51 protein-coding genes and 2 tRNA genes (1 of these 53 only partly in view) are annotated in these 57671 nt (G+C 59.5%); 23 read left to right on the top strand and 30 right to left on the bottom strand.

Annotation, left to right across the window (positions count from 1 at the left end):
• Both secDF and yajC read right to left on the bottom strand, forming a co-directional pair.
• Positions 1 to 854, bottom strand: the 5' portion of a protein-coding gene (gene secDF, locus ACQZ48_RS12765) for a protein translocase subunit SecDF (RefSeq protein ID WP_077982247.1). Its footprint begins 1711 nt before the window's first position; only the first 854 of its 2565 coding nucleotides appear in the window; the start codon lies at positions 852 to 854; its stop codon lies off the left edge, out of view.
• 80 nt (positions 855 to 934) lie between these two features.
• Entirely contained in the window at positions 935 to 1282 is a 348-nt protein-coding gene (gene yajC / locus ACQZ48_RS12770) for a preprotein translocase subunit YajC (RefSeq protein WP_003524964.1), read from the bottom strand.
• A gap of 206 nt (positions 1283 to 1488) precedes the next feature.
• Between yajC and ACQZ48_RS12775 the strand changes: the two genes are divergently transcribed.
• Together ACQZ48_RS12775 and fdhA are read left to right on the top strand one after the other, a co-directional pair.
• On the top strand, positions 1489 to 2361 hold the full coding sequence (locus tag ACQZ48_RS12775; RefSeq protein WP_077982246.1) for an ATP-binding protein: 873 nt from the start codon (positions 1489 to 1491) through the stop codon (positions 2359 to 2361).
• A gap of 160 nt (positions 2362 to 2521) precedes the next feature.
• A complete protein-coding gene (gene fdhA, locus ACQZ48_RS12780; RefSeq protein ID WP_170985506.1) occupies positions 2522 to 3712 on the top strand; it encodes a formaldehyde dehydrogenase, glutathione-independent in 1191 nt (396 codons plus the stop codon).
• An 88-nt stretch (positions 3713 to 3800) separates the two neighbouring features.
• Here fdhA and ACQZ48_RS12785 read toward each other — a convergent pair whose 3' ends face one another.
• Entirely contained in the window at positions 3801 to 4463 is a 663-nt protein-coding gene (locus ACQZ48_RS12785) for a TetR/AcrR family transcriptional regulator (RefSeq protein ID WP_448728873.1), read from the bottom strand.
• Between the two features lie 115 nt (positions 4464 to 4578).
• On the opposite strand from ACQZ48_RS12785, the gene ACQZ48_RS12790 reads away from it, so the two are divergent.
• Positions 4579 to 5973: a cytochrome P450 gene (locus ACQZ48_RS12790; RefSeq protein WP_448728874.1), complete on the top strand. Its 1395-nt coding sequence runs from the start codon at positions 4579 to 4581 to the stop codon at positions 5971 to 5973.
• A gap of 58 nt (positions 5974 to 6031) precedes the next feature.
• Here ACQZ48_RS12790 and ACQZ48_RS12795 read toward each other — a convergent pair whose 3' ends face one another.
• From ACQZ48_RS12795 to ACQZ48_RS12805, 3 genes are all read right to left on the bottom strand, one after another.
• Entirely contained in the window at positions 6032 to 6235 is a 204-nt protein-coding gene (locus tag ACQZ48_RS12795; RefSeq protein WP_003502851.1) for a DUF3126 family protein, read from the bottom strand.
• Positions 6236 to 6375: 140 nt separating this feature from the next.
• Positions 6376 to 7200: a serine O-acetyltransferase gene (gene cysE / locus ACQZ48_RS12800; RefSeq protein WP_077982243.1), complete on the bottom strand. Its 825-nt coding sequence runs from the start codon at positions 7198 to 7200 to the stop codon at positions 6376 to 6378.
• Between the two features lie 143 nt (positions 7201 to 7343).
• On the bottom strand, positions 7344 to 8120 hold the full coding sequence (locus ACQZ48_RS12805; RefSeq protein ID WP_142912256.1) for an alpha/beta fold hydrolase: 777 nt from the start codon (positions 8118 to 8120) through the stop codon (positions 7344 to 7346).
• Between the two features lie 170 nt (positions 8121 to 8290).
• Between ACQZ48_RS12805 and ACQZ48_RS12810 the strand changes: the two genes are divergently transcribed.
• Positions 8291 to 8536 (top strand): zinc-finger domain-containing protein, encoded by a 246-nt coding sequence (locus tag ACQZ48_RS12810; RefSeq protein ID WP_035223329.1) that lies wholly within the window; start codon positions 8291 to 8293, stop codon positions 8534 to 8536.
• A gap of 30 nt (positions 8537 to 8566) precedes the next feature.
• Positions 8567 to 9748 (top strand): FAD-dependent monooxygenase, encoded by a 1182-nt coding sequence (locus ACQZ48_RS12815; RefSeq protein ID WP_137410416.1) that lies wholly within the window; start codon positions 8567 to 8569, stop codon positions 9746 to 9748.
• A 2-nt stretch (positions 9749 to 9750) separates the two neighbouring features.
• Here the strand turns inward: ACQZ48_RS12815 and ACQZ48_RS12820 are convergent, their stop codons facing one another.
• Complete coding sequence (locus ACQZ48_RS12820; RefSeq protein ID WP_137410417.1) at positions 9751 to 10938, bottom strand: cystathionine beta-lyase; 1188 nt, start codon at positions 10936 to 10938, stop codon at positions 9751 to 9753.
• A 376-nt stretch (positions 10939 to 11314) separates the two neighbouring features.
• On the opposite strand from ACQZ48_RS12820, the gene ACQZ48_RS12825 reads away from it, so the two are divergent.
• From ACQZ48_RS12825 to ACQZ48_RS12850, 6 genes are all read left to right on the top strand, one after another.
• A complete protein-coding gene (locus ACQZ48_RS12825) occupies positions 11315 to 12337 on the top strand; it encodes an amino acid ABC transporter substrate-binding protein (RefSeq protein WP_162520376.1) in 1023 nt (340 codons plus the stop codon).
• Positions 12338 to 12445: 108 nt separating this feature from the next.
• Positions 12446 to 13642, top strand: coding sequence for an amino acid ABC transporter permease (locus tag ACQZ48_RS12830; RefSeq protein WP_137410418.1), 1197 nt, complete (start codon positions 12446 to 12448; stop codon positions 13640 to 13642).
• A gap of 2 nt (positions 13643 to 13644) precedes the next feature.
• On the top strand, positions 13645 to 14802 hold the full coding sequence (locus tag ACQZ48_RS12835; RefSeq protein ID WP_137410419.1) for an amino acid ABC transporter permease: 1158 nt from the start codon (positions 13645 to 13647) through the stop codon (positions 14800 to 14802).
• A gap of 11 nt (positions 14803 to 14813) precedes the next feature.
• Positions 14814 to 15587: an amino acid ABC transporter ATP-binding protein gene (locus ACQZ48_RS12840; protein ID WP_137410420.1), complete on the top strand. Its 774-nt coding sequence runs from the start codon at positions 14814 to 14816 to the stop codon at positions 15585 to 15587.
• A 303-nt stretch (positions 15588 to 15890) separates the two neighbouring features.
• Positions 15891 to 15965: transfer RNA gene (locus ACQZ48_RS12845), tRNA-Glu, on the top strand.
• Positions 15966 to 16413: 448 nt separating this feature from the next.
• Positions 16414 to 16488: transfer RNA gene (locus tag ACQZ48_RS12850), tRNA-Glu, on the top strand.
• A 127-nt stretch (positions 16489 to 16615) separates the two neighbouring features.
• On the opposite strand, the gene recJ is transcribed toward ACQZ48_RS12850, so the two are convergent.
• The 5 genes from recJ to ACQZ48_RS12875 all read right to left on the bottom strand — a co-directional run bounded on the left by recJ (position 16616) and on the right by ACQZ48_RS12875 (position 22777).
• Positions 16616 to 18424, bottom strand: coding sequence for a single-stranded-DNA-specific exonuclease RecJ (recJ, locus tag ACQZ48_RS12855; RefSeq protein WP_142912259.1), 1809 nt, complete (start codon positions 18422 to 18424; stop codon positions 16616 to 16618).
• 97 nt (positions 18425 to 18521) lie between these two features.
• Complete coding sequence (locus ACQZ48_RS12860; protein ID WP_003524853.1) at positions 18522 to 18746, bottom strand: hypothetical protein; 225 nt, start codon at positions 18744 to 18746, stop codon at positions 18522 to 18524.
• Between the two features lie 186 nt (positions 18747 to 18932).
• Positions 18933 to 20243, bottom strand: a complete 1311-nt coding sequence (locus ACQZ48_RS12865) for a homoserine dehydrogenase (RefSeq protein ID WP_191218579.1) — start codon at positions 20241 to 20243, stop codon at positions 18933 to 18935.
• A gap of 60 nt (positions 20244 to 20303) precedes the next feature.
• Complete coding sequence (locus ACQZ48_RS12870) at positions 20304 to 21524, bottom strand: LL-diaminopimelate aminotransferase (RefSeq protein ID WP_077982236.1); 1221 nt, start codon at positions 21522 to 21524, stop codon at positions 20304 to 20306.
• A 293-nt stretch (positions 21525 to 21817) separates the two neighbouring features.
• Entirely contained in the window at positions 21818 to 22777 is a 960-nt protein-coding gene (locus tag ACQZ48_RS12875) for a nucleoside hydrolase (protein WP_077982911.1), read from the bottom strand.
• Positions 22778 to 22960: 183 nt separating this feature from the next.
• Between ACQZ48_RS12875 and ACQZ48_RS12880 the strand changes: the two genes are divergently transcribed.
• Positions 22961 to 23764, top strand: a complete 804-nt coding sequence (locus tag ACQZ48_RS12880) for a TSUP family transporter (RefSeq protein ID WP_137410423.1) — start codon at positions 22961 to 22963, stop codon at positions 23762 to 23764.
• Positions 23765 to 23796: 32 nt separating this feature from the next.
• On the opposite strand, the gene ACQZ48_RS12885 is transcribed toward ACQZ48_RS12880, so the two are convergent.
• From ACQZ48_RS12885 to hemN, 8 genes are all read right to left on the bottom strand, one after another.
• Positions 23797 to 24492: a hypothetical protein gene (locus ACQZ48_RS12885; protein WP_035240634.1), complete on the bottom strand. Its 696-nt coding sequence runs from the start codon at positions 24490 to 24492 to the stop codon at positions 23797 to 23799.
• 280 nt (positions 24493 to 24772) lie between these two features.
• Entirely contained in the window at positions 24773 to 25702 is a 930-nt protein-coding gene (locus ACQZ48_RS12890; protein WP_374636842.1) for a lipid A biosynthesis lauroyl acyltransferase, read from the bottom strand.
• A gap of 5 nt (positions 25703 to 25707) precedes the next feature.
• Positions 25708 to 26736 (bottom strand): zinc-binding dehydrogenase, encoded by a 1029-nt coding sequence (locus ACQZ48_RS12895; RefSeq protein WP_077982233.1) that lies wholly within the window; start codon positions 26734 to 26736, stop codon positions 25708 to 25710.
• A gap of 141 nt (positions 26737 to 26877) precedes the next feature.
• Positions 26878 to 28161, bottom strand: a complete 1284-nt coding sequence (locus ACQZ48_RS12900; protein ID WP_077982232.1) for a beta-ketoacyl-ACP synthase — start codon at positions 28159 to 28161, stop codon at positions 26878 to 26880.
• Between the two features lie 12 nt (positions 28162 to 28173).
• The gene (locus ACQZ48_RS12905) at positions 28174 to 29370 is read right to left on the bottom strand and encodes a beta-ketoacyl-ACP synthase (RefSeq protein WP_271366243.1); all 1197 of its coding nucleotides are present in this window, start codon (positions 29368 to 29370) and stop codon (positions 28174 to 28176) included.
• Positions 29371 to 29579: 209 nt separating this feature from the next.
• On the bottom strand, positions 29580 to 30059 hold the full coding sequence (locus tag ACQZ48_RS12910; RefSeq protein WP_137410427.1) for a 3-hydroxyacyl-ACP dehydratase FabZ family protein: 480 nt from the start codon (positions 30057 to 30059) through the stop codon (positions 29580 to 29582).
• 85 nt (positions 30060 to 30144) lie between these two features.
• Positions 30145 to 30429 carry an acyl carrier protein gene (locus ACQZ48_RS12915; RefSeq protein ID WP_003495848.1) on the bottom strand — a complete coding sequence of 95 codons (285 nt, stop codon included), beginning with the start codon at positions 30427 to 30429 and terminating at the stop codon, positions 30145 to 30147.
• 114 nt (positions 30430 to 30543) lie between these two features.
• Entirely contained in the window at positions 30544 to 31893 is a 1350-nt protein-coding gene (hemN, locus tag ACQZ48_RS12920; protein WP_448728875.1) for an oxygen-independent coproporphyrinogen III oxidase, read from the bottom strand.
• Between the two features lie 213 nt (positions 31894 to 32106).
• Between hemN and fnrN the strand changes: the two genes are divergently transcribed.
• Positions 32107 to 32832 (top strand): transcriptional regulator FnrN, encoded by a 726-nt coding sequence (gene fnrN, locus ACQZ48_RS12925; protein ID WP_077982228.1) that lies wholly within the window; start codon positions 32107 to 32109, stop codon positions 32830 to 32832.
• A 522-nt stretch (positions 32833 to 33354) separates the two neighbouring features.
• Here the strand turns inward: fnrN and ACQZ48_RS12930 are convergent.
• Entirely contained in the window at positions 33355 to 33780 is a 426-nt protein-coding gene (locus ACQZ48_RS12930; protein WP_271366239.1) for a hypothetical protein, read from the bottom strand.
• A 138-nt stretch (positions 33781 to 33918) separates the two neighbouring features.
• On the opposite strand from ACQZ48_RS12930, the gene ACQZ48_RS12935 reads away from it, so the two are divergent.
• From ACQZ48_RS12935 to ACQZ48_RS12960, 6 genes are all read left to right on the top strand, one after another.
• Entirely contained in the window at positions 33919 to 35778 is a 1860-nt protein-coding gene (locus ACQZ48_RS12935) for a PHA/PHB synthase family protein (RefSeq protein ID WP_448728876.1), read from the top strand.
• A 137-nt stretch (positions 35779 to 35915) separates the two neighbouring features.
• Positions 35916 to 36635, top strand: coding sequence for a DNA/RNA nuclease SfsA (gene sfsA / locus ACQZ48_RS12940; protein WP_077982224.1), 720 nt, complete (start codon positions 35916 to 35918; stop codon positions 36633 to 36635).
• Positions 36636 to 36666: 31 nt separating this feature from the next.
• The gene (gene map, locus ACQZ48_RS12945; RefSeq protein ID WP_173989629.1) at positions 36667 to 37506 is read left to right on the top strand and encodes a type I methionyl aminopeptidase; all 840 of its coding nucleotides are present in this window, start codon (positions 36667 to 36669) and stop codon (positions 37504 to 37506) included.
• Positions 37507 to 37520: 14 nt separating this feature from the next.
• Positions 37521 to 38354: a RadC family protein gene (gene radC / locus ACQZ48_RS12950; RefSeq protein ID WP_173989159.1), complete on the top strand. Its 834-nt coding sequence runs from the start codon at positions 37521 to 37523 to the stop codon at positions 38352 to 38354.
• A gap of 137 nt (positions 38355 to 38491) precedes the next feature.
• Positions 38492 to 38914 (top strand): TadE/TadG family type IV pilus assembly protein, encoded by a 423-nt coding sequence (locus ACQZ48_RS12955; RefSeq protein ID WP_077982221.1) that lies wholly within the window; start codon positions 38492 to 38494, stop codon positions 38912 to 38914.
• Between the two features lies 1 nt (position 38915).
• The gene (locus tag ACQZ48_RS12960; protein ID WP_448728877.1) at positions 38916 to 40655 is read left to right on the top strand and encodes a TadG family pilus assembly protein; all 1740 of its coding nucleotides are present in this window, start codon (positions 38916 to 38918) and stop codon (positions 40653 to 40655) included.
• Between the two features lie 74 nt (positions 40656 to 40729).
• Here ACQZ48_RS12960 and ACQZ48_RS12965 read toward each other — a convergent pair whose 3' ends face one another.
• From ACQZ48_RS12965 to rpiA, 4 genes are all read right to left on the bottom strand, one after another.
• Positions 40730 to 42106, bottom strand: coding sequence for a class II 3-deoxy-7-phosphoheptulonate synthase (locus ACQZ48_RS12965; protein WP_448728878.1), 1377 nt, complete (start codon positions 42104 to 42106; stop codon positions 40730 to 40732).
• 249 nt (positions 42107 to 42355) lie between these two features.
• On the bottom strand, positions 42356 to 43744 hold the full coding sequence (gor, locus tag ACQZ48_RS12970; RefSeq protein WP_448728879.1) for a glutathione-disulfide reductase: 1389 nt from the start codon (positions 43742 to 43744) through the stop codon (positions 42356 to 42358).
• 147 nt (positions 43745 to 43891) lie between these two features.
• Positions 43892 to 44461 carry a DUF2059 domain-containing protein gene (locus ACQZ48_RS12975; RefSeq protein WP_077982217.1) on the bottom strand — a complete coding sequence of 190 codons (570 nt, stop codon included), beginning with the start codon at positions 44459 to 44461 and terminating at the stop codon, positions 43892 to 43894.
• A 16-nt stretch (positions 44462 to 44477) separates the two neighbouring features.
• Positions 44478 to 45173, bottom strand: coding sequence for a ribose-5-phosphate isomerase RpiA (rpiA, locus tag ACQZ48_RS12980; RefSeq protein WP_077982216.1), 696 nt, complete (start codon positions 45171 to 45173; stop codon positions 44478 to 44480).
• 188 nt (positions 45174 to 45361) lie between these two features.
• Here rpiA and ACQZ48_RS12985 point away from each other — a divergent pair, with 188 nt between their 5' ends.
• Positions 45362 to 46063, top strand: a complete 702-nt coding sequence (locus ACQZ48_RS12985; protein WP_191218584.1) for an HAD family hydrolase — start codon at positions 45362 to 45364, stop codon at positions 46061 to 46063.
• A 213-nt stretch (positions 46064 to 46276) separates the two neighbouring features.
• Here ACQZ48_RS12985 and ACQZ48_RS12990 read toward each other — a convergent pair whose 3' ends face one another.
• The gene (locus tag ACQZ48_RS12990) at positions 46277 to 48172 is read right to left on the bottom strand and encodes a L,D-transpeptidase family protein (RefSeq protein WP_210256905.1); all 1896 of its coding nucleotides are present in this window, start codon (positions 48170 to 48172) and stop codon (positions 46277 to 46279) included.
• A gap of 173 nt (positions 48173 to 48345) precedes the next feature.
• Here ACQZ48_RS12990 and ACQZ48_RS12995 point away from each other — a divergent pair, with 173 nt between their 5' ends.
• Complete coding sequence (locus ACQZ48_RS12995) at positions 48346 to 48681, top strand: hypothetical protein (protein ID WP_191218585.1); 336 nt, start codon at positions 48346 to 48348, stop codon at positions 48679 to 48681.
• Entirely contained in the window at positions 48638 to 50029 is a 1392-nt protein-coding gene (fumC, locus tag ACQZ48_RS13000) for a class II fumarate hydratase (RefSeq protein WP_191218586.1), read from the top strand. Before ACQZ48_RS12995 ends, fumC begins: the two co-directional genes overlap by 44 nt.
• A gap of 205 nt (positions 50030 to 50234) precedes the next feature.
• Here the strand turns inward: fumC and ACQZ48_RS13005 are convergent, their stop codons facing one another.
• The 4 genes from ACQZ48_RS13005 to ACQZ48_RS13020 form a co-directional block, all read right to left on the bottom strand.
• Positions 50235 to 51872: a CTP synthase gene (locus ACQZ48_RS13005; protein ID WP_162520379.1), complete on the bottom strand. Its 1638-nt coding sequence runs from the start codon at positions 51870 to 51872 to the stop codon at positions 50235 to 50237.
• A 152-nt stretch (positions 51873 to 52024) separates the two neighbouring features.
• On the bottom strand, positions 52025 to 52480 hold the full coding sequence (gene secG, locus ACQZ48_RS13010; protein WP_137410437.1) for a preprotein translocase subunit SecG: 456 nt from the start codon (positions 52478 to 52480) through the stop codon (positions 52025 to 52027).
• Between the two features lie 115 nt (positions 52481 to 52595).
• Positions 52596 to 53366, bottom strand: a complete 771-nt coding sequence (gene tpiA / locus ACQZ48_RS13015) for a triose-phosphate isomerase (RefSeq protein ID WP_077982212.1) — start codon at positions 53364 to 53366, stop codon at positions 52596 to 52598.
• A 211-nt stretch (positions 53367 to 53577) separates the two neighbouring features.
• The gene (locus ACQZ48_RS13020) at positions 53578 to 54459 is read right to left on the bottom strand and encodes an alpha/beta fold hydrolase (protein ID WP_191218587.1); all 882 of its coding nucleotides are present in this window, start codon (positions 54457 to 54459) and stop codon (positions 53578 to 53580) included.
• Between the two features lie 222 nt (positions 54460 to 54681).
• On the opposite strand from ACQZ48_RS13020, the gene parE reads away from it, so the two are divergent.
• Positions 54682 to 56796 (top strand): DNA topoisomerase IV subunit B, encoded by a 2115-nt coding sequence (gene parE, locus ACQZ48_RS13025; RefSeq protein ID WP_137410439.1) that lies wholly within the window; start codon positions 54682 to 54684, stop codon positions 56794 to 56796.
• Positions 56797 to 57671 lie beyond the last annotated feature (875 nt).

Below are 57671 nucleotides of genomic sequence, written 5' to 3' on the forward strand. Positions count from 1 at the left end.
TCGAAACGGAAGGTAACGACCGGCTCGTTGGTCTGCTGGTTGAAGCTTGCCTGCGCGTCGACGAGATTGTCGCCGGAAACAAGCGCACGGCGTTCCACCAGATAGGGAACCGGGGGATCGTCCTGCGAATAGAGAACCTCGGAGGTCGCGGGCGGACGACCATTCATCGCTTCCTGTACCGGCATCGTCGTATCGACCATGCGGAAGGAAAGCTTTGCCGTCTGGTTCAAAAGCGATTTCAGGCGCTGCGGATCCTGAAGGCCGGGCACCTGCACGATGATGCGGTCCGAACCCTGACGCTGGATGAGAGGCTCGGTGGTGCCGACTTCGTCAACGCGGCGACGCACGACCTCGATGGACTGCGACACGGCGGACGACAGACGGTAGTCGATGCCTTCATCCGTCAGGTTGAGCCTGAGCAGATTGTCGCCGCCGTCATTCATCGTCACTTCGGTGATGGAGCCGCCAACCAGCGTGCCGGCGGACACCGGCTGCGTCAGTTCACGAAGTGCATTCTTTGCTGCTTCCACCTGAGCGGGGTCGCTGATGCGGACCTGGATCTGCTGCCCGTTGCCGGTAAGCCCCGAATAGCGGATGTTGGCGTCGCGAAGCTGCGTACGCACATCGCCCACGATCGTCTCAAGCCGTTCCTTGACGATGTCGGAACGCTCGATCTTGAGCATGATGTGCGAACCGCCCTGAAGGTCGAGACCGAGCGTTACCTTGTTGTCCTTGTACCAGGCAGGCATGCCTTCCAGTTGCTTGTCCGTAAACAGGTTGGGAGAGGCGATGACGACGCTTGCCAGCACAAGCAGCCAGATGAAGACTGTTTTCCAACGGGAAAAATGAAGCATTTCGATCTCGGTCAGGGTTGGGGTCGCGCTACGCGCAACCCGTCAAAATTCGCAATCGGGCATTCGATAATCCGGCAGGATCAGGAAGCGGCTTCCGTCTTGACCACTTCGCCCTTCACACGCACTTCGGCAATGTAGGCGCGGGCGGCACGGATTTTCACGCCTTCAGCGATTTCGACTTCGAGCTCATTGTCATCGATGACCTTGGTCACCTTGCCGACGATGCCTCCGCCGAGAACGACCTGATCGCCGCGGCGAATATTGGTCAACGTTTCCTGGCGCTTCTTCATCTGCGCACGCTGCGGGCGAATAAGGAAAAAGTACCAGACCACCATGAGCGGCGCAAACAGGAAAAGCATTTCAAGGCCGGAACCGAAGGCCGATGCGCCGCCTGCTGCGTCCTGGGCAAAAGCTTGACTAATGAACATATAAAACTCCTCAGAATTACGGCACGACCTTGGATGCCGCCCCAGCTTTCAAGCCGCCGGAATATAGTGGGGAACGCCGGGATTGCAACAGATGCAGGGCCCACGCCGTACCGATTCCGGACCTCTTAACCTTTATGGGCCTGAAACGCCATGCTAGGCCGGGCGCAAAACAGAGTTTTGAACACCAGACAAGCGGAAGAAACACCATGATTCGAGAAGAAACGGCCTCCCTGCTTCTTTCAGAACTGCGCCGGCTCACCATCGCCGTGGAACGTCTGGCCGGGCCGGCGCCCGCCGTAAACGACTGGAATGCGGCCGATTGTTTCGTCTGGGTCCCAGTCAACTCCTTCATCCAGCCGGTTCCCCGCCCCAACCGCATCGCGTTGAAACTCATTCGCGGTGTCGATCATGTGCGTGATATCCTCCACGAAAATACGCTGCGTTTCGCGGAAGGTTTTGCCGCCAATAACGTGCTCTTATGGGGCGCGCGCGGCATGGGTAAATCCTCGCTGGTCAAGGCCGTTCACGAAGATGTGCGCACGGCGAGCGGCGTTTCGCTCAAACTGGTGGAAGTGCACCGCGAGGACATCCACACCCTGCCCGCTTTGCTCGACATCCTGAAGACGTCAGGTCATCGCGTCATCGTCTTCTGCGATGATCTTTCCTTCGACCATGACGATACGGCCTACAAGTCGTTGAAGGCGGCGCTGGATGGCGGCATTGAAGGACGACCCGACAATGTGCTTTTTTATGCGACGTCCAACCGCCGCCATCTTCTGCCCCGCCACATGATGGAGAACGAGCAGTCCACCGCCATCAATCCATCCGAAGCGGTTGAGGAGAAAGTCTCGCTTTCGGACCGTTTCGGCCTGTGGCTCGGCTTCCATAAATGCGGCCAGGAAGACTATCTGACGATGATCGACAGCTATGCGACGCATTTCGATCTGGGTCTGGACCGTGAAACGCTGCATCACGAGGCGCTGGAATGGGCGACCACGCGCGGCGGCCGCTCGGGCCGTGTGGCCTGGCAATATATTCAGGACGCCGCCGGCCGCCTCAGAAAGCCACTCGAAAGATAACGCGCCCTGACATCGGGCGAAACACGGTGTCGTTACGACCACACCGCGTGTCGTATTCCCGAACGCCACATCTCCCCTCCCGTGGTTTGCTACACCCACCCAGTCATCCTGCCGCAGAGGAGCGGACAGGTACGGTGTTCGAACCATGGAGGAGATGGATATGAGCAGGAATAGAGGCGTCGTTTACATGCGGCCGGGTCAGGTCGAAGTCCGCGACATCGACGACCCCAAGCTTGAAGCGCCGGATGGCCGCCGCATCGAGCACGGCGTCATTCTCAAGGTGATTTCCACGAATATCTGCGGCTCCGACCAGCATATGGTGCGCGGTCGCACCACCGCGATGCCAGGCCTTGTTCTTGGCCATGAAATCACCGGCGAAGTCATCGAAAAAGGCATCGACGTCGAGATGCTGCAGGTCGGCGACATTGTCTCCGTGCCGTTCAACGTCGCCTGCGGCCGTTGCCGCTGCTGCAAGTCGCAGGATACCGGCGTCTGCCTGACCGTGAACCCTGCCCGCGCCGGCGGCGCCTACGGTTATGTCGATATGGGCGGCTGGATCGGCGGACAGGCCCGTTATGTCACGATCCCCTATGCCGATTTCAACCTGCTGAAATTCCCCGATCGCGACAAGGCGATGTCGAAGATCCGCGACCTCACCATGCTGTCCGACATTTTGCCGACCGGCTTCCATGGCGCGGTGAAGGCGGGCGTCGGCGTCGGCTCCACGGTTTATGTAGCGGGTGCCGGCCCGGTCGGCCTCGCCGCTGCCGCCTCCGCCCGCATTCTGGGAGCCGCCGTCGTCATGATTGGCGATTTCAACAAGGATCGCCTTGCGCACGCGGCGAAAGTCGGCTTCGAACCTGTGGATCTCTCCAAGGGCGATCGGCTGGGCGACATGATCGCGGAAATCGTCGGCACCAACGAGGTGGATAGCGCCATCGACGCCGTCGGCTTCGAAGCCCGCGGCCATTCCGGCGGCGAACAGCCAGCCATCGTTCTCAACCAGATGATGGAAATCACCCGCGCCGCCGGCTCCATCGGCATTCCCGGGCTTTACGTCACCGAAGACCCCGGCGCGGTTGACAACGCTGCAAAACAGGGCGCCCTGTCGCTGCGCTTCGGCCTCGGCTGGGCGAAGGCGCAATCCTTCCACACCGGCCAGACGCCGGTGCTGAAATATAACCGTCAGCTCATGCAGGCGATCCTGCACGACCGCCTGCCGATTGCCGATATCGTCAACGCCAAGATCATTGCGCTCGACGATGCCGTGCAGGGATATGAAAGCTTCGATCAGGGCGCGGCCACCAAGTTCGTGCTTGATCCGCATGGCGATCTGCTAAAGGCAGCCTGATATAGCCGACAATTCTTCCATGGAATGAACGCGCCCGCGGCAATCTCGCCGCGGGCGTTTTTTATCTCCATGTCTCCGAATGGAGATATTACGCTTCGTTTCTGGCAAGCGCTTCGAGCGCGGCAATGGCGTCCGCCGAGAGGTAAGGCCTGAACAGGCTGGAGACCTGCCGCAAGCCCCACTCTAGTTGCTGTGGTCCAAATTCGCTGACACCGTCCTGCAGAGTGAGATAGGCTGCCCAATAGGTCGAGACGATCCACAGATTGGTCAAAACCGCATCGCGCTCATTTTCGGGAATAATCACCAGCCCCGCTTTCTGCATGCGCCCGACGATGTCTCCAACGGCAAGCCGCATCTCAGCACTTATCGTCCTCACCGGCTCCACCAGTCCCGGCGCAAGCGCAAGCAGACCGACGAGATCGCGAAACAGAAAGCGGTAGTTCCACACCAGCGAGAACCATTGCCGCAGGAAACCGGCATAGGTTTCCGCCGCGCCCTCATCCGCCCCATCGACAGTTGCGACCAATGCCACCGCATCGGCCTCGAAGCGCGCAAACAGCGCAAGAACCAGCAATTCCTTTGTACGGAAATGATAATAGAGATTGCCCTCGTTGATCTTCACCGCTTCGGCAATCTCCGCCGTTGTCACACGGTCTGGCCCCCGCCCGTTGAAGAGGTCAAGAGCGGTATCCAGAATCCTGTCGCGCGTGGAGGATCGAGCACGCGCCGGTCGTTTCGCATCATTGCTCATTATCGAAATCGCATCCCGCTATTGAAAATTAAGGTGATCACCTTAAATTATTCAAAATAAGGTACACACCTTAACAGCAAGTTGCCATTGTTCAACGGGCATAAAGGACCAGCAGATGACCGAAACCGGCCTTCGCACCCCGTCCACCGATACGACCGGACCGCAATCCGTATCGAAACTCGCCACGGCGCGTCTCGCTCTTTCCCTTATCCGCAATCCGTTGAAGGCATTGCCGCCAGAGATTTTCAGCGAACCCGCGGTCTTTAGCCACCTCGGCGGCATCATGCGGGTTCATCTGGCCGATCCCGTGCTCATCCACGAGGCTCTAGTGAAGAATGCCGCTCGGCTCGGCAAGGGTGAAGATGTCCGCCGGGCACTCGGCCCCGCGCTTGGCCAAGGCCTTCTGACGGCCGACGGCGATCACTGGAGGTGGCAAAGGCAATCCGTCGCCGCCGCCTTCCGCCATGAAAAGCTGCTGGAATTGCTGCCCGTCATGATCGAAACGGCCCGCCGCACGCAAACACGCTGGCACTCGTCCTCCACCGCCGACATCGATATCGGCCATGAAATGATGCGGACCACCTTCGACATCATCGTCGAAACCATGATGTCAGGCGGATATGGCATCGATATCGCCCGCGTGGAGCAGAGCATCACCGATTACCTGAAACCGACCGGCTGGACCTTCGCACTTGCCATGCTGGGCGCACCGGAATGGCTGCCGCATCCCGGCCGGCGCAAAGCGCGCGCCGCGGTCGATTACCTGCGCACCAGCCTTGCAACGGTGATCGCCGGCCGGCGGCAGAATCCCACCGACAGGGCCGATCTCGTCTCCATGCTGCTTGAAGCCAGGGACCCGGAAACAGGCAGGACGATGAACGACACTGATATCATCGACAATCTGCTGACCTTCATAACCGCCGGCCATGAAACGACTGCCCTCGGCCTTGCCTGGACATTTCATCTTCTGTCGCAGAACCGGGAAATGGAAAGAAAAATTGCCGAGGAAATCGAGGCCGTCACCGCCGGCAAGCCGGTTGGAGCCGAACATATCGCCAATCTCACCTATATCAGACAGGTGTTTTCGGAGGCCATGCGGCTTTACCCGCCTGCCCCCGTCATCACGCGCACCGCGCTTCAAGACTTCAGGCTCGGCGAACATGACATTCCGGCCGGAACCGTGTTGTACGTACCGATTTATGCCGTACACCGGCACACGGCCCTTTGGGACGAACCCGAACGCTTCGATCCGTCACGTTTTGAACCCGAGAAGGTGAAGGCGCGCCACCGATACGCCTATATGCCATTCGGCGCCGGGCCGCGTGTCTGCATCGGCAATGCGTTCGCGATGATGGAGGCCGTGGCGATTCTTGCCGTCATCCTTCAGACGAACCATCTTGAAAACAAAACCACTGCGTCGGCGGAACCGCTGATGCGGGTGACATTGCGGCCGCAGGAGCGGCTGATGATGCAGATCACAGATCGTCAAAACAAATCGCCCGCGGTGTAACCACCACGGGCGACTGTTTTATTGAATGCGAAACTCATCCGTCACCGGATGGTGACGATCACAGATCGACGTCGAGGATCGCCATGGAGAAGTTGTAGGAACGGTCGCCGTCTTCGTCATCGATGTAGACGACGCCGAGAAACTCTTCGCCAAGATACACTTCGGCGGAATCGTCCTTGCGCGGACGCGCCTTCACAATCATCTTTTCATTGAAAGTGCGCTTGAAATAGGCGTCGAGTTTTTTGATTTCGTCGGCTTTCACCACTATTCTCCTGTGCGGTTCACGTTGGCCCGCTTTTGGCATGGGATAAAGGCCAAAGTAAAGTGAAAGCGGCACGTCATCCGCGTCTTCCACACGCACAACCGTGAAAATGCCGGCCCATCAGAGCGCGACAGGGCCGGTCAGATATCGGCCCCGATAAGCTGGTCCATCAGACGCGAGGGTTCCGAACACCCTGCTTCCCCCACCACGCGCGCCGGCACGCCGGCAACCGTCGTCTTCGGCGGAACCGGCTTCAGCACCACCGAACCGGCGGCAATGCGCGAGCAGCTGCCGATCTCGATATTGCCGAGGATTTTCGCCCCCGCACCGATCATCACGCCATTGGCGATCTTCGGGTGGCGGTCCGCCCCTTCCTTGCCCGTGCCGCCAAGCGTCACGCCATGCAGGATGGAAACATTGTCGCCGATGACGGCCGTCTCGCCGACCACCAGCCCCGTCGCGTGATCAAGGAAGATACCTTTGCCGATGCGCGCGGCCGGATTGATATCGGTCTGGAAGATACTCGATGAGCGGCTCTGCAGATAAAGCGCCAAATCCCTGCGGCCCTTCTGCAGCAGCCAATGGGCGAGCCTGTGGGTCTGGATGGCCTGGAACCCCTTGAAATAGAGGAGCGGCTCCATGAAGCGCGTGCAGGCGGGGTCGCGGTCGTAAACGGCCTGAATGTCGACGCGCAGCACGCTTCCCCATTCCGGCCAGTCATCCAGCATGTCCTGGAAGGTCTGGCGCAGCAGCACGGCCTGCATGTCGGGATGATCGAGGAGTTCGCAGATGCGGTAGATCACACATTCTTCGAGAGACCGGTGGTTGAGGATGGTCGAATAAAGAAAGGCCGACAGCAGCGGATCCTGTGCCGCAGCACTTCGAGCTTCATTGAGCAGGCTGCCCCAGATGGGATCGACGATCGCCAGCTGTTCCGGCTGACGGGCCTCGGTACGTGCGACCATGAATGGTCTCCTCGTTTGCAGTGGTCGTTCTTTATACAGAAAAAGACGTGCATTAGAAATGGGATTCGAATGACGACTTTAAAGGCGGCAAGGCTTCAGTTTTTCTTCATGCAGCATGAAAAAACGTTTCTTGCCGCGCCCGCTCAAAGCGAGCGGTAAAATTCCAGCACCGCCGCCTTGAACACCCGGTCGCCGACGGCCAGCATGTGGTCGCGGCCGGGAATGTCGATCGCCCGCGCATGCGGCATGATCGCGGCAAGCTCCGTACCGGAACCGGCAATATCGTCCTTCGTTCCAACCGCGATCAGCGTTGGCGCATCGATCTTTGCCGCCTGTTCGCGGGTGACGAGAACCCGGGACGTCTCGATACAGGCGGCAAGCGCAAGCCGGTCGCTTTTCGTCTGGTCAGCAAAAGCTCGGAACATGCGGCCGCGCTCATGGGTGACGACATCGAGCGAAGGTGCGAGAAGCGCCTCGGCAATCGGATCCCAGTCGCCAACGCCTTCGACCATGCCGATGCCAAGCCCGCCGAAGACCAGCGACCGCACGCGCTCCGGATGCGCCATGGCGAGAAATGCGGAAATGCGCGCGCCCATGGAATAGCCCATCACATGCGTCTCGGCGATACCGAGATGATTGAGCAGCGCCACCGCGTCCCCGGCCATGACGGGCGGATAATAGGCTTCGGAATCGTGCGGCTTGTCGCTTGCGCCATGGCCGCGATTATCGATGGCGATCACGCGGTAGCCCGCCTCGCCCAGCGTCTTCACCCAGCCGGGATGCACCCAGTTGACATTGGCGCTGGAGGCGAAGCCATGGATCAACAAGACCGGATCGCCCGCCGGATCACCCTCGTCGAAATAGGCAAGGCGAAGACCGTCATGGGAAAAATCGGAAAATTGCGGCGTGTTGAGATTCATCAAGGACATCCTTTTTGCCGGACCATATGGCAGGAAAGCACAAGATTGAACATGTTTTGCTGACGATTTTTATGGAGATGCAATGCGTTTGAGGCTACATATCCGCAACGACGAGCCGATGCGAGAAGACGGATTGCGGCTCGATAACGATATTGCATTTGGAGACGAACATGGCCGGGCATTCCATTCCCCACTTCCAGAACGATGGCGGACACAGCGTGATCGAGATCGGCGTCAAGGAATTCATGTGCACCGGCGCTTCCGTGCCTTACGATCACCCGCATATCTTCATCGATATGGGCGACGACAATGAGAAGGTCTGTTCCTACTGCTCCACCCTTTACCGGTACAATCCGTCGCTGAAGGCCGAGCAGACCAATCCTCCGGGCTGCGTCTTCCATGTGAAGGCCGCCTGACCTTCCACTTTTCCTGATCGGGGCGCACCAATGCCCATCAAATCCGTAGCCATTGTCGGTGCCGGCATCGCCGGTCTCACCGCTGCCCTGTCTTTTGCCCGTTACGGGATCGACTGTGACATCATCGAGCAGGCCGGTGAGCTGACGGAAGTGGGCGCCGGCCTGCAACTCTCGCCCAATGCCGCCCGCATTCTCGACACGCTTGGGGTACTGCCTGATATCGAGGCGCGCTGGACCGAACCTCTCAGCGTCGAACTCGCCTCCGGAAAATCGCTGGCCACGCTGCTCTCCCTGCCGATGGGCGCGGTGGCCCGCAGCCGCTGGGGCGCACCCTACGGCGTACTGCACCGCTCGACGCTGCAGAATGCACTTTTCCAGGCGGTGACACGAAACCCGCTCTGCCGCCTTCATCTCGGCAAGCGCATCGAAAACGCGACGGTGGACGTGATTGCCGCAACCACCTTCCGTGACCATGACCTGATCGTCGGCGCGGACGGCGTCTGGTCGGCGGCCCGTTTCGCGGTCCCTTCCGCCCCCGCAGCCACCTTCTCCGGCAATATTGCCTGGCGCTTCACGGTCGCCGCAAACGATGTGCCGTCAGCCATCAACAAAAGCGCCGTGACCGCCTATCTCGGCTCCGGCGGCCATATCGTCGCTTATCCGCTGAAGGAAGTCGGCGGCTTCAACATTGTCGCCATCGCGCTCGGCGCCGACCCGGGCGCAACCTGGCGGGCGGAATCGGGCGGGCGGCAGAAAGCCATGCTGCTGGAACAGTTTCGCGGCTTCAGCCCGGATATCGTCCGATTGCTCGATTCGTCTGAAAATCCGACCTTCTGGCCGCTCTATCAGGCCGGCCCCGGCCGCTGGCATAATGGCCGTGACACGGTGCTGATCGGCGATGCGGCGCATGCCATGATGCCCTTCGCCGCGCAGGGCGCCGCGATGGCGATAGAGGATGCGTTTGAACTTGCGTGGGCGACGGCAGGCGGCAATGCCGAAAAGCCCCTGCCCTTGTCGCAGGCCCTTGCCGGCTTTGAGGCCCTGCGCCTGCCGCGCATAGAAAAGGCCCGCAAGCGGGCCTCCCTCAATCGTTTTGCCTATCACGCCACAGGCCCGGTGCGTATTGCGCGGGACTTCGTGTTTTCCACGCGCCCCACCGACGCCTTCCTGAAGGATTTCGACTGGCTCTACGGCTACCGCGCCAAAGGCTGAGGTTAAATCCCGGCCGCAGCCGTAAACCCGGCCTCGAGGTCCTTCTTGAGATCGGCAATATCCTCGAGCCCGATCTGCAGGCGGATGACCGGCCCTTCCGAAGGGCCCTTGGCAATGGTTCTGTCGACAAGCGAGACCGAAACGGCAAGCGATTCGTACCCGCCCCAGGAATAGCCCAGCCCGAAGAAGGTCAGCGCATTGAGGAAAGCGGCCGCCGCCTGCTTGTATTTGCCTTCCTCCGCCTTCAGCACAAAGGAGAAAACACCGCTTGCGCCCTTGAAGTCGCGCTTCCAGAGTTCGTGCCCTGCAAAACTCGGCAGCGCCGGATGCAGTACACGAACGACGTCGTCACGGCTCTCCAGCCATGTGGCGATATCGAGCGCGCTTTTCTGATGGTGCGCCAGCCTGATTCCCATGGTGCGCATGCCGCGCAGGATCTGGTAGGCATCGTCAGAGGTAACGCAGATGCCCAGATTGGCATTGGCCTGATCAAGCGCCTTCCAGTGCTTTTCATTGGCCGAAACGAAACCCATCAGCACATCCGAATGGCCCGAAGGATATTTGGTGGCGGCGTGAATGGAGACATCGACGCCGAAATCGAGCGGCTTGAAATAAAGCGGCGTCGCCCAGGTATTGTCCATCGTCACCACACAATCATGCCGGTGAGCGATATCCGCGATCAGCCTGACATCCTGAATCTCGAAGGTGTTGGAGCCCGGCGCTTCCAGATGCACCAGCTTGGTGTTCGGCCGGATGAGAGCCTCTATGCCCTCCCCGATTGCCGGGTCGTAATATTCCACCTCGACACCCAGCTTTTTCAGCATCGTATTGCAGAAACGGCGCGTCGGGAAATAGACGGAATCGACGATCAGCGCATGGTCACCGGCGGCGAGATAGGCAAGGAATGGCACGGTAATGGCCGCAAGACCCGAAGGCACAAGGATAGTTCCGAACGAACCTTCCAGTTCGTTGACGAGATTGCACAAGGCATCCGTCGTCGGCGTGCCGTGGGTGCCATAGGTGTATTTCTGGTTTTCGGTCGAGAGCGTCTCCGCGTCGGGAAAAAGCACAGTCGAGCCACGCACGATGGGCGGATTGACGAAACCGAAACAGTCGGCGGGATCGTTGCCGCCGTGGGCCAGGCGCGTATTCACACCTGCGGCGGAAAGCAGGTCATTTGTCTTGGTCATTTCAGATCAACTTTCGAAGGAACATTGACGCGTTCGACAATGCTAAGAGTGCAACGCAAGGTCAAGCCCGGCAGGGACGCCAGAACGGGTCGGAGCGACCCGTCGCCAACCAGAATACAAGAAGTATGCAAATACTATGCAAGTGCAAATTTCCGCAAAAATATGCTTATATTTTCACCCTTTGCACACTTCCCGACCAAAATTTGGAAAATTCCGTTTTATAGGCACAATTATTGCCCGCACGTCTTGACCCCGCTGCCAATTGCGATTGTGATAGAAAGAGCGGATCGAAAAAGATCTCGCTGAAGGGGGAGCTGGGGAAAATAAATATGCCGGTCCTCTTCCAAGTGACGATAACAAACAAAGGTTGGGAAAAATGAAAAAGGCAATTCTGTCAGCCGCCATCGGCGCAGCAGTTTTGGGAGGAGCCTCGGTCGCTTCGGCTGCGACGCTTCAGGATGTCAAGTCGAAAGGTTTCGTCACGTGCGGCGTTAGTGCTGGCATTCCGGGATTTTCCAATCCCGATGACAAGGGTGAATGGTCCGGTATCGACGTTGACTATTGCCGTGGTATCGCCACCGCGGTTTTCGGTGATCCTTCGAAAGCCAAGTTTGTCGCCCTTTCGAGCAAGGACCGCTTCCCGGCTCTCCAGTCCGGTGAAGTCGATGTTCTGACCCGTAACACCACCTGGACGATCAGCCGCGATACGTCGCTGGGCTTCAACTTCCGCACCGTCAACTATTATGACGGCCAAGGCTTCATCGCCAAGAAGGGCCTCAACGTGAAGTCCGCTCTTGAACTCTCCGGCGCCGCCGTCTGCGTTCAGACCGGCACGACCACCGAGCTCAACCTGGCCGACTACTTCAAGACCAACAATCTGCAGTACAACCCGGTCGTTTTCGAAAAGGAATCCGACGCGACGTCTGCCTATGATTCCGGTCGTTGCGACGTCTACACCACCGACCAGTCGGGTCTTTACGCCATCCGTTTGAAGCTGAAGAACCCGGAAGAAAACATCGTTCTGCCGGAAGTCATCTCCAAGGAACCGCTTGGCCCGGCCGTTCGCCAGGGTGACGACCAGTGGTTCGACATCGTGACCTGGGTTCACTATGCGATGGTCAACGCCGAAGAGCTTGGCGTCACCTCCAAGAATGTCGATGAGCAGAAGAACAGCGCCAATCCGGACGTGAAGCGCCTGCTCGGCACGGAAGAAGGCACCAAGATCGGCACTGATCTCGGCGTGACCAACGACTGGGCCTACAACATCATCAAGCTGGTGGGCAACTACGGCGAAGTCTTCGACCGCAACGTCGGCGCAGGCTCTCCGCTGAAGATCGAGCGTGGCCAGAACGCGCTGTGGACCAAGGGCGGCCTGCAATACGCACCGCCGGTCCGTTGATCGGCCCCATTACCGGCCAGATCATATAAGGAGGCTGGGCAACGCCCGGCCTCCGCTTCAAATTATATAAATAAGCTCGCAAAGAGCATATAAAAGGGAAAGGTGCCTATGGCAGGCAACGCGGTCAGTTCGCAACGATCGCGCGCGCAAAGCGCGTCGTCATTTATCTACGATCCACGCATACGCGGCATTTTTTATCAGGTCCTGACAGTCGTCGTCCTGGCCGCCTTCGTCTGGATCATCGTGACGAATACGATCACCAATCTTCAACGGTCAAACATCTCGTCCGGCTTCGGTTTCCTCGATGGAAGAGCCGGTTTCGATATCGGCCAGTCGCTGATCGCTTATACCAGCGATGCGACCTATGGCCGGGCATTGCTCGTTGGCATTCTCAACACGATCCAGGTTGCGTTTTTCGGCATCATCGCCGCCTCGATCATCGGTTTCATCGTCGGCATCGCCCGGCTGTCCAACAACTGGCTGATTTCGAAACTCGCGCAGGCCTATGTGGAAATTTTCCGCAACATCCCGCCGCTGCTCGTCATCTTTTTCTGGTACAAGGGCGTCATCTCGGTTCTGCCGCAGGCGCGCGAATCGCTGGAACTTCCACTCGGAACCTACCTCAACAATCGCGGCTTCTTCTTTCCCAAGCCGTTGTGGGGAGAAGGCACCTGGCTCGTGCCGCTGGCCTTTCTCGTCGCCATTGTCCTCAGCTTCTTCGTTTATCGCTGGGCGAAAGCCAGACAGGAGAGAACCGGGCAGCAGTTCCGCACCGGAATAACGGCGACGCTTCTCATCATCGGCCTGCCGCTGGCCACATTTCTGGCGCTTGGCGCACCGCTGACATTCGACTATCCGATTGCCGGACGGTTCAATCTCACCGGGGGCGCGGTCGTCGCACCTGAATTCATGTCGCTGTTCCTGGCGCTCTCCTTCTATACCGCCTCCTTTATCGCCGAAATCGTTCGCGGCGGCATCAAGGCCGTGGCGAAGGGGCAGACGGAAGCTGCGGATGCACTGGGACTTCGTTCCAGCACCACGACGCGACTGATCGTCGTTCCGCAGGCGATGCGCATCATCATCCCGCCGCTGACGAGCCAGTATCTCAATCTGACCAAGAACTCGTCACTCGCAGTCGCCGTCGGTTTCGCCGACATCGTCTCCGTCGGCGGCACGATCCTGAACCAGACGGGTCAGGCGGTTGAAGTCGTTGCGATCTGGCTGGTCATCTATCTCTCGCTGTCCCTGCTCACGGCTGTGGTCATGAACTGGTTCAACGCGAAAATGGCCCTGGTGGAGAGATGACGATGACGATCAGCAACCACGCCTTCGTGCGACAGACCATTGAAGAAGCCCGCCCCGCGCCATCCAGCGCGGTCGGGGTAACGCATTGGCTGCGCACCAAACTCTTCGCCACGCCCAAGGATACGGTTTTCACCGTCATTGCCATCGCTCTGCTGGCCTATATTGTGCCACCGATTATCGATTGGCTGTTCATCGACGCGGTATGGACCGGCAGCGATCGTATCGCCTGCCTGACCGCTTCGCAGGGCGGCGCCCTGCCGGACGGCCAGTCCGGTGCGTGCTGGGCTTTCGTTTCGGCCAAGCTTGGCCAATTCGTCTTTGGCCGCTACCCCATCGATGAACGCTGGCGTCCGATCCTCGTCATGGTGATGTTCACCATCCTGTTGATCCCGATGCTCATTCCGAAGGCGCCGTTCAAGCGTCTCAATGCGCTGGCGCTCTTCATCATCCTGCCCTTCATTGCGTTTTTCCTGCTTATCGGCGGCGTCTTCGGCCTGCCTGTGGTCGAAACGCAGCTCTGGGGCGGCCTGATGGTCACGCTCATCCTGTCGTTTTTCGGGATCACGGTGTCGCTGCCCTTCGGCATCCTTCTGGCGCTCGGCAGACGCTCGAACCTGCCGGTGATCAAGATGCTCTGCGTACTCTTCATTGAGGTCATCAGAGGCATTCCGTTGATCACCGTGCTGTTCTTCGCCAGCATCATGCTGCCTTTGTTCCTGCCCGACGGCTGGACCTTCGACAAGTTCCTGCGCGCGCTCGTCGGCGTGTCGCTGTTCTCCTCGGCCTATATGGCGGAGGTGATCCGCGGCGGCCTGCAGGCCATTCCAAAGGGACAATATGAAGGTGCAGATTCACTCGGCCTGAACTATTGGCAGAAGACGAGACTGATCGTGCTGCCGCAGGCGCTGAAGCTCGTCATTCCGGGCATCGTCAACACCTTCATCGGGCTGTTCAAGGATACGTCGCTGGTCTCGATCATCGGCATGTTCGACCTGCTCGGTATTGTCACACTCAACCAATCGGATGCGAACTGGGCCACGCCCGTCACCGCCATGACTGGCTATATTTTCGCAGGCTTCGTATTCTGGATATTCTGCTTCGGCATGTCGCGTTATTCGCTGTTCATGGAACGGCACCTCGACACCGGGCATAAACGATAAGGGACGCTCAAATGGCAGAAACCCAAGCAAAAGAACTGGCCGTCTCGACTACGGACGTGGCGATAGAACTCATCGGCATGAACAAGTGGTATGGCGACTTCCACGTGCTGCGCGATATCAACCTGAAGGTCATGAAAGGCGAGCGCATCGTCATCGCCGGCCCTTCGGGCTCGGGCAAGTCCACCATGATCCGCTGCATCAACCGGCTGGAAGAACATCAGTCAGGTACGATCAATGTCGACGGAATAGAACTCACCAACGATCTCAAGAAGATCGATGAAGTGCGTCGTGAAGTCGGCATGGTGTTCCAGCACTTCAACCTCTTCCCGCATCTGACGATCCTTGAAAACTGCACGCTGGCGCCGATCTGGGTTCGCAAGATGCCCAAGAAGGAAGCCGAGGAAGTGGCTATGCACTATCTGACGCGCGTCAAGATCCCCGAGCAGGCGAATAAGTATCCCGGCCAGCTGTCCGGCGGCCAGCAGCAGCGCGTGGCGATTGCCCGTTCGCTCTGCATGAAGCCGAAGATCATGCTGTTTGACGAGCCGACCTCGGCGCTCGACCCGGAAATGGTGAAAGAAGTGCTCGACACCATGGTCAGCCTCGCCGAAGACGGTATGACCATGCTATGCGTAACCCACGAAATGGGCTTTGCCCGTCAGGTCGCAAACCGCGTCATCTTCATGGACCAGGGCCAGATCGTCGAACAGAATTCGCCCGCCGAATTCTTCGACAATCCGCAGCATGAGCGCACCCGGCTGTTCCTCAGCCAGATTTTGCACTGAGACTGCAATCGACACGTATATCGAGCGGGGCCGTTTCGGCCCCGTTTTCGTTTCTGGAGATCTGCTGAAATCTTTATCTCCATGCACGAGCGCGACGATTTCGATTTTGTGATTCCACCGCTCTCGAAGCGCCAAGAGCACAAAAATACGCTCGACATCGCAGTTTAACCAATTGTTACGAAACGAGAATCCTTGTTTTCCAGGGGTTCTGGTGGCCCATGTCATTTTTTTGTCAAATCATGCATTTTTCCGCTTGCAGACCTTCGGGAGCCTGACTATAAGGGCGCCACACCACAAGCGCACGCGCCCTTCGTCTATCGGTTAGGACGTCAGATTTTCATTCTGAAAAGAGGGGTTCGACTCCCCTAGGGCGTGCCACTTGCCTTCGTGTTTCCTCTTCAAAATGTAGATGCACCGCGTCAGTTCGCAAAATCGCTACGCGCGATCAATGCAGCGGAACCGATTCCCGCCGAGCACGTTAGAATGCTGTCCCCCCGATGGAAGGCAAGCTGGCCGAAACGCCAACAGGAAAATCGACCCGCTTGCCTTTCCCCTTCCAGCCAAATCACAGCGCGGTTCTGTTTGGCAGGCAGCAGATGCCAGCTAAGGGTTGGAAAAGCGCTCCCCGGGCCTTCCACGAGGCATGAAGGCATTGCCGACGCGCCGCGATAGCGGCGATATTTCAAGGCTTTGGCCGGTTCCAGCGCAGTTTTCCACAGCCTTTCCGTCCTCCATAAAAAAACTCGTCACGAAGCGAGAAAAATCGATTTTTCCGCTTGCGGAGCAACGGGAGCCTGACTATAAGGGCGCCACACCACAAGCGCACGCGCCCTTCGTCTATCGGTTAGGACGTCAGATTTTCATTCTGAAAAGAGGGGTTCGACTCCCCTAGGGCGTGCCACTTGCTTTTCCTTGAAAATCAGTGACCTGCATTAGAATCCTCACGCGATGCGTGAGAATGAAGACGCATACCGTTTTCGGCGGTCAGTAAGCTTTTCCCTAAAATGGAAGTTTGATCCGCAGCCCCGTCAGGGTGCGAAAGCCGCGTCCAGTACGCGCAGCTGCACACGCCTCTGGCCCTGCCAGAGATCGGCCCCCACCGTGCCTGCGACGTGAATGTTCCTGCCACGTGCATTCAGCAGCATCTGCCCCAGAGGCGCTTCTGCGGCGCGAAACGCGATGCCGTCCAGCCGCGAGCCATCCATGGCCTCCAGCGTGATTTTGACGTGCGCTGTGCCCACAAGCCTTACATCGCGCAGGCGATGCGCCGGCACGGCAAAAACCGGCTGCGAGTGGCCTGATCCGTAAGGACCGGCCTGTTCCAGCTGGTCGACAAGCTGCAATGTCGCGCCTGATGCGCCGATGGCGCCATCGATCTTCAGCACGCTGCTTTGCACCAGCTCGTTCACCGTCTTTGCGGCCGCTTCCTCGAAGAATGTCCTGAGCTTGCCGAGATTGGCGCGCTCCACCGTCAGTCCGGCCGCCATGGCATGGCCGCCGCCCTTGACCAGCAACCCAGCCTCCACGGCGGCGCGCACCATGCGCCCCATATCGAAGCCGTTGATCGAGCGACCCGAGCCGGTGCCCTTGCCGGAGGGATCGAAGGCAATGGCGAAGGCTGGACGACGGAAACGGTCCTTCAGACGCGAGGCAAGCAATCCGACAATACCCGGATGCCAGTTTTCCCGGGCGGTGACGATGACGCCCGCACCGGAGCCGTCGCCATATTCGAACAGCGCCTCGGCTTCGGCCTCCGCCAGCATCGCCGCTTCCATGGCCTGCCGCTCGCGGTTCAGCTCATCCAGCCGCTCGGCAATGACCTCGGCCTGCGAGGAATCATCAATCGTCAACAAACGACTGCCAAGCGCGGCATCGCCAATGCGGCCGCCGGCATTGATGCGCGGCCCGATCAGGAAACCGAAATGATAGGGGGTCACAGGCCCGCCGAGCCCCGCCTTCTTGAACAGCGCCGCAAGTCCCGCATTGTTCATGTGCCGTGCGGCAATCAGCCCCTTCACCACATAAGCGCGGTTCAGCCCCTTCAGCGGCACCACGTCGCAGACCGTCGCAAGCGCGACGATATCAAGCAGCGACAGCAGATCGAGCGTGAAGGCCTGCCGGTTGCGTCTGTCCTTCAGCAGCCGCAACGTGGCCACCAGCACCAGAAACACCACACCGGCGGCACAGAGATGCCCCTGCCCCGACAGATCGTCCTCGCGATTGGGATTGACCAGCGCCACCGCTGGCGGCAATTCCGTGCCGACCTGATGGTGGTCGATCACCACCACATCCGTTCCGGCGTCCTTTGCGGCCTGAAGCGACTCATGACTGGTGGAACCGCAGTCGACGGTGACGATCAGCGTCGCGCCATTGGCGGCCAGCTGCTGCATTGCCGCCGGGTTCGGCCCGTACCCTTCAAAAATGCGGTCGGGAATATAGATTTCCGGCATCAACTCGAAATGCGCGAGAAAGCGATACATCAGCGCCGAAGAGGCAGCGCCATCAACATCGTAATCGCCGAATATCGCCACCTTCTCGCCGGTCTCGATGGCACGCACCAGCCTTTCGGCGGCCTTTTCGCAATCGGTCAGCATATGCGGATCGGGCATCAGCGAACGAATGGTCGGATCGAGGAACGCCAAAGCGTCATCGACGCCCACGCCGCGCCCGGCCAGCACCCGCGCAATCAATTCGGGAATCCCATGGACCTGAGACATCGCCAGCGCGCGGTTCTGCCCGGCCTGATCCAGCCGCGATACCCAGCGCTGTTCTGTCGCCGACCGCTCCACGCTTAGAAATGCGCGGGCCACGGTATCGGCCGGCTCCAACATTGCCATCCTGTCCCTTCATCTTCTCATGCGCGTTCCGCGCCTTGGTTAGAACGGGCTAAATGGCGAAGGCGTGTTTTTCAAGCAAAAACGCGCCTTGACGGAGTCACACCGAAAAAATCGAGAAAAACGGGCTGACGATTGAGACGGCGCCGACCAGCAGCAGCAACGAAAAGACCGCGAGCGAACACCAATTGCGCTCATGCTCCCCCATGTCGAATTCCATGCTGCGAATATTGTCGTTGGCATTGTGAGGCCGCGCCCGGTGATGGGCGGCTGCAACACCTGCGCGCTTATTGTCCTTGAACAGGATGATCGATGTCACGGCCACGCCTCCCTCGCTTGGTGAACGGATTGACCATAGTGCCGAATCGCCTTGTTTTCCAGCGTTTCCGATGCCTTCCCCTCAAATTTTATGGGTGCCCGACGACCGGCGTGATGCCGGCTGCAATACAACGAAAAACCGCGCCTCCATCTGGAAGCGCGGCTTTTGATGTCATCAAAATAATGAAACGGCTCAGGTCCGCTCGATGCGGATGACCTGCGGCTCGCTGACGAGATATTTCTCGTTCTTGATCGCCTTCACCGCCTTGCGGATCGCATCCTCCATCGTCGCATGGGTGACGAGGATGATGGTCTGCGGCGCGCCTTCCACATGCACGCGCTGGCGCTGCACGATGGATTCGAGCGAGATGTTGTTATCCGCCATGCGGGTGGCGATGGAGGCGAAGACGCCAGCCTGATCCTTCACCGTCAGGCGAATGAAATAACCGCCCTCATGGCTTTTCATCTTGGCGCGACGATATTCCGTCAGCGATTTCGCCGGACGTCCGAGAACCGGCACCTGCTGGGCGCCCGGACGGCTCTTGGCGATATCGGCAATGTCGCCCAGTACGGCGGAGGCCGTGGCGTTGCCGCCCGCACCCGGGCCAACCATCAGCAATTCCCCGAGAATGTCGGATTCGATCGCCACCGCATTGGTGACGCCATCCACCTGGGCGATAACGGAATCGAGCGGCACCATGGTCGGATGCACGCGCTGTTCGATGCCGGATTCGGTCACCTGCGCCACGCCGAGAAGCTTGATGCGGTAACCGAGTTCGGCGGCCGCCTGAATGTCCTCGCTGGAAATATTGGTGATGCCTTCCAGATAGATATCGCCGGCCGAAATCTTGTTGCCGAAGGCAAGCGTTGTCAGAATGGCAAGCTTGTGGGCTGTGTCGTTACCCTCGATATCGAAAGCCGGATCGGCTTCGGCATAACCCAGCCGCTGCGCTTCTTTCAGGCACGCCTCAAAGGACAGCCCTTCCTTCTCCATCTTGGTCAGGATGTAGTTGCAGGTGCCGTTCATGATGCCGTAGATGCGCGACACATGGTTGCCGGTGAGAGACTCACGCAGCGCCTTGATGACGGGGATACCGCCGGCCACCGCTGCTTCGAAGTTTAGCAGCGCGCCCTTGTCTTCGGCAAGGGTCGCCAGTTCGACGCCGTGCTTGGCCAGCAGCGCCTTATTGGCCGTCACCACATGGAGACCGCGGGCGAGTGCGGCGCGCACCGCATTTTCCGCCTGGCCGGAAGCGCCGCCGACCAGTTCGACGAACACGTCGATATCGGCTTCGCTCGCCATCTGCTCCGGCGTGTCGAACCAGGTAATACCCTTGAGATCAATGCCGCGGTCGCGCGAACGATCGCGCGCGCTCACCGCAATAATCTCAATCGCGCGTCCGCAGGTAATCGCAAGTTCGTTGCTTCTCTGCTGGAGGATGCGCACGAGCGAAGCGCCGACAGTGCCGAGCCCCGCTATGCCGATTCTCAATGAATCTGCCATGGGTATGTTCCTGATTGCTGGTGATGGTGGCGGCCGAGGCCCGGCCGCCTTCGGTTGCCCTTATCTGTGGGCGTTCAGCGAAACGACATTGTGCATCGTTTCGTCTGCGCTCGACAGGAAACGCTTCAGATTGCGCGCTGCCTGACGAATTCGATGCTCGTTTTCCACGAGCGCGAGACGGACGTAATCATCGCCCATTTCGCCAAAGCCGATGCCGGGAGCAACGGCGATATCTGCCTTCTCGACCAGTAGCTTGGAGAATTCCAGGCTGCCGAGATGGCGGAATTTTTCCGGGATTTTCGCCCAGGCGAACATGGTCGCCGCCGGCGGCGGAACCTCGAAACCGGCCTTGCCGAACGTGTCGACCATGACGTCGCGGCGGCGGCGATAAACGCTGCGCACTTCCGCGATGTCGGAGCCGTCGCCATTCAGCGCATGCGTCGCCGCAACCTGGATCGGCGTGAAGGCGCCGTAATCGAGATAGGACTTCACCCGCGTCAGCGCCGCGATCAGACGCTCGTTGCCGACGGCAAAGCCCATGCGCCAGCCGGGCATGGAGAAGGTCTTCGACATGGAGGTGAACTCCACCGCGACATCGATGGCGCCGGGAACTTCGAGAACCGAAGGCGGCGGATTGTTGTCGTCGAAGTAGATTTCCGAATAGGCAAGGTCGGACAGCACGATGATCTCGTGCTTCTTCGCAAAAGCGATCACGTCCTTGTAGAAATCGAGCGAGGCGACATGCGCCGTCGGGTTTGACGGGTAGTTGACGATCAGCGCCAGCGGCTTCGGGATGGAGTGGCGCACGGCGCGCTCCAGCGGTCCGAAGAAGCTGTCGTCAGGCTCGACATTCATCGAGCGGATAACGCCGCCCGCCATCAGGAAGCCGAAGGCATGGATCGGATAGGTGGGGTTCGGACACAGGATCACGTCACCCGGCGCGGTAATGGCCTGCGCCATATTGGCGAAGCCTTCCTTGGAGCCGAGGGTCGCGACGACCTGCGTATCGGGGTTCAGCTTGACGCCGAAACGGCGGGCATAATAGGCGGCCTGCGCGCGGCGAAGGCCGGGAATGCCCTTGGACGAGGAATAACGATGGGTGCGCGGATCCTGGACGACCTCGCAAAGCTTGTCGACAATGGCCTTCGGAGTCGGAAGGTCGGGATTGCCCATGCCGAGATCGATGATATCGGCCCCGGCCGCTCGCGCGCTCGCTTTCAAACGGTTGACCTGTTCGAAGACGTATTGCGGCAGACGCCGGACCTTGTGAAACTCTTCCATCACTTTCCTCATGGGAATGGACCGGTTCCACCGGCCCATAACGAAGGTTCGTTTTTTGTTTTTAAACGCCGCCGACACGAACCGACCCGGCAGGCGTTATTCATTGTAGCGCAAAGAACGGGAAAACCTACAAGGCTTTTCTCGGCCCACGCTGCATAACGGTGATCCGCCCGTCCTTCCGGTTCGGCCTTCGCAGCCCTTCCCGCAAGGCAGATCGCGCACTATGATCAGGGAACTTGCATAACGCCAGATTCTTGGAAAATGCAAGGCAAGCCATGCTCAAGAACGGCCCTTCAGCCGCGCTCACCCTTCACAATTGCCGCACGGATGACCGAAAGTACGCGTTCCGGCTCGATATCCGTGCAGATAAGCTGGCTTGGATGCCCGTCCCAGTCGCCCGGCGGAAAAGCGCGGCCATCCGGTTTCTGGATCGTCTGGCCGTCGGCAAGTCCGCCGCAGACGACGCGCACCGGGCCGCTGCGGGTGGTAAACAGTTCCGGTGCAACGAGATAAACACAGGCGCAGCTATCATGCACCACCATGCCGTCGCCGGTCCGGGTCTTGTAGAAATCGATATAGAACTGCGACAGGTCGGAAAGCAACTGCACGGGCTTGCCGCCAGCCTCCGCCATCTCCGCCATGAAGGCGCTTGTCATCACGGTTTTTGTCGTCACGTCGAGACCGACGACGGTGACGCGCCAGGGCGCGGTAAAGACAAGGTCGGCCGCTTCCGGATCGCCATGAATATTCGCCTCGGCCGCCGGCGAGACATTGCCGTTCATGTCGAAGGCGCCGCCCATGACGATGACGTCCTTGACCAGCGCGGCGAAATCCGGTTCCTCACGCAGTGCCAGCGCCAGATTGGTCATGCGGCCGACCGCGATCAGCGTCACCTCACCGGGATAGGCCTTCACCGTCTCAATGATAAAGCGATGGGCCGGGCGCGGATCGAGCGGCAGATCGATGGTTTCAGGGATATCGATATCGCCGAGGCCGTTTTCGCCGTGGATGAAGGTCGGCCAATGGCCTTCCTTGCGGGCAGGATCGAAGGTCACCCCGGCGCCTCTCGCCACCGGTGCATTCATCTGCCATTCCCGTTTGAGAAAGAGTGCATTGCGGGTGGTGATATCGATGGGGGCGTTGCCGAAAACCGTGGTGACGCCGATCAGATCGATATCGGGGTGACGATGCAGGAACAGAAGCGCCATGGCGTCGTCCACACCGGGATCCGTATCGAATATCACTTTATGCATAATGTCCTCATCCATATGTCTCAAGCGCCATCCGCTTCTTCCGGCGACGCGCCACGGAAACATAACGATAAGCGGCAACACCGCAATCCCCCCGCAAGCGGCATGTCATGCAGAAAAATATTGCGTGGCAGTCTTTTCAGTGAAAGAAGAAGCCCTCTCCCGCCGCCTGCCCGGACATCCCCAGTGCAAGACATCGCCCTCAACGTTTTTCTCGTCCTTTTCTGCGTCGCCATCTTTGCCGGCTTTATCGATTCCATCGCCGGCGGCGGCGGTCTCATCGTCATTCCGGCAATGATGATCATGGGAATTGCCCCACTCGATACGCTCGGCACCAACAAGCTGCAGGCCCAGTTCGGTTCCGCCTCTGCGACACTGGCCTATGCGAGACGAGGCCACGTGAACCTCAAAGAGCAACTGCCTATGGCGCTGATGGCCATGGCCGGCGGAATGCTCGGTGCGCTGACAGCCGCCTTCGTGCCAGCCGATCTGATGCGCGCCGTCATGCCGTTCCTGTTGATTGCGATCGCGCTTTATTTCGCCTTCAAGCCGCAACTCAGCGATATCGACAGCCATCGCCGCATCACGCCCTTCGTGTTCGGGCTTGCGGTCGCACCGCTGATCGGTTTTTACGATGGTGTTTTCGGCCCCGGCGCAGGGTCTTTTTACATGCTGGCCTTTGTGAGCCTTGCCGGCTTCGGAATGCTGAAGGCGACCGCCCACACGAAGCTTCTCAACCTCGGTTCGAATTTCGGCGGTTTTCTCGTCTTTGCAATGGGTGGTGCGGTTTTGTGGAAGCTCGGTCTCGCCATGGGCGTCGGCCAGTTCATCGGCGCACAGATCGGCTCCCGCTTCGCGATGAAAAACGGTGCGAAGATCATCCGCCCGCTGCTGGTGCTTTCCTGCCTGGCCATGGCGATGAAGCTTCTTGTCGACGCTTCATCCGCGTGGTCCATCGCGACGATATGGGAAACGATATTCCCGAAATAAAAGGGATTGTCGTCAGAGACAGGCGTATAACGTCACGCCGTGGCGCGGCGTCTGCGGTCCTCGATTTCGCGGATGACGACCATGGCGCCGACAAGCTTGTAGGCAGATGAGTAACACGGCGACATTTCCAACGATTTCACGATCGTGCGACCGTTCTGGTCTTCCGCGTAGGTATACTTCGACGTATCGCCCTTGAAACAATTATCCAGCTTGTCTCTGAGGTCGTTCTGGAAACGGTGAACGCCAACCAGTTCAGCAATATGGCACCCCACAAGACCTTCCGGCGCATTGCGCTGAAATGCGTCGAGAGAATTGGCGAACGAGACGCGATAACCAGGCGTAACGATCACAACGGGATCATCCAGATCGTTCAGCATGTCTTCATCGAGGATCAGGTGGCGATGGTGCCACTCCAGCGTGTCCTCGTCCTCGTCACCAACGACTTTGGCCTTCGAAGGCATGCCGACGTAACGATCAACGAGCGTCCGCAGAAGCTCGGAGTTGCGCTGCACGCAGCCAAGGTCTTCCGCCTCGTGGTTGAGGAGATCGATGGCAAAACGGAACTGCTCGCGAATATCTTCGGAATTTTCTGTCTTGCGTCCGACAACCCGCTCGAGGAGCTGTTCCAGTTCACGCTCCAGCACGGCAATCTTGTCGGCTTCGTTTTTACCAACGGCAGATTGCAGTTCCGTATAACGCAGCCAGAACAACTCAATCAAATCTTTCAACCCAACTCTCCCTGAACGGGCATAACCCCCGCTACCTATGCGAACGGATTAACCCTTTGCCCCTCGATTATAGCGTCTTTGCGCTTAAAAATGACGTAACGAAACGCGGGAACGCCGCGGGGATTGTTGTCCAAAATATCACAGCAGCCGCTAATTTTTCAATTTCGATAATCCATGAACGAAAAATGAGGTTCCGCTAATATGGAAAAATATCGAAATGCATCATTCTCCGGCCGAATGTCGTAAAAATCGTACAAACTCCGGCCGCACCACAATGAACTCAAATCTGGTGCTTCACATCCCACCGGTCGTGATACCACAGCCATTGTCCGGGGTATTCGCGCACCCAGCTTTCCACCTTGTCGTTCAGAAGCTGCGCCGTCGCCTGAATATCGACATTGCCCTTCTCATCGCGCGGAATTTCAACCTTGGGCTCTATTTCCAGCCTGTAGCGATTGTCGGGAAGACGCACGCAACGGGCCGGATACACATCGCAGTTGAATTGCCGCACCAGCTTGGCAAGCAGCGGATTGGTGCGAACTTCAAGGCCGAAGAACTTCGTCGTCAGGCCCTTTCCGAATTTCTGGTCGACGAGCACGCCGACACCACCGCCCTTTTCCAGCTGCCGCGCAAGCGCGAAGGAGGAACCGGCATGCGAGGGCACAAGATTGCCCATGCGTTCCTTGCGGAAATTGAACACCTTGTCGGCCACGAAAGGATTGTTCGGCGGCCGGAACAGTACCGTTACATCGAGACCGAAAGCCGAGCCGGCAACCGGCAAGAGCTCGAAATTGCCGCTATGGGCGGTAAAGACGATGAAGGGCCGAGGATTGTCGCGCAGCTCGAGGAAGGTCGGAATGCCCTCGACCTCGATGCGGCCCGGCTTGTTCTTTTCCGGATCGAAATCGAACAGCCGGTCTAGGAATACATATTCCGCCGCAAGCCGGCCCATATTGGCCCAGCTATCCATGGCGATCTCAAGCCGCTCCTCCTCGGATTTCTCCGGGAAGGCGCGGGCCAGATTGTAAAGCATCAGTTTGTGGCGCCCGGTTTTCGGCCCCACCCAGCGCGCCAGCCGGTCGGCGGCGCGAATGCCGGCATCGGCGGGAAAAAGCTTCAGCAGGTTGAGGAGGCCAAAGGCGAGCGTCGCAATCAGCCACTGCCGGAAGTGGTCCAGTTTCAGGACAATCCGTGTCAGGAACAGCTTCAAGATGCTCAGTCCATTCGCAGAACGATCTTGCCGAATACCTGGCGCGTTTCCATGCGCTCCAGTGCCCGGTCGATATCGTCGAAGGTGACTTCCGTGTCGATGACGGGATGAACGATGCCGCGTGCCATCTTCTGCATGGCATTGGCCATGTTTTCCATGCGGCAGCCGAAGGAGCCGAGCAGCTTCAGCTGCTGCTGGAACAGCATCATCAGATTGATTTCGGTGGAAACGCCCGAGGTAGAGCCGCAGGTGACGAGACGGCCGCCACGCTTCAGCGAGAACATCGAGGCGACAAAAGTGTCTTTGCCAACATGTTCGAAGACAACATCGACACCCTTCTTTTTCGTCAGCTTGCGCACGACGCCTTCGAAACGGTCGGTCCGGTAGTTGATGACATGATCGGCCCCGAGCGCCTTCGCCCGTTCGATCTTGTCGTCGGAACCGACTGTGGTGATGACGGTGCAGCCCATCTTCTTGGCAAGCTGAATGGCCGCCGTGCCGATGCCGGAACCGCCGGCATGGATGAGAATGGTTTCGCCCGGCTCAAGCTTGGCATTGTCGAACAGCATGTGCTCCACGGTGCCGAAAGTGACCGGTGCGAGCGCCGCCGCAACGGCGTCAATGCCATGCGGTGCCGGCACGAGCTGGCGGGCTGGAATATTCATCTTTTCCTGCGCGAAACCATCGAGATGGAAACCGTGAACGCCCTGGACATGTTCGCACAGATTGTCGCGGCCTTCGCGGCAGGGCTTGCACAGCCCGCAGGTGCGCGCGCCATAGACCGAGACCAGCTGGCCCGGCAGCACGTTGGAAACGCCGGGGCCGATGGCCTCGACCACGCCGGAGGCTTCCGCACCGATGGTGAGCGGCATCTTGCGCTTGGCGAAAGCCATGCCGCGCCAGCCCCACACGTCGATATGATTGAGCGCCACGGCCTTGACGCGCAGCGTCACCTCGCCCGGGCCCGGAGCGTCCGGTTCGGGCAGGTCCACTTTTTCGAGCTTCCGGTCGTCGACGAGTTGAAGAGCGCGCATATATCAGTCCTTCGCCCGAAGGCGTTACCTAAAATCATTCCAGCAAAACTCTGTAACGGTTTTGCGGCTGGAATGCGAAATCAAAGAAACGGGCGCGTTTCCGCAAGTCATTCGGAAACGCCCCTGTTGTAACGGAACCGGTTAAGCCGGTTCGCGCGTCATGACAAGGCTTGCGTTCTGCCCGCCAAACCCGAAGGAGTTGGACAGAACCGCACCCACCTCAGCATCCCGCTTCACATTCGGCACCACGTCGAGCGTGATGGTTGGATCGGGATTGTTGTAGTTGATCGTCGGCGGCAGGGTGCCGGTCAGCATGGTCTGCAGTGAGAACACGGCTTCAACAGCACCTGCGGCGGTGAGCGTATGGCCGATCATCGACTTGTTGGAGGACAGCGGAATGTTCTTCAGGCCTTCACCGAAGACGGCCAGCATCGAACCGTATTCCATCTTGTCATTCTCAGGCGTCGAGGTGCCGTGGGCATTGATGTAACCAATGTCGCTTTCGGCCACGCCCGCATCGGCCAGTGCCGCACGGATCGTCGCAATCGCCGGACCGCCGTCGGGCGACGAGCGTGTGCGGTGGAAGCTGTCAGCTTTTTCGCCGGCGCCCTTGATGATGCCGAGAACCTTCGCGCCGCGAGCGACGGCGGCTTCGAGCGATTCCAGCACAAGCGTTGCCGCACCTTCGGCAATCACGAAACCGTCGCGGTCCTTGCTGAATGGCTTGGAGGCCTTTTCCGGCGGCTCGTTCTGGGTCGAAAGCGCAGACAGCAGCGAGAAGCGGATCAGCGCCTCGGCACTGACGGAACCGTCAGTCGCAACCGTCAGCGCCCGTTCGGTGCGACCCTGACGGATCGCCTCGACGCCGAGCTGGATCGCGGTCGCGCCGGATGCGCAGGCGGTGGAAAGCGTGACCGGCAGGCCGCGCGTGCCAAAGCGGTCGGAGAGGCGCTCGGAAATCGCGCCGAACAGGGCAGCTTCCTGGAATGCCGGGTCGGGACGCTGGCGGAACGCCGTCAGGAACCGTTCATAGGCGTCACCCGGCTGGGCGGCCGGCGGAGACCGGTCGGCAAGCTCGAAACGGGCGCTCCACTCCGGCTCGATCGGCGGCGCTGCGAGAAACAGCGGCCCATTGAAATCACCGGAGATACCGGCCTGCGCCAGCGCCTCGATGGTGGTTTCGCGCGCAAAGGCATAAGAACGCTCGACGGAATTCGGAACCGGGATATCGATGAAATCCACCGTGCCGCTGATGCGGGTCGAAAGCCCCTCCGTCGGGAAACGGGTGATCTTGTGAATGCCCGATTTGCCCGATGTCAACGCCGCCCAGTTATCGGCAAGCCCCTGCCCGAGCGAGGTGATAATGCCCATGCCGGTGACAGCGACGATGGGACGACCGAGATGATCCCTGAAGTTGGAAGCCATGGTCTTTTCTCCTCAAACGTCGCGGGACAGAACGGCGACACCTTCGCCGCGCACATGGCCGACGGTGGTGACAACGGCCTCGGTGGCCACCTCGCCCATTGGCTTTTCCGCAGCCGCATCGAAGGTAGGAACCTTCGCACCGCTTTCAAGCGTCAGCGCCGCCAGAGCGAGCCCGAGTGGAAACTGCGCCTCAAGTCCATGACCGGTGACACCGCCGAAACCACGAATGACCGAATTTGGCAGCACCTTGTCGAGAATGTCCTTCTCGCGGGCCGTTACGCCGTCATAACCGCTCGCGCCGGAAAATACGACGGTTGCCGCACTGTCCTTGGCGGGAGCAAGCAGCCGCTCCATGCGCTTTTCCATCTTGCCGTCATCGCGGCTGCCGCGGTCGCCCTCAATGGCGTCGATGCGGGCATAGATGCGCGCGCCACGCTCGCTGGCATGCTTGCGCGATTCCAGCACGAGGAAGGCGCCGAGCGAACCGGAAATCATGCCGCCGCCGTCCTGGTCGCCACGCGACCACAGCGGCTGCCAGCCACCCTGCGCGTGCGCGCCGATGGCTTCGAACAGCAGGATCATGTCGGGACGTTCGGCCGAGAAGGCGCCGCCGACAAGGGCGTGGCTCGATTCGCCGGAGCGGATGCGGTGAAACGCGGTTTCGACGGCGGAAATGCCGGCCGCCTCTTCGCCCATGAAGGTGCGGGAAGACCCGGTAACCTTGTGCACGATGGAGATATTGCCGGCCATCAGGTTGGAAAGCTGGGCGAGAAACAGCGTTGGCCGCAGTTCCGTCGTTAGCTTCTCGTTCAGCAGCTTTTCTCGGTCATTGCGCTTCAGCGCCTCATCGACGATCAGCGTATCGACATTGATGTCGCGCTCGCCGCCACCGGCGGCAACGATCATGTCCATGGTGGCGCAGGCTTCGGCATTTTCCTTCAGACCGGCATCGTCGAGCGCCAGACCGGCGGCAAAAACGCCGAGACGCTGCCAGTTTTCCATCTGGCGCTGGTCGCCGCGCTTGGCGATCTGCGCCGACCAGTCGATCTCCGGCATGGGATGGACCGGATAGGGCTTGAATTTTTCGGTCTCGACAATCGTCGCCGGCGCGGCGGCTCCAGAAAGAAGCGCCACATGCGCCTGGCTGCCAACGCCGTGACAGGTCACGATGCCGACCCCTGTTATCACCACATCATTGTCAGATTTCATCGTCTGTCATCCTTTGCAGCCGGCTCCGCCGAAACGGTCACGGCTATCCACAGCGGTTGCGAACAACCACTTCATGCGTTGCGGAATAAAGCGCGCGATGCGGATTGGCAATGGTGAAGGCCCGATCCACCGTCGCGAGCCCACGATTTTCATGTGTCAAAACCGGGCCGACGGGAAAAACGCTCCCCTTTTGAAACGGGCGGGAGCGCTTATTTCTGCGCATCCGCGGCAATCGCCGCCATCAGGCCGACTTCTTCGGCCCGCTTCTTGACGACAGGCCCAAGCGGAATTTCGCTGAACGGCATGGTACGCAGTTTCAGCTGCGCATCACAGACCTTCTTGCCGGCAGAGGTGATCTTCGCCTTGGTAACGGCAAAGCCCGAACCGTCATGCTCCAGCACCGCTTCGATATCAAGAACAGCGCCGGGCTCCACGAAGGTGCGCATCTTGGCGCCATCGACCGACATCAGGAACGGCATGGACGCGAAATCGGAAAATGCCAGAACCATCATGCCGGAGGCCTGCGCCATCGTCTCGATCAAGAGCACACCCGGAACCAGCGGCATGCCGGGAAAGTGGCCTTCGAAAACAGGGCTCTTGTCGGGAACGACGGACCGCGCCTTCAATGTGCGCGTCGCCATGTCCACGGCTTCGACCCTGTCGATCATCTGAAAATATTCAAGCAGCATCCGTCCGGCCCGTCTCTGGTCGGTTTAACCCGCCATGACGGCGGGCTTTAAAAAGAAATGCCCGCTTGATGCGGGCATTGTCAGATCAGCCCTTGGCAGCGCGCAATTCGTCGATCTTGGCGCAGAGGTTCTTCAGCACGAAGTATTCTTCGGTGGAAACCTTGCCTTCGTTGACTTCCTGCGTCCACTGCTCGAGCGGGATCTTGATGCCGAATTCCTTGTCGATGGCAAAAACGATATCGAGAAAGTCGAGGCTGTCGATGCCCAGATCGTCGATCGTGTGGCTCTCCGGCGTAATGGTTTCGCGGTCGATTTCGCTGGTTTCGGCGATAATGTCGGCAACCTTGTCGAATGTAGCTGTCACGCCCATAATCCTTATTGTCGTTCGTATGAATTATTCTTTCTGACGCACCACATAGGCAAGTCGCACAAAAAAGCCAATGGTTTCGTGACGTAACTTTGAAATTTGCCCCAAAACTGTTGCCTAAACAGCAACCGAATGACGGCCGCGTCCGTTACCGAGATAGGTGTCGAAGATTGCCGCGATGTTGCGCACGAACGGCTTTCCAGCCTCCGTCACGGCAAAAATATCGGCGTCCAGCCGCACCACGCCATCCCTGTCGCCTGCGGCAAACTGTTGCGCCTGGGCTCTCACGGAATGGCTCACCTTCCCGAAGCGGTGCTGCAAGTCCGAAAGATCGACAGAAAAATCGCACATCAGCCGCTCAATGACATGCGAACGCAGATGATCATCCCGCGATAACTCTATACCCTTCACGACGGCAAGGCCGCCCTCGCCCACCATGCGCTGATATTCGCCCGTCGCCACCATGTTCTGCACATAGCCCTGCGGCAATCGACCGATTGATGATGCACCAAGCCCGATCAGCGCATCGGCCGTGTCGGTCGTATAGCCCTGGAAATTCCGGCGCAGCGCACCCGCTTCGGCGGCCTGGCATAAGGTGTCCGCCGGCTTGGCGAAATGATCGATCCCGATCTCGCCGTATCCGGCCTGCCTCAGCATTTCGCCCGCCATCGTCATCTGACGATAACGCTCGGCAATGTCGGGCAGCGCGTGTTCGGGGATCAGCGACTGGTGTTTTTTCATCCACGGCACATGGGCATAACCGAAAAGCGCCACCCGGTCGGGATCGAGCGAGACGATCTGGTCCACGGTCTTCTTCAGCGTCTCGCAGGTCTGGAACGGCAACCCATAAAGAATGTCGCAATTGACGGAGTGAACACCCCTCGCCCGCACCGCATCAACGACGGATTTCGTCTGTTCGAAAGACTGGATGCGGTTGATGGTTTTTTGCACTTTGTCATCGAAGTCCTGAACCCCGAGGCTCGCCCGCGACATGCCGATGGCGGCAAGCGCATCGTAGCGGCTGTCATCCAGATCGTTGGGGTCCATCTCGACGCTGATTTCAGGTGCGAGCCCGAAAGTGAAATGACGCCGCAGACAGTCCATCAGGCTCTTTATGTCCTCCGGCTTCAGCATGGTGGGCGAGCCGCCGCCGAAATGCACGGCACTTACCACCACATCCGGCGAAACCAGCGCACCGACGGCTTCGATTTCCTGTTTAAGTGCTTCAAGATAAACGGCAATCGGCTCGTATTTCAGCGTGTGCTTGGTGTGGCAGGCGCAGAACCAGCACAGCCGGTCGCAATAGGGAATGTGCAGATAAAGCGACAGGCGATTCCTGTGACCGAGCGCGCCGAGCCAGCGGCGATAGATGCAATTATCGATTCCCTCGTGGAAATGCGGCGCGGTCGGATAGCTCGTGTAACGCGGCACTGCACCCGAATATTTGTGAAGAAGTTCGGTATTCATCGCCCGATTTGCCTTTTATCAAGAAAATGTCGATTTCCTCTCTCTCAGTAGCGGCTGCGACAGTTTGCAACTTTGACTTCAATCAAATTGCGCCGTAAGTTCTTGCTAAAGTAGACGCGGGGGCGACGGCTACGTGGCGAAAGCCTTGCATGAGACCGGATTTGACACCTACGGTCGCAATCGTCCTGAAAAAGCCAGCATTGGAAAAGGCTTATGGACACGCTGCAGAAGACCATCCACAATTCGGAAGAACCTGTCGTTTGTCGCTCCTGCGAGGCGCGCCATGGCGGGCTTTGCAGCAGCCTGACGCCGCAACAGCTTTGCGAGCTGAACCGCCATTCCAGCCGCAAGAAACTGGAAGCGGGCAATGAGCTTCTCGGTCAGGGCGAACTCGTCACCTCCTACGGCAATATTTTGAACGGCGTGGTGAAGCTGTCGAAAATGATGTCGGATGGCCGCCAGCAGATCGTCGGCCTGCAATTTGCACCGGACTTTCTCGGCCGCCCGTTCATGGCGGAAAGCAAGATGACGGCGGAAGCCGCAACCGATGTGGAGATTTGTCTCTTCCCGCGCCGCGTCGTCGACCGCATGGTTTCCGAAGTGCCCGATATGGAACGCAAGCTCCACAACCAGTCCCTGAAGGAACTGGACGAGGCGCGCGACTGGATGCTGACGCTCGGGCGCAAATCGGCGCAGGAAAAGGTTGCCAGCTTCCTTTATTTGATCGCCACCCATATCGACCCGGAAAACGACGACAAATCCTGCTTCGACCTGCCGCTCTCACGCGCCGATATCGCCGATTTCCTTGGCCTCACCATCGAAACAGTTAGCCGCCAAATGACCAAGCTGCGCAAGGAAGGCATTATCCGTATCGAGAACAATCGGCATATCACCGTGCCTCATCTCAACGCGCTGAGCGAAGCCGCGGGCAACGACTGACGGAATTCGTCCTCTCACCGGCCCTGAAGCACAGGTGTTCCGAAGTTGATGTCCGGTGCCCGCGCCTGAGCGGGTGCAAGCGCAAAACCGGCAAGAACCAGCAAAGCGGCGATGCATTTCATGATATTTCACCCCGTGCCCCGCTTTTTTAAGCGGCCTGTTTGTTATGGCTGCATCATAGCGGCAAACCGCATCCATCCGCTTAAGATCTTGGGTAAGCGGATAGTTCAAAGGCAGGGTAAAGAAGGGGTTAGGATTGCCGGACGGCGCGCGCCGTCTAATGTCTTTACGGAAGGCTGGGCATCGCCACAAGTTTCTTCTCCCCGCCGGGGAGAAGGTGGCCCGAAGGGTCGGATGAGGGGGCAAGCTCGCGGGTTATCACTACCCTCGCCCCTTCATCCCGCTGCCGCGACCTTCTCCCCGGCGGGGAGAAGAAACAAGCGGCAATCGTTCGTTCCATTGGGGGGATGTGAAGACGTTAAAGCGCAGTCTAGCGAACCGCGTCAAATGCCCGGCATGATCTCACTGCGAAGCGGCAGGTGTCGCAACCGGCTTCTGGTTTTCGGCGAGCGCCCGCAATTCGGCAACCCGGCGATTATATTCAGCTTCGGAAATCTGCCCGTTTTTCCGCGCCGCGCCGAGACGCGAGAGGTTTGCTTCCATGGTGGAAGCCTCATCCTCACCCATCTGGGTGCCGGCGGCCGTCAGCGGTTGGGCGAAAGTGGGATAGGTGCCGGTGTTGCGCTTCTGGCTGACCGCCGTGTCGCTGACCGGGCGCGGGCCGACGATTTCGGCCGTCGGGCGGCGCATATGGGCGGGCGCGACGATCGGCTCCGGAGCCTTGCAGGCGGCAAGCGTGGCGGCGAGCATTACGCCGGAGAGCGAAAGAACACCGATTCTTGCCGCATTTTCCGCATATGTTCCCCATGTCCCCATGTGCTTGCCCATCGTCATGTTCCGCCTGTAAGGATATCGCCGATATCGAATTCGACTGCGGTTCGGCCCTTTGCGGCCTCCCCTTGCTGGTGGAACTTGTATTCGTTTTCATGCAGAATGTGCAAACACAAATTTGGTGGAGGATGGCGCATGGCAGGTGTTGACGGCGGCGGTGAGAAAAAGGGCGGCAAAACGCCCGGCTTCGACGCCAGTTCCGCCGAGGCCTACCTGATCCGCGACCCGGAAACCTTCGCGATCAACATCGCCCGTGCGCTCGAAAATCTCGGCAAAGCCGCCTCAGAATGGCTGGCACCGCGCGAACGCGGTGACATCCCCCAAACCAGCGCCGATCCTGTGACCGATCTGGTCAAGACGCTGTCCGATGTCGCCGAATATTGGATGGCCGAACCGAAGCGGTCACTGGAGGCGCAGACCCACCTGCTTTCCAGCTACTACGATCTGTGGACGAAATCGCTGGCGCAATTTTCCGGCAACGCCCATTCGCCCCCGGAAAATGTGGCCGAAAGCGGGCCTGCACAACGCAGAAGCAAGCGTTTTGCCGATGCCGACTGGCAGACGAATCCGTTCTTCGATTTCCTGCTGAAAGCCTACCAGACCACGGTCGGTTTCGCCGACCGGATGGTGACGGAAGCCGATGGGCTGGATGAGCATACCCGCACCAAGGCGCTGTTTTACATGCGGCAGGTGACGGAGGCGCTTTCGCCCGCCAATTTCGTCTTCACCAATCCGCAGGTCTTCCGCGAAACGGTCGCCTCCAGCGGTGCCAACCTCGTCAAGGGCATGGCGCAACTGGCCGAGGATGTCGCGGCCGGCAACGGTCACCTGAAACTGCGCCAGACCGACTACAGCAAATTTGTCATCGGCCAGAATATCGCCGTCACACCAGGCAAGGTGGTGGCAAAAAGCCCGCTCTGCGAAATCATCCATTATGCCCCGACAACGGAAAAGGTCTTCAAGCGGCCGCTGCTGATCGTCCCGCCCTGGATCAACAAATTCTACATTCTCGATCTCAACCCGCAGAAATCCTTCGTCGGCTGGTGCCTTGAACAGGGCCACAGTGTGTTCATGGTCTCCTGGATCAACCCGGATGCGCGACTCGCCGACAAGGGTTGGGATGATTACGTCCGCGAAGGCATCGATTTTGCGCTCGACACTATCGAGGAGCGGACCGGTGAAAAGGACATCAACGCCATCGGTTATTGCGTCGGCGGCACGCTGTTATCCTCGGCGCTGGCGCTGCATGCGCAGCAAGGCGATGAGCGCATCCGCAGCGCCACGCTACTGGCCGCCCAGACCGATTTCACCCATGCCGGCGATCTCAAGGTCTTCATCGATGAAGGCCAGCTGGCGGCGCTGGACAAGCACATGCAGGCGGTCGGTTATCTCGATGGCTCGATCATGGCGACCGTATTCAACATGCTGCGCGCCTCCGATCTCATTTGGCCCTATGTGGTCGATAACTACCTGCGCGGCGCCGAGCCCCTGCCCTTCGATCTGCTCTACTGGAACTCCGATTCGACCCGGGTGACCGCCGCCAGCCACTCGTTTTATCTGCGCAATTGTTATCTCGAGAACAATCTCGCCCGTGGGCTGATGCGGGTCGCCGGCAAGCGGATCAATCTCGGCGATATCAAAATCCCGGTCTATGATCTCGCCACCCGCGACGACCATATCGCGCCGGCGAAATCGATTTTCACGGGGGCCGCGCTGTTCGGCGGGCCGGTCAAATTCGTGCTCGGCGCATCCGGCCATATCGCAGGCGTTATCAATCCGCCGCAGCTTGAAAAGTACCAATATTGGACAGGCCCATCACCGGCCGGTGACTTCGACGCCTGGCAGGCCGCCGCCACCGCCCATAAGGGCTCCTGGTGGGTCCACTGGCAGAACTGGATCGAAAGCCAGAATGCCGAAAGGGTGAAGGCGCGAAAACCGGGGGACGGCAAGCGGCCCGTGCTCGGCGATGCGCCGGGAACCTACGTCCTTTCGTAGGATGACGGCGAAAAAGATGGCCACACACGACAGAAAGGTGTCTTCCCCCGGCGTTCACCTCATCCTCATTCCTGTAAAAAGCACAGGGATGAGGGATAAAAGACCCCGCAAACACACACGCTTATCTTCAAGGCATCATGTTCTTCACACCCCCGCTTATTCCCGCAACGTTGATTTCCCGCTACAAGCGTTTCCTCTTCGATGCCGTTCTGGAAGACGGCACGGCGATCACCGGCTCCTGCCCCAATACCGGCTCGATGCGCGGGCTGACGACACCGGGCTCCCGCATATGGCTTTCCGAACATGACAGCCCCACGCGCAAGTACCGGCACATGCTGGAAATGGTCGAGGCCGATGGCACTACGGTCGGCATCAATACCGGCATGCCGAACCGGCTGACGGAAGAGGCGATCCTGAACGGCCGAATCCCCGAACTTGCCGGCTATTCGACGATCCGGCGCGAACAGAAATACGGCCGCAATTCCCGCATCGATTTTCTCCTATCCGAACCCGGCCGTCCGGATGCCTATGTGGAAGTCAAGAACGTGCATTTCATGCGCGAGCAAGGCCTCGCCGAATTTCCCGATACCGCCACCAAACGCGGTGCCAAGCACCTGGACGAGCTGGGTGACGCAGCGGAAGCAGGTTACCGTTCGGTGATGCTCTATCTTATCCAGCGCGACGATTGCGACCGGATGCGCATCTGCGACGATCTCGATCCCGTTTATGCGCTGGCGTTTCAGCGGGCAATAGTGCGCGGCGTGGAGGCCTATGCGGTGAAATGCACGGTCTCGCCCTCACAAATTTCGGTCAGCGGAACGGTTAAGATGGACGAATGGCGTCCGGCTGTTTTATGAACAGGAACGTAAAGACACAGAAAGCACTATGATGGTCACCTATATCGACGCAGCCTCCGCCCCCCTCAAGAATACCGGCGTCATCCGCCTCTATACGCCTGAGGATTTCGACGGGATGCGCAAGGCGTGCCAGTTGACGGCCCGCTGCCTCGATGAACTGGCGGCCATCGTCAAGCCGGGTGTGACGACCGACGCCATCGACCGTTTCGTCTTCGAATTCGGCGCCGACCACGGTGCGCTGCCGGCGACGCTGAATTATCGCGGTTATACGAAGTCCGTCTGCACCTCGATCAACCACGTCGTCTGCCACGGTATTCCGGATGAAAAGCCGCTGCGTGAGGGCGATATCGTCAATATCGACGTGACCTATGTGCTGGACGGCTGGCATGGCGATTCGAGCCGCATGTATCCGGTCGGCCAGATCAAGCGTGCGGCAGAACGCCTGATGGAAGTGACCTATGAATGCCTGATGCGCGGTATCGCAGCTGTAAAGCCCGGTGCGCGCACCGGCGCCATCGGCGCGGCCATCCAGGCCTATGCGGAAGCGGAGCGCTGCTCTGTCGTGCGTGATTTCTGCGGCCATGGCGTCGGACGCCTGTTCCACGATACGCCCAACATCCTGCATTACGGCCAGCCGGAAGAAGGGCCGGAAATCCGCGAAGGCATGATCTTCACCATCGAGCCGATGATCAATCTCGGCAAACCGCATGTGAAGGTGCTTTCGGACGGCTGGACCGCGGTGACGCGTGACCGCTCCCTCTCCGCGCAATATGAACATGCCGTCGGCGTCACGGCCACCGGCTGCGAAATCTTCACGCTGTCACCGGGTGGTTTTGATCGTCCGGGCTTGCCGCCGCTTCCCCCCGCATAAGGCCAGACCCGCCCATGGCAAAACGCCCCGCCCCGCCTTCCGCCGATCTCTCCAAAACTCCCGGCTTTCAGGCGGGCGAAGGCGATCTGTTCGACGGAGCGGATGAGCGCGGCTTTTTTGCCGAACCGCGAAGCGGCGCGAAAAGGCCGGCAGCCATCGTCGAACAAGAAACCGATGCCGCCCACTATCACGGACATCGCGAGCGGCTGCGCGCGCGTTATCGCGATGGCGGTGACACAGCCCTTGCCGATTACGAATTGCTGGAGCTTCTTCTCTTCCGGCTGATCCCGAGGCGCGATACCAAACCCATTGCCAAGGCCCTGATCGCCCGTTTCGGAACGCTTGGCGGCGTGCTCGGCGCGCCCTTGCCGTTGTTGCAGGAGGTGAAGGGCGTGGGCGAAACCGTGGCGCTCGATCTGAAGCTCATCGCCTCCGTTTCCCAGCGTATGCTGAAAAGCGAGATCCGCAACAAGCAGGTGCTTAGCTCCTGGTCCTCGGTCATCGATTATTGCCACGCCGCCATGGCCCATGAAACGCGCGAACAGTTCCGCGTCCTGTTCCTCGACAAGCGCAACGTCCTGATCGCCGATGAGGTGCAGGGTCAAGGAACCGTGGATCATACACCAGTCTACCCGCGCGAAGTGGTGCGCCGCGCCCTTGAGCTTTCATCTACTGCTTTGATTTTAATACATAATCACCCAAGCGGAGACCCGACCCCTTCGCGCGCGGATATCGAGATGACCAAGACCATCGTCGATACGGCAAAGCCGCTCGGCATCACCGTCCACGACCACATCATCATCGGCAAGGACGGTCACGCCAGCTTCAAAGGCCTTCGGTTGATCTGAAGAAAACGCGAAAGTTTAACGCGAGCTGCAACCCATAGAGGCGACATCAACACAAAATTAACACCTATAAATTAGCATTTCCGAAAATAATAAATCAAGGCATCGAACCTTGATGCCAAAAGGAACGGGGGTGCTTTATGTTTAATGGAGTGCGTTTCTTTCGCGATAGATCTGGCTCGTCTGCTGTCGAGTTCGCCATCGTCGCACCGATATTCTTTCTCGTCCTGCTCACCATGATCGCCTATGGCATTTATCTTATGGCGGCCTATTCGGTGCAGCAGATCGCCGCCGACGCGGCGCGGACGGCGGTTGCCGGCCTCAATACGACCGAGCGCCAGCAGCTTGCCCGGGATTTCGTCACAAAAAGCGACCTCAGTTACGCCTTCATGGACAAGAGCCGCTTCACCGTCGATGTCGCCACCGATCCCGCCAATGCCAACCAGTTTACGGTGAAGGTTGAATATGACGCCCGCGATCTGCCGATCTGGAGCCTCTACAGCTACACCCTGCCCGAACCGGTCATCCGGCGTTTTTCCACCATCCGGATCGGAGGAGTATGACATGCGAGATATTCATTCACTGCTTCCGCGCTTCCTGAAAGATAGAACGGGCAATATCGCCATTTCGGCGGGGCTCACCGCACCGCTTTTCATTGGCATATTGGCGCTCGGTGTCGATTACGGTTATCTGACATTGCAGAAACGGCAATTGCAGCAAACCGCCGATCTCGCCGCCATCTCGGCGGCAGCCAACGCCACGGACGCCGAAAAGGCGGTCCAGCAATATTTCGCCCTCAACGGCATGGATCTCGGCGTCAAGACCGACAAGGGTCTTTTGACCGAAAAGGGCCTGCAACCCTTCGATCCCCAGAATGAATTCGCCAGCAGCAAGGGTTATGCCGAAGTCATCAAGGGGCACTACGAGCCGGATGCGACAGTCCCGGTCGGCCAGCGTTTCGTCGATAACGCCCTGCCCACCAATGCGATCAAGGTGAACATCGTCGAACAGGGGCAGATATTCTTCGCTTCCGCCTTCACCACGCCCCCGAAGGTTTCGGCGGTTGGAACGGCCTCAGCGCAGAAGATCGCGGCATTTTCAGTGGGATCGCGGCTGGCGAGCCTTGATGAGGGAATTCTCAACAGCCTGCTCGGCGGCCTTCTCGGCACCACGGTGTCGTTGAAGGTCATGGATTACCAGGCGCTTCTCGCCGCCGATGTCAATGCGCTGAAGATCGTTGAGGCGCTGGCCATCGATCTCAACCTCACCGCCGGCACCTATAAGGATGTGTTGCAGACGGAAATCAGCTACGGCAAATTCCTCGACGTGCTGACGAAAACCTCCGGCCTGCAGCCGGCGGTCGTCAACATTTTGAATACGCTGCAAAAAGCGGTCAACAAGAGCAACGTCAAGATCAAGCTCGAAGAAATCCTCAATCTCGGCCCCTTCTCCGACAAGCTGATCGGCACGGGTGAAAACCTCAAGGTCACCGCCGGCGTCTTCGATCTCATCAACGCCGCCGCCGTAGCGGGCAATGGCGGCAACCAGCTGGGCCTTAATCTCAACGCCAATCTTCTCGGCCTCGCCTCGGTCAAGGCAACGCTTGCCATCGGTGAACCGCCCGTCGAAACGCCATCGCTCGCCGTCGGTGGTCAGGGCACCATCGTGCGCACCGCGCAGACCCGGCTTGCGGTCAATGTCGTGGTCGATGGCCTGCAGGCCATTGCCGGTCTCAAGGTCAATCTCCCGCTTTATGTGGAAGTCGCCCATGCCGAAGCCCGGCTCGCCGATATCAGATGCACCGGCGGCGGACAGGGCACGGTGGACGTGGAAGTCGTTCCCGGCGTTGCGGAAATCGCACTCGGCAATGTCGATACCTCGGCCTTTGCCAATTTCGGCAGGGATCCGCGCGTGACCAAGGCAGCCATCGTGGATTCGGCACTGCTTGCCATTAACGGCAGCGCCCTCATCAATGCCACCAATATGACAAAGACGAAGCTAACCTTCACGCAGTCGGATATTACACAGGCCAAGATCAAGAGCGTCTCGACCAAAGACACCGTCACGACGCTGGTCAGTTCGCTGTTGAAGAACCTCAACCTCGATATCAGGCTTTTTTTCATCAACCTTGATCTGGGGGGCCTCGCGGTCATCCAGTCGGCGCTGGCCAACACGCTGGCGACGGTCACAGCGCCGGTCGATCAACTGCTCTACAATGTGCTTCTGGTTCTCGGCGTCAAGATCGGCGAAGCGGACGTTCGGGTGACCGATGTCCGCTGCCAGCAGCCCGCGTTGGTTCAGTAATCTGGCACCACGCACGAAAAAGCCGCCGGATGGTCTCCCGGCGGCTTTTTTGTTTTATGTGCTCATTGCCTGGATCAGGCGTTGGCAATCGCCAGACGCTTCTCGTCGCGGCCGCTCTTCATGCGCTCGGATAGCAGGAATGCCAGTTCCAGCGCCTGATCGGCGTTGAGGCGCGGGTCGCAATGGGTGTGGTAACGGTCGGACAGCGAATCCGCCGTCACGGCGCGCGCGCCACCGGTGCATTCCGTCACGTCCTTGCCGGTCATCTCGATGTGGATGCCGCCCGGATGTGTGCCTTCGGCGCGATGGATCTGGAAGAAGCTTTCGACTTCCGAAAGGATCCGCTCGAACGGACGCGTCTTGTAGTGATTGAGCGTGATGGTGTTGCCATGCATCGGATCGCAGGACCACACGACCTTGCGGCCCTCCTTCTCCACCGTACGGATGAGCTTCGGCAGGCTGTCCGCCACCTTGTCATGGCCGAAACGGCAGATCAGCGTCAGGCGGCCGGCCTCGTTCGCCGGGTTCAGCGCGTCGATCAGTTCGATCAGATTGTCAGGCGTCAGCGACGGACCGCATTTCAGACCGATCGGGTTCTTGATGCCGCGGAAATATTCCACATGCGCATGGTCGAGCTGACGTGTGCGGTCGCCGATCCAAAGCATGTGTCCAGAGGTCGCGTACCAGTCGCCGGACGTTGAATCGACACGGGTAAGCGCCTCTTCGTAACCGAGAAGCAGCGCTTCATGGCTGGTGAAGAAGTCGGTCTCGCGCAGGCTCGGATTGCTGTCCGCGCTAATGCCGATCGCCTTCATGAAATCCATGGTTTCGGAAATCCGGTCGGCCAGTTTGCGGTAACGATCCGCCTGCGGGCTGTCCTTGATGAAGCCGAGCATCCACTGGTGAACGTTTTCGAGATTGGCATAACCGCCCATCGCGAAAGCGCGCAGCAGGTTCAGCGTCGCAGCGGACTGGCGATAGGCGTCGAGCTGGCGCTCCGGGCTCGGAATGCGCGAGGCTTCGTTGAATTCGATACCGTTGATGATGTCACCGCGGTAGGACGGCAGCGAAACGCCATCCTGCACTTCAACATTGGAAGAGCGCGGCTTGGCGAACTGACCGGCAATGCGGCCGACCTTCACGACGGGCAGCTGCGCGCCATAGGTCAGCACGACGGCCATCTGCAGGAACGCGCGGAAGAAGTCGCGGATGTTGTCTGCACCGTGCTCGAGGAAGCTTTCGGCGCAATCGCCGCCCTGCAGCAGGAAAGCGTTGCCTTCGGCCACATTGGCGAGCTGTTTCTTCAGGCGGCGGGCTTCGCCGGCAAACACCAACGGCGGGTAAGTCGCAAGCGTGGCTTCCGTTGCCGCAAGCGCTGCCGCATCCGGATATTCGGGAACCTGCTGGATCGGTTTCTGCCGCCAGCTGCCGGGGGTCCAATTCTGTGCCATGTTCTTAACCCTTTTTTCGCCCGCGCGACGTCGCGCGGCCGCCTCGAAAAATTGAGCGGCTTATAGCTCCAAGCATCGGCTTTGCATAGCCGATGTCAGGGCTAACAGGCTCATTCTGCCCGTTTTGGGCGCTCCAGACGCACAAAAGTCAATTCAAACGATTTAACAACCCCGCCGCCATTCGAAAACTTCGCTTTCAAAGGGCGGCAGGCTGATGGGGGCGGCGATTATGTCACGCCTGTACCGGCGTTACACACGCTCGCCATTCACCACGCGGTAGCTCGGCGAATACATCGTCACCAGCTCTTCGGCGGCCGTCGGATGAACCGCCATGGTGCGGTCGAAATCATCCTTGGTGCAGCCGGCTTTCAGCGTGATGCCGAGAAGCTGCGCCATCTCTCCCGCCTCATGGCCGAGAATATGCGCGCCGACGACTTTACGGTCGCTAGCATTGACGATCAGCTTCATGATCGTCTTTTCCTGACGGCCGGACAACGTCGCCTTCATCGGCCGGAACTGTGCGCGATAAACTTCCAGTTCCGGATATTTCTTGCCCGCTTCCTCTTCCGAAAGACCGACGGTGCCGATCTCCGGCTGCGAGAACACCGCCGTTGCGATCAGCTCGTGATCCGGCTTCGTGGGGTTGTTCTTGTATTCGGTCTCGATGAAGCACATGGCCTCGTGGATCGCCACCGGCGTCAGTTGTACCCGGTCGGTGACGTCGCCCAGCGCGAAGATACCAGGCACGTTGGTGCGCGAGTAATCATCAACGATGATCGCGCCCCGCGCATCCAGCTTCACACCGGCGTTTTCGAGACCGAGGCCCTTGGTGTTCGGATCTCGCCCGAGCGCCAGCATCACCAGACCGACATGCAGCGAGCTACCCTGTTTGGTGCGCGCCACGAAACCGCCCGCACCATCCTTGCTGACTTCCTCGATGATGTCTTCGAGAATGATGCGGATGCCCTTGGCCTCCATCGCCTCATGCAGACCCTTGCACATGTCGTGATCGAACCGCGAGAGGATTTCCTTGCCGCGGTAAATCAGTGTCGTTTCAACGCCGAGCCCATGGAAGATATTGGCGAATTCGACAGCGATATAACCGCCGCCGGCAATCAGGATCGATTTCGGCAGTTCTTCCAGATCGAAGGCCTCGTTGGAGGAGATCGTCAGCTCATGGCCAGGCAGCGCCTTGTGCTCGTTCGGCGTGCCGCCGACAGCGATCAGGATACGCTCGGCGGTGAAGGTCTCGCCGGTTTTTGTCAGCTTCACGGTATGGGCGTCGACCAATTCCGCCCGGCTGTCGAAAATATCGGCCTTGGCGTTTTCCAGACCCTTGCGGTAGAGCCCCTCGAGACGGGTGATTTCCTTGTCCTTGGCAGCGATAAGCTTCTTCCAGTCGAAGCTGCGCTCGCCGACGCTCCAGCCAAATCCTTCCGAGTCCTCGAAATGCTCCGGAAATTGCGAGGCATAAACGAACAGCTTCTTCGGCACGCAGCCGCGGATGACGCAGGTTCCGCCATAGCGATATTCCTCGGCGATCGCCACGCGCTTGCCGAGCGAGGCCGCCACACGGCCGCTGCGCACGCCGCCGGAACCGCCACCGATGACGAAAAGATCGTAGTCATAAGCTGTCATAGTCAAAACCCCTGATCAAAACCGCCGTCCTCAGCCTCGAGACGGGCGGCGGCGCATTCACGGCACATATAGGTGCTGCGACGCACAAATGAAAAGCCCGGTCTTGCGGCCGGGCTTTGAATATTTCTGAATTGTCCGTTCACCCAATCAGGGCTTGGGAGCCGCCGGAGCGCCGCCCGTGGCGTTCTGATCGGCCGGAAGCGGCTTCAGATCGGCGCCGGCAACCTTCTGCAGTTCCGACATGCTGGAAGCGTTGAGGTCGCGGTTGATGCCGGCGGCCCAGATATCGGCGGCCTTCATCAGTTCGCGCGTGGCGATCGGGCCATCCTTCAGGAGCTTCTTGCCGGCTTCGCTGCTGTAGAAGGTGGAAATGGCGTTCAGCTCTTCAACGGTGAAGGCGCGCGCATAGGTGAGCGCTGCTTCGCGCTCCAGATCGGCGCGGCGCGGCGCAAGCTCGAGAGCCTTCGCGTCAACAGTCTCGGTGATCGCATCCTGAACGTTCGGCGAAGCCTGAATGAGTTCGGCCTTCAGACGCTCCGCCAGACCCGGCAGAATGTCGTCGAAACGGTCGGTAACGCCAAGAGAAGTGATCGCCTGCCGTGCGGCGGCGATATGCGCTTCCGAAATTTCCTGGGCGCGTGCGGCAGTACCGAACGCGATGCCGGAAATGAGGATCGAAGCAGCGGCAGCTTTGCCCAGTCCCGCTAGTTTGACCATGAAAATCTCGCTCCTGTTATACTGCCTGCATCACGCGGGCGCCTTCAGGACCCGCGATAATGGCAAGCGATGCCAAATTTATGAAAAGTCCGTGCTCGACGACACCGGGAATCGTGTTCAGCTCGCGTGCTAGCGCTTCTGCATCAGGAATACGGCCAAAAGATGCGTCGAGGATAAGGTGCCCGCCATCGGTCATGAAGGCGCCGTCGCCGGAAGAGCGCAGCGCAAGCGTGCCGGAAAGCCCGGAACGCGACGCCAGTTTTTCGATGGCGATACGCGTCGCCACCTGGCCGAAAGGGTTGATTTCGATGGGAAGCGGAAAAGCGCCCAGCGTCTCCACCACCTTGCTCTGGTCGGCGATCACAATCATGCGGGCGGATGCCGCCGCAACGATCTTTTCGCGCAGAAGCGCGCCGCCGCCGCCCTTGACGAGGCGCAGCGCATGATCGACCTCATCCGCACCGTCGATGGTCAAATCCAGTTCCGGCAATTCATCCAGCGATTTCAGCGGAACGCCAAGCTCGACGCACAGGCGCGCGGTGCGCTCGGATGTCGGCACGCCCTCGACCTTGAGCCCTGCCGCGACCTTCTCGGCCAAAAGCCTGACGAATTCCTCGGCCGTCGAGCCCGTGCCGATACCGAGCCGCATCCCATCCTGTACATGGGACAATGCGGCCTCGGCGGCCTTGATCTTCATCTGGCGGGCATCCATGTGCCTGAAACTCCGGTAGCTTTATCGTCGCCGTGCTGTTTACACGGGTCGAAAGCCAAACGAAAGCCTTTTTCAAGGCAACGAACAGAACGTTGTCGTGTGCTTGCAAAGACAGGTCCATTTGCCTAGGCTTGACCCCAATGAAAGAATAAAAAGTTCAGCCCCGCGTTCCCCAAGAGGTCGTTTCCTTGACACCCCGCCCGCTCTCCCCGCTCGCCATTTTCGATCTCGACGGCACGCTGGTCGACACCGCCGCCGATCTTATTGCCAGCCTCAACCACACGATTGCCATCGCAGGGCTTGCGCCGGTCACTTATGAGGACATCACTCATCTCGTCGGCCAGGGTGCACGCGTAACGATCAAACGCGCCTTCGCTCTGCGGGAAAAGGAACTGCCGGAGGCAGGACTGGAACCGCTCTACGAACGGCTGATAGAGCATTACCGCGCAGAGATGCCCGGAAAAAGCCGCCCCTATCCGGGCATTGTCGAGACGCTGGACGCACTCTCGCAAGCCGGCATCACGCTTGCCGTCTGCACCAACAAGACCGAAGTTCTCGCCCGTCCGCTGCTCGAAGAACTTGATCTTATGAAGTACTTTGCCGCGCTTACCTGTGGCGACAGTTTCGAATTCCGAAAGCCTGACGCGCGCCATATCCTGGGCACCATCGAAAGAGCCGGCGGCGACCCTGAGCGCACGATCATGGTCGGCGACAGCATCAACGACATCCTGGCCGCTAGGAACGCCAGTATCCCCTCCATCGGTGTTACCTTCGGCTACACGGACGTGCCGATGGCCGAGCTCGAACCGGATGTCGTGATCGACAATTTCGCAGCTCTGACACCAGCGCTCTTTGAAAAGCTGGTCGCCAAGGGGGCAGCGGCGGCTTGAGGGAGCGGCAGGAGAAACCGGACGACATAAAAGCAGACAGCGCTGAATGAGGATGATGCCCCCCTCACCCTCGACGTCATCCTCGGCCTTGTGCCGAGGATCTAATTGCGTCCTATAAATTGAGGCGTTGCAGATGCTCGGGACAAGCCCGAGCATGACGGAAGAGAGAATTGAGCACCGTCGCCTGCGCTTTTTCTCTCGGTGATATTTCCATCAGATCGACGCAGCCCGCGCCTTGGTCGTCACGGCAAAGGCCTTCTGCACATAGCTGTCACGATCATAGACATCGTCAAAGAACTGCACCTTGCCGTCCTTGTCCGGCCACGCGGTGAAATAGGCCACGTAGACCGGAATCTTCTCCGGCACCTGAACGGCGCGGTTCTTGCCCGACGCGATCTGCTCGCCGACCTTGTCGACGCTGGTGCCAAGAACGGCAGCGGCCATGCGGCGCGGATCGACGAGGCGGATACAGCCGTGGCTCAGCGCCCGCATGTCGCGGTTGAAGAAGCTCTTGGCAGGCGTGTCATGCATGTAGATGGCATGTGCATTGGGGAACAGGATTTTCAGATCGCCCAACGCATTGTCGCTGCTCGGCGGCTGGCGCACGGAAACGGCGTTGGTGGAGCCATACCAGTTGACGCTGGTGGAAGAGACCGCACGGCCGCCCACCTGCACTTCGTAACCGAGCCGGTCGAGATAGGACGGATCGCGGCGTAGCTTCGGCAGCATCTCGTTGACGATGATCGACTGCGGCACACCCCAATAGGGGTTGAACTCGACAGTCTGGATCTGGTCCTGAAAGAAATAGGTCTGGTTGGCCTTGGAGCCGACGACCACCTTCATACCGAACTGCTCCACGCCGTCATTGTGGTAGTAGGCCATGAACGCCGGCTGGTTGATGAAGACATAGCGCTGGCCGAGATCGGCCGGAAGCCAGCGGATCTGCTCCATGGCCACCTGCACCTTGGCGATCTTCGCGTCATTGCTTTCGCCGACCATGGCGCGCACGGTCGCGCGGCCGATAACGCCGTCCGGCTTCAGGCCGTTTTCGCTCTGGAACGCCTTCACCAGATCGACGAGATCGGGCGTATAGTCCGGCGTTTGCTGGTAAGCGGAAATGATTGCCGCATGCTCGGCCTTGAAGGCGGGCGAAGCGCGATGTTCGATGGCCATGACGACATTGGCCATATCCGCGCTGCTATTGCCCGGCTTTAGCAACAGATCGGCAGGAACGCGGACGACATGCGCTGCATCGCCCTCGTCGCGCAGGCGCGCAAGTTCAGACTTCAGCGCCAGATATTCGGCGCTCGACGGTTCGCGGCTGCGCAGATACGCGGCAACATCGGGGCTCAGGCCGGCAAGCTTCAGCACCGGTGCGAGGTTCACCGTCTTGCGCTTGAAATCGTGGTAGCCGGAAAGCCGGTTCGGATCGACACGGCCGCGGGTCGTATCCTGAACATAGGCCAGAACCTTGGCGGAAAGCGCCAGCTCGAACTGCATCTGGGCCCGCTGATAGGCGTCGGACACGGGCGCCGAGGCCATCTCCACCGTCGTAGCGGTTGCAGCCGCGCCGGAAGCATTGGTGATGCTGGCCGTCACATCCTTTGCCGGTGGCGAAATGCTGTAATCGGCCGGATCGAGGCCGCTTTCATCGACCGTCTCGAGAAAGGCGATGACAGCGTTGGCGCGCGCGGTCAGCTCGCCTTCCGAAACCCACAGCGTCTTGCCGCCGGCGCCGTAATAGGCTTCCAGTGCCTTGGCGATCTCAGGGGTGGCGCTGAACTTCAGATTGGCAAGGCCTTCACCGAAATTCGCCGTGTTTACCGCACGGGCCGAATCCGCCTTGTAGTTGTAATAGCGCGGGCCTGAAACACGCGGCAATGGCTCGGGATCGGAAGCATCGGCGCTTTGGCCCGCACTCGATCCGGAGGGTGAGGTAACGATGCCGGCCGGCGGCAACTCGCCGCGATCCCGCGCGATCTTACCGGGGCCACCGCGCAGGAGGTCCATCAACGTTACCGCCCCGGCACTGCCGGGAAGAGCGGTGGAAACGGAAAGACCGAGAGCCAGCACCAGTGCTGCCGATGTTTTTCCAGATGTGACTTGCAATTTGATCCTCGTAGCACCCAGCACCGCCAGCAAAAGGCGGGCATCAGTTTCATGCCTGTCTAGCCGATAGACGGCCAGTTGAAAAGAAAACGCGAAAAAGCCCACAACCGTGCCGAAATGAACCTTATAATACAGCCAAAGCCATAAAAACGTAATTTCCAGAATTGGCGAGAATGGTTAAATTTCTATTTATTTCATTCACTTTGCCCTGCCCCATCAGCCCATCACGGCACCCCGGAAAGCCCTGTTCGCCGGCCATTTCGCGTCGTAGTAAAAATGACACGCCGGCACCTTTTTCGCCCCGCGCCGCGCCATACGGCGAAATCGCTTTTGCACGGCGGGAAATATCTGCCTGCGCCGCATTGCAGCGCTTTCATTGCCGGCGCGATGATTCTATATATCGGCCGCGCAAGGCGGGCGAAGGCGCCGTTTTGGCGGAGGAAAACGAGGAAAAAGGCAAGATTGATGACAGCCACACGGACGGAAACCGATACATTTGGACCCATTGAAGTTCAGGCCGATCGCTATTGGGGCGCCCAGGCGCAGCGCTCGCTCGGCAACTTCAAGATCGGCTGGGAAAAGCAGCCCGCCTCTGTCGTTCGCGCGCTCGGCATCGTCAAGCAGGCCGCAGCCCGCGCCAATATGGCGCTTGCCGGCCTCGACCCGAAGATCGGTGAGGCCATCATCGCCGCCGCGCAGGAAGTGATCGACGGCAAGCTGACCGAGCATTTTCCGCTCGTCGTCTGGCAGACCGGCTCCGGCACCCAGTCCAACATGAACGCCAATGAGGTGATTTCCAACCGCGCAATCGAAATGCTCGGCGGCGAAATGGGCAGCAAGAAGCCCGTGCACCCCAACGACCACGTCAATATGAGCCAGTCCTCGAACGACACCTACCCCACTGCGATGCATATCGCCTGCGTGGAAGAGATCGTTCATCACTTGCTGCCGAGCCTCAAGCACCTGCACAAGGCGTTGGAAGCCAAGGTCAAGCAGTTTGCGAAGATCATCAAGATTGGCCGCACCCACACGCAGGATGCAACGCCGCTGACGCTGGGCCAGGAATTCTCCGGTTACGCCGCGCAGGTCGCCTCCGCCATCGCCAACATCGAAACCACCCTGCCCGCGCTTTCCAAGCTCGCCCAAGGCGGCACCGCCGTCGGCACGGGCCTCAATGCTCCGGTTGGTTTTGCCGAAAAGGTCGCAGAGGAAATTTCCAAGATCACCGGCCTGCCCTTCGTCACCGCGCCGAACAAGTTCGAAGCGCTCGCCTCGCATGATTCCATGGTCTTCTCCCATGGCGCGATCAATGCGGCTGCGGCTGCGCTCTTCAAGATCGCCAACGACATCCGCTTCCTCGGCTCCGGCCCGCGCGCCGGTCTCGGCGAACTCTCGCTGCCGGAAAACGAGCCCGGCTCGTCGATCATGCCTGGCAAGGTCAACCCCACCCAGTCGGAAGCGCTGACGCAGGTTTGCGCCCACATCTTCGGCAACAATGCAGCACTGTCCTTCGCCGGTTCGCAGGGTCACTTCGAGCTCAACGTCTATAACCCGATGATGGCCTACAACTTCCTGCAGTCGGTCCAGCTTCTGGGCGATGCGGCCGTCTCCTTCACCGACAATTGCGTCGTCGGCATCGAGGCCCGCGAAGACAACATCAAAAAGGGCGTCGAAAACTCGCTGATGCTGGTGACGGCGCTGAACGGCAAGCTCGGCTACGACATCTGCGCCAAGATCGCCAAGACCGCGCACAAGAACGGCACGACGCTGCGCGACGAGGCCGTTGGCGGCGGATACCTCACCAACGAGGAGTTCGACCAGTATGTGCGCCCGGAGAACATGATCGGGCCGAAGTAATCGGTTTGGATTTTGATGGAATGCAGAACGGGCCTTCGGGCCCGTTTTTTGTTTGCTGTAAGCGCATGACACTACCTCGCACAGCTGACAAGCCTTTCCCCCATACTCGACGTCATCCTCGGGCTTGACCCGAGGATGACGGAGGGAAGGTATCACCCAACAAAAAAGGGCCGCTGTCGCGGCCCTCTTCATCTCATTCAAACCGTCAAACCAGCCGGCTCTGCTCCACCGCCGCCTCAACGAAGCTGGCAAACAGCGGATGCGGGTCAAGCGGGCGGCTCTTCAGTTCCGGATGGTACTGAACGCCGATGAACCACGGATGGTCAGGATATTCCACCGTTTCCGGCAGGACACCGTCAGGAGACATGCCAGAGAAGACGAGGCCGCATTCTTCCAGACGGTCCTTGTAGTCCACATTCACCTCATAGCGGTGACGGTGGCGCTCGGAAATATCCGTGGAGCCGTAAATCTCGGCGATCTTGGTGTCTTTCTTCAGCGCCGCCTTGTAGGCGCCGAGGCGCATCGTGCCGCCGAGATCGCCCTTGGAGGAGCGTTTCTCCAACTCGTTGCCCTTCACCCATTCGGTCATCAGACCAACGACCGGCTCGGACGTCGGCCCGAATTCGGTGGAGGAGGCATGTTCGATGCCGGCCAGATGACGGGCCGCTTCAACGACCGCCATCTGCATGCCAAAGCAGATGCCGAAATAGGGCACGTTGCGCTCACGCGCGAACTGTGCCGCCATGATCTTGCCTTCCGAACCGCGCTCGCCAAAACCGCCCGGCACCAGAATGCCGTTGACCTTTTCGAGATAGGGCGTCGGATCTTCCTTTTCGAAGACTTCCGACTCGATCCACTCAAGCTTGACCTTGACGCGGTTCGCAAAGCCGCCGTGATGCAGCGCCTCGATCAGCGACTTATACGCGTCCTTGAGACCGGTATATTTGCCGACAATCGCAATCGTCACTTCGCCTTCCGGCGTGCGGATGCGGTTGCAAACCTCTTCCCACTGTTCCAGACGCGGCTTCGGCGCCGGCTCAATGCCGAAAGCGGCCAGCACTTCCGAATCGAGGCCTTCCTTGTGGTAGGCAATCGGAACGTCATAGATATTCGCCACATCCAGCGCCTGGATGACGGCGGAAGGACGCACGTTGCAAAATAGCGAAAGCTTGCGGCGTTCGGCTTCCGGGATTTCCCGGTCGGCGCGCACCAAGAGGATGTCGGGATGAATACCGAGCGCCTGCAGCTCCTTGACGGAATGCTGGGTCGGCTTGGTCTTCAGCTCGCCGGCTGCCGGAATATAGGGCATCAGCGTCAGGTGAAGATAGATTGCGGTGCCGCGCGGCAGGTCGTTGCCGAGCTGACGGATCGCCTCCATGAACGGCATCGCCTCGATATCACCCACCGTGCCGCCGATTTCGCAGATGACGAAGTCGTAATCGTCATTACCTTCGGTGACGAAATCCTTGATCTCGTTGGTGACATGCGGAATGACCTGAACGGTCGCGCCGAGATAATCGCCGCGCCGTTCCTTGTCGATGATGTTCTTGTAGATGCGGCCGGTCGTGATGTTGTCGGTCTTGGTGGCTGAACGCCCGGTAAAGCGTTCATAGTGGCCAAGGTCGAGGTCCGTCTCGGCACCGTCATCCGTCACGAACACTTCGCCGTGCTGTGTCGGGCTCATGGTGCCGGGATCGACGTTCAAATAGGGGTCAAGTTTGCGAAGCCGCACCCGATAACCACGGGATTGCAACAAAGCTCCGAGTGCTGCCGCGGCGATGCCCTTGCCTAGAGAGGAGACCACGCCGCCTGTGATGAATACATATCGCGCCATGGGATTCACCGGATACCTTTTTACCTCTGATTCCGCCAGCCCAAATTTCATGCTTTCGAAAATTCGCTGTTGACGAATTTGCGATGGGTCACAGGCCGGAATGCGAACAAAAGAAAACCGGCAGGCTTTTGGCCTGCCGGAGCGTTAAATCAAAACCGGGCTTATTGACCGGTCGGAACTGCGTTCGGATCGGCTGGCTGCGCCGGGGCCGGCGCGGCCGTGCCGGAAGCGGCCGGAGCCGGGGTCGTCTGAGCCGGTGCGGCTGCACCATTGGTCGGAACGCCATTCTCAGCCGGAGCGGGCGTCGACGGCGTCGTTGACGGGCCGAGCGTATCGAGAATGCCGTTACCCTGGCCCTGCGTGGCCGGAATACGGTTCAGAATGTCGGTCGGGCGCGATTCGTAGCGCGTCAGGAGACCGAGGCCGAGCGAGGTCGCGAAGAACAGCGCGGCAAGGATCGCCGTGGTACGCGTCAGCGCATTGGCCGTTCCGCGCGCGGACATGAAGCCCGAACCGCCGCCGATACCGAGGCCACCGCCTTCGGAACGCTGGATCAGGACCACGCCGACAAGCGCCAGCACGATCATGAGGTGAATAACAATCAAAACGGTCTGCATGACAATCCATTCCATGCCCCGCGCGGAGCACTACAAAGAAGGTTTCGCGGCTCTTTACATGAGGCGAAGGCTTATTCCAAGCCCCTTTCCCGCTCCACTCGCAGGAAAGCTCCGATCAAGCCGTCAGTTGCTCGTATGCCGCATAGATGGACAGGAAGTCGGAGGCTTTCAAGCTCGCACCGCCGATCAGCGCGCCGTCGACGTTTTCAACACCCATCAACTCCAGCGCATTGGCGGGCTTCACCGAGCCGCCATAGAGGATGCGCATGGTCTTGCCGGCGTCGCCGAAGCGCTTGACGAGTTCGTCGCGCATGAAGGCATGGGCCTCGCGCACATCGTCCACGGTGGGTGTCAGACCCGTGCCGATCGCCCACACGGGCTCATAGGCGATGACGGTATTTTCCGCCGTCGCCTCATCCGGCAGGGAGCCGGCGAGCTGGCGCTTGAGAATATCGAGCGTCTGACCCGCCTTGCGCTCATCCGCCGTTTCGCCGATGCAGACGATTGCGATGAGATCGGCCTGATGGGCGGCGGATGCCTTGGCGCGCACCAGATGATCGGTCTCGGCATGGTCAGTGCGGCGCTCCGAATGACCAACGATGACATGGGTGCCGAAGCAGTCGGCGATCATCTCAGCGGAAATATCGCCGGTGTGCGCGCCGGAGGCGTTCTGGTGGCAATCCTGAGCGCCGATCATCAGCGGGCTGTCATCGCAGAGCGCGGTGGCGACATAAAGCAAGGTCGAAGGCGGGCAGATCAGCGCATCCACCTTCTGGGAAAGCGCGCCCTTGACGCCCTCTGCCATGGCCTTGATCTGATCGAGCGAGGCACGCGTGCCGTTCATCTTCCAGTTTCCGGCTACAAGCGGTCGAACATTCGGCGTCATGCGTATCCCATTCCCTTTGTCTAGCAGCGCCGCTCGCGGCGCTCCAACCCTCGGCCTCCAGAGGCCCTTGATCACGACAGAAGCTCTGCCGGAATTTTCCCGGATATTCCTTTAGCCGCAGGCAGCGACAATTGGTACAAAAAAGCGGTGCAAGGGTTAAAACCAGCGGCGAATTTGAAAAATTTGTCGTGAGGACGCCCTGAATGCTCCCCTAACGGCTCAAAATCCAGTTCAAGACCGCCCGCCAGTCGGTCATGCGCACCGGCGTTCCGTGGCTGCCGGTCTCGTAACGCGTGAACCGCGCCGGCTCGCCAGCCTTCAACAACGTGCGGAAGATCGTCGCCTGCTGATCGGCCGAATAAACCTTGTCGGCGCTGCCGTGGGTAAACCAGACCGGCTTCTTCGCCTTTGCAAAGGCGCTTTTCGGAAAATCCGGATCGACCGCCCCGCCGAGGATCGCCATGCCCTTGAGATTGGCGACGGCCGCCTTGTCACGGCTGATGCCATAGCAGATGAAACTACCCATGGAGGCGCAGGTCAGAATAACAGGCTTACCGCCCGACTTTCCGGCCGCATCCGCAATCAGCGCCGCGATATCGGCAACGCCGTTCTCATCGAAGGAACGAACGCTGGGCGCATAATAGGTGCCTCCATTGGCGACAGCCAGATTTTTCAGCCTGTTGAAGTTGCCGCCGAAGGTGTAGTCGTTCATGCCGAGCCGCCGGTCACCGCCGCGCCCGTGGATGAAGATGACGGTGAAGGCCTGGCCGCTCGCCGGCCCGACGCGACCGACCTCAAGCGCCCTGCCCCCGGCGGAAACGGTTTCGAGCGCCTGCGCCTTCTTCGGCGTCATATCGACATATTGTCGTTTCACCCGGCGTTCCGGCACCTCGTCGCGACCGTTGATATCGCGCATTTCCTGATAGTCGATGATCTCGGACGCGCCGCCATCGCCGCTGGAAAGCACCGTATGGGCGGAAAACAGCTCATCCTTGAAGGGACGCAGCGGCCCATCAGCGGCAGAGGCCGCAACCGGCATTGCCGCCACAGTCAGGCTAAAAAGAGTACAAAACGTGAAATGAGCTGTGGACATGCCTTGGCTAACCGTTCATTCGTGGCTGCGAGACTTGCCATCGCAAAGCCGGCAGCGCAATCCTCCTGTTGCGAAACCCTGACACAATCGTGGCATAGGATGCGCCGCGTTTGCCAGACGGACCCTTGAATCGGACGGGAACCGCGTTTGGCGTTATGATTGACGCTACTGGCATAATGATTCGCATGGCGAAATTCTGACACACGCTTTTGAACTTTGGACATGATGGACGACAGCAACGATCTCTTCTCCGGTCTTCCGGCAGCACGAAACAGCGATACGGAAACGAACGGGGATGCCGCAAAGACGCCGGTGACCGCGGCCGCCAACGTGCCCGCCAACGCGAATGTGCAGCCGAAACCCGCAGCCGTTGCGGCCGTGACGCCGCCCGCCCCTGTATCACCGACCGGTGACGACTACGGCGCGTCCTCGATCCGCGTGCTCGAGGGGCTTGAGCCCGTGCGCATGCGCCCGGGCATGTATATCGGCGGCACGGACGAAAAGGCGCTGCACCACCTTTTTGCCGAAGTCATCGACAACTCCATGGACGAGGCCGTCGCCGGCCACGCCAATTTCATCGAGGTCCATCTCGATACGGAAGGTTTCCTGACCGTCACCGATAACGGCCGTGGTATCCCCGTGGAAAACCATCCGCAGGTGCCGGGCAAGTCGACGCTCGAAGTCATCATGACCAAGCTGCATGCCGGCGGCAAGTTCGATGGCAAGGCCTATGAGACATCGGGCGGCCTGCACGGCGTCGGTGTTTCCGTGGTCAATGCGCTCTCCGATCTTCTGGAAGTGGAAGTGGCGCGTAACCGCAAGCTTTACCGCCAGCGTTTCTCGCGCGGTCTGCCGATCGGTCCGTTGGAAGAGCTGGGCGACGTGCACAACCGTCGCGGCACCCGCGTGCGTTTCCATCCCGATCCGCAAATTTTCGGCGATCACGCGAAATTCGAGGCGGCCCGCATCTTCCGCATGGCCCGCTCCAAGGCCTATCTGTTCGGCGGCGTTGAAATCCGCTGGAGCTGCGATCCCGGCATGGTGCCGGCCGGTGGTGAAATCCCCGAAAAGGCCGTGTTCCATTTCCCCGGCGGCCTGAAGGACTATCTCGCCGCCACGCTCGGCAAGGAATTCACCGTCACCCGCGAAATTTTCTCGGGCCGCACGGAAAAGACCGGCGGCCACGGTGCGCTGGAATGGGCAGTCACCTGGTATGGCGGCGACACGCAGATCCATTCCTATTGTAACACCATCCCGACCCCGGAAGGCGGCACGCATGAGGCGGGCTTCCGCATCGCGCTCACCAAGGGCCTGAAGAATTATGCGGACCTGACGCAGAACAAGCGCGCCAAGGACATCACCACCGATGACGTGATGATCTCGGCCGCCGGCATGCTCTCCGTCTTCATCCGCGAGCCTGAATTCGTCGGCCAGACCAAGGACAAGCTCGCAACCGTCGAGGCCCAGCGCATCGTCGAAAACGCGCTGCGCGATCCCTTCGACCATTATCTCGCCGGCAATCCGGGCGAAGCGGCAAAGCTGCTCGACTGGGTGATCGAGCGCGCCGAAGAACGCCTGCGCCGCCGCAAGGAAAAGGAAGTCAATCGCAAGACCGCCGTGCGAAAGCTGCGCCTGCCCGGCAAGCTGGCGGATTGCGCCCAGAACACCGCAGAAGGCGCTGAGCTTTTCATCGTCGAGGGCGACTCGGCCGGTGGCTCGGCCAAGCAGGCGCGCAACCGCGCCAACCAAGCCATCCTGCCGCTGCGCGGTAAAATCCTCAACGTCGGCAGCGCCAGCCGCGAAAAGCTCTCCGCCAACCAGCAGATCGCCGATCTCATCCAGGCGCTGGGCTGCGGCACGCGCACAAAGTACCGCGAAGAGGATTTGCGGTACGAGCGCATCATCATCATGACCGATGCCGATGTCGACGGCGCCCATATCGCCTCGCTGCTCATCACCTTCTTCTATCAGGAAATGCCGGAACTCATTCGCGGCAACCATCTCTATCTGGCCGTGCCGCCGCTCTACAAGATCGCGCAAGGTGCGAAATCCGCCTACGCCCGCGACGACGCCCACCGCACTGAGCTGATGGAAACCATGTTCAAGGGCAAGAAGGTGGAAATCAGCCGCTTCAAAGGCCTCGGCGAAATGATGGCCGCGCAACTTAAGGAAACCACCATGGATCCCGAAAAGCGCACCCTGCTGCGCGTCGAGATCGACGACGTGGATTTCGAAGGAACCCGCGAGGCCGTCGACAATCTGATGGGCACCAAGGCGGATGCCCGTTTCCGCTTCATTCAGGAACGGGCGGCCTTTGCGGATAATCTGGATATCTGATGAGAAACCGAACCAAGTATTGGCCAATCACACCGAAAACTGGCCATTTTGGAAGCTGAAAATGGCCAACGGCTGATCAATGCATTTCCGGGCACCGAAAAGTGCCCGGAAAGTTGCCTTCAGAACAAAGTGAATACCAAGAGGAGCCGAGGCACACTTATTGATACCTGCTGATCATCGCCTTAATAAAAGCAACGGTGTGCAGCTTCAATTCTAAAGGTCGCAAGTTAAAATCCTGCCGGGTGCGCCATAGATCGAACGAGATGGACTGCTTATCCCTTTGGCTTAGTAGTCGATCCTTGTTGGTTTGCGCCTAGAGCCGCAGGTTTTGCAACTTGTTCGCGTTAGGAATGAGCCTGAAGCACAGAGAACCTGCCTCCACTTGATGAGGCTCGGAGTCGGCCCGAATCAATTTCCCTCGCCGGCATCGCTCCCATTCGACGCCAAGATCGGCATGTTTGTCCGGACACGCCAGCGTAGCCAAATTGCCTATTCCGCAATGGCCCGGATACGTTCGGCATTTGTCGTCGGCGTGAAGTGGTCTCATAGTCGACATTCAGGTGAGGAAGGAAACCCTGTGACGATTATGGCCAAGACTCGATTTCAAGGCGCTTCAGAAGAAGGCATAGCACTAATAGACACTTGGATACTCGAAAGCAGGCATCTGACTGCGGATCTGCTCCGGTCTGCGACTGCAAGGCGGAACGAGACCTTGTTTTACATCGTTGCGAGTTCGGATGGAGCTTTCGGGAAGCAATGGGCGCATTTCCACGAACTGAGGGCCATAAGCGTACTTAGGTCTCGTGAGAGAGTCGTTTACTGGGGGGCAAACCTCGCAATCTTTGCAATGATCTTATCGGCGATCGCCTGGCTCG

The organism is Agrobacterium sp. 22-209-1 (genome assembly GCF_053522485.1).

What these genes read in the sequence shown, in the direction of transcription:
- yajC (WP_003524964.1), bottom strand. Translation starts at nt 1,282, where the DNA reads ATGTTCATTAGTCAAGCTTTTGCCCAGGACGCAGCAGGCGGCGCATCG.
- ACQZ48_RS12775 (WP_077982246.1), top strand. Translation starts at nt 1,489, where the DNA reads ATGATTCGAGAAGAAACGGCCTCCCTGCTTCTTTCAGAACTGCGCCGG.
- fdhA (WP_170985506.1), top strand. Translation starts at nt 2,522, where the DNA reads ATGAGCAGGAATAGAGGCGTCGTTTACATGCGGCCGGGTCAGGTCGAA.
- ACQZ48_RS12785 (WP_448728873.1), bottom strand. Translation starts at nt 4,463, where the DNA reads ATGAGCAATGATGCGAAACGACCGGCGCGTGCTCGATCCTCCACGCGC.
- ACQZ48_RS12790 (WP_448728874.1), top strand. Translation starts at nt 4,579, where the DNA reads ATGACCGAAACCGGCCTTCGCACCCCGTCCACCGATACGACCGGACCG.
- cysE (WP_077982243.1), bottom strand. Translation starts at nt 7,200, where the DNA reads ATGGTCGCACGTACCGAGGCCCGTCAGCCGGAACAGCTGGCGATCGTC.
- ACQZ48_RS12805 (WP_142912256.1), bottom strand. Translation starts at nt 8,120, where the DNA reads ATGAATCTCAACACGCCGCAATTTTCCGATTTTTCCCATGACGGTCTT.
- ACQZ48_RS12810 (WP_035223329.1), top strand. Translation starts at nt 8,291, where the DNA reads ATGGCCGGGCATTCCATTCCCCACTTCCAGAACGATGGCGGACACAGC.
- ACQZ48_RS12815 (WP_137410416.1), top strand. Translation starts at nt 8,567, where the DNA reads ATGCCCATCAAATCCGTAGCCATTGTCGGTGCCGGCATCGCCGGTCTC.
- ACQZ48_RS12820 (WP_137410417.1), bottom strand. Translation starts at nt 10,938, where the DNA reads ATGACCAAGACAAATGACCTGCTTTCCGCCGCAGGTGTGAATACGCGC.
- ACQZ48_RS12825 (WP_162520376.1), top strand. Translation starts at nt 11,315, where the DNA reads ATGAAAAAGGCAATTCTGTCAGCCGCCATCGGCGCAGCAGTTTTGGGA.
- ACQZ48_RS12830 (WP_137410418.1), top strand. Translation starts at nt 12,446, where the DNA reads ATGGCAGGCAACGCGGTCAGTTCGCAACGATCGCGCGCGCAAAGCGCG.
- ACQZ48_RS12835 (WP_137410419.1), top strand. Translation starts at nt 13,645, where the DNA reads ATGACGATCAGCAACCACGCCTTCGTGCGACAGACCATTGAAGAAGCC.
- ACQZ48_RS12840 (WP_137410420.1), top strand. Translation starts at nt 14,814, where the DNA reads ATGGCAGAAACCCAAGCAAAAGAACTGGCCGTCTCGACTACGGACGTG.
- recJ (WP_142912259.1), bottom strand. Translation starts at nt 18,424, where the DNA reads ATGGCAATGTTGGAGCCGGCCGATACCGTGGCCCGCGCATTTCTAAGC.
- ACQZ48_RS12865 (WP_191218579.1), bottom strand. Translation starts at nt 20,243, where the DNA reads ATGGCAGATTCATTGAGAATCGGCATAGCGGGGCTCGGCACTGTCGGC.
- ACQZ48_RS12870 (WP_077982236.1), bottom strand. Translation starts at nt 21,524, where the DNA reads ATGGAAGAGTTTCACAAGGTCCGGCGTCTGCCGCAATACGTCTTCGAA.
- ACQZ48_RS12875 (WP_077982911.1), bottom strand. Translation starts at nt 22,777, where the DNA reads ATGCATAAAGTGATATTCGATACGGATCCCGGTGTGGACGACGCCATG.
- ACQZ48_RS12895 (WP_077982233.1), bottom strand. Translation starts at nt 26,736, where the DNA reads ATGCGCGCTCTTCAACTCGTCGACGACCGGAAGCTCGAAAAAGTGGAC.
- ACQZ48_RS12900 (WP_077982232.1), bottom strand. Translation starts at nt 28,161, where the DNA reads ATGGCTTCCAACTTCAGGGATCATCTCGGTCGTCCCATCGTCGCTGTC.
- ACQZ48_RS12905 (WP_271366243.1), bottom strand. Translation starts at nt 29,370, where the DNA reads ATGAAATCTGACAATGATGTGGTGATAACAGGGGTCGGCATCGTGACC.
- ACQZ48_RS12910 (WP_137410427.1), bottom strand. Translation starts at nt 30,059, where the DNA reads ATGCTGCTTGAATATTTTCAGATGATCGACAGGGTCGAAGCCGTGGAC.
- ACQZ48_RS12915 (WP_003495848.1), bottom strand. Translation starts at nt 30,429, where the DNA reads ATGGGCGTGACAGCTACATTCGACAAGGTTGCCGACATTATCGCCGAA.
- hemN (WP_448728875.1), bottom strand. Translation starts at nt 31,893, where the DNA reads ATGAATACCGAACTTCTTCACAAATATTCGGGTGCAGTGCCGCGTTAC.
- fnrN (WP_077982228.1), top strand. Translation starts at nt 32,107, where the DNA reads ATGGACACGCTGCAGAAGACCATCCACAATTCGGAAGAACCTGTCGTT.
- ACQZ48_RS12930 (WP_271366239.1), bottom strand. Translation starts at nt 33,780, where the DNA reads ATGGGCAAGCACATGGGGACATGGGGAACATATGCGGAAAATGCGGCA.
- ACQZ48_RS12935 (WP_448728876.1), top strand. Translation starts at nt 33,919, where the DNA reads ATGGCAGGTGTTGACGGCGGCGGTGAGAAAAAGGGCGGCAAAACGCCC.
- sfsA (WP_077982224.1), top strand. Translation starts at nt 35,916, where the DNA reads ATGTTCTTCACACCCCCGCTTATTCCCGCAACGTTGATTTCCCGCTAC.
- map (WP_173989629.1), top strand. Translation starts at nt 36,667, where the DNA reads ATGGTCACCTATATCGACGCAGCCTCCGCCCCCCTCAAGAATACCGGC.
- radC (WP_173989159.1), top strand. Translation starts at nt 37,521, where the DNA reads ATGGCAAAACGCCCCGCCCCGCCTTCCGCCGATCTCTCCAAAACTCCC.
- ACQZ48_RS12955 (WP_077982221.1), top strand. Translation starts at nt 38,492, where the DNA reads ATGTTTAATGGAGTGCGTTTCTTTCGCGATAGATCTGGCTCGTCTGCT.
- ACQZ48_RS12960 (WP_448728877.1), top strand. Translation starts at nt 38,916, where the DNA reads ATGCGAGATATTCATTCACTGCTTCCGCGCTTCCTGAAAGATAGAACG.
- ACQZ48_RS12965 (WP_448728878.1), bottom strand. Translation starts at nt 42,106, where the DNA reads ATGGCACAGAATTGGACCCCCGGCAGCTGGCGGCAGAAACCGATCCAG.
- gor (WP_448728879.1), bottom strand. Translation starts at nt 43,744, where the DNA reads ATGACAGCTTATGACTACGATCTTTTCGTCATCGGTGGCGGTTCCGGC.
- ACQZ48_RS12975 (WP_077982217.1), bottom strand. Translation starts at nt 44,461, where the DNA reads ATGGTCAAACTAGCGGGACTGGGCAAAGCTGCCGCTGCTTCGATCCTC.
- rpiA (WP_077982216.1), bottom strand. Translation starts at nt 45,173, where the DNA reads ATGGATGCCCGCCAGATGAAGATCAAGGCCGCCGAGGCCGCATTGTCC.
- ACQZ48_RS12995 (WP_191218585.1), top strand. Translation starts at nt 48,346, where the DNA reads ATGGTTAAATTTCTATTTATTTCATTCACTTTGCCCTGCCCCATCAGC.
- fumC (WP_191218586.1), top strand. Translation starts at nt 48,638, where the DNA reads ATGACAGCCACACGGACGGAAACCGATACATTTGGACCCATTGAAGTT.
- secG (WP_137410437.1), bottom strand. Translation starts at nt 52,480, where the DNA reads ATGCAGACCGTTTTGATTGTTATTCACCTCATGATCGTGCTGGCGCTT.
- tpiA (WP_077982212.1), bottom strand. Translation starts at nt 53,366, where the DNA reads ATGACGCCGAATGTTCGACCGCTTGTAGCCGGAAACTGGAAGATGAAC.
- ACQZ48_RS13020 (WP_191218587.1), bottom strand. Translation starts at nt 54,459, where the DNA reads ATGTCCACAGCTCATTTCACGTTTTGTACTCTTTTTAGCCTGACTGTG.
- parE (WP_137410439.1), top strand. Translation starts at nt 54,682, where the DNA reads ATGATGGACGACAGCAACGATCTCTTCTCCGGTCTTCCGGCAGCACGA.